Here is a 57,671-nt window from a genome sequence, read left to right as displayed (position 1 = left end):
GTCGCGCATCGCCAGGCAGCCACCAGTCACGTGTACCCCGACCACACCGGTGCCGCCGACGTCGCACCCCGCGATGTCCAGCACCGCCCCCGGCGCCACCTGCACGGTCGGCAGGTGCTCGCCGCCGCCCCGCAGCGAGATGTCCCTGATCCGGGGCCGGCCGTGCGCCACGAACAGCGCCACCTCGTCGCCGGCATCGACGATCACGGTGCCCGGCCCCTCCTCGGGGACCAGCGTGACGTCGCCGGCCAGTCGTAGCTGCTCCCGATACCTGCCGGGCTGAACGATCACCGTGCTTCCCGGCATCGCGCTCAACAGCGCGGCGTTGATTGACGACGGACAACTCACATCCGTCTGGGAGACGCTTATCAGCCGCTCGTTCATGCTTCGCCGCCCACCCCGGTCATGATCATGATTGCCCCTCCGGATTGGATCGGGATTCGGCTTCGCGGCGTGCCGGATCACGCGGCAGTCGGTAGGGACGGCCGTCGGCGGACAATCCCGGCGCGAACGCCAGACGGGCGGCCCCCGCCGCCTCGTCGTGGGCTGCCCCCGCCGAGGGGGTTCCACCCGCCACGGCGGCCCGAAGCCGGGTGAGCACCTGGGCATCCGTCTGCGTGGCCCCGCGCCGTCGCGTGCCACCAGACGTCGAATCGACGGGCAGCTCCCGCAGGTACACCCGGGGTGGCTCCTCGGCCGTTGCCGTGAGTTCGACGGCGAGCACCGTGAATCGGGCGCCCGGGGCGAAGACGGCGGTCTCGGCGCCCCGGATGCCCAGTGGACCCAGCCGGCGGGCGCTCATCGACCAGATCGTGTATCGCACGGCGTCCAGCGGCCCGGCGGGCTCGGTGAGCGCCACGTCGACGAAGGCGGGTTCCCGCACCTCGGACCCCGGTTGGTAGCCGAGGATCAGGGTCGGATCATGTACCGCCACGGCATGCACCGGACCGAGGACAGCCGGCAGACGCCGTAGACCGCGAGCCGCGCAGCGGCTCAGCAGGAGAGCGCGGGCGTCGTCCACGTCGCCCTCCCCGCGCAACACCGGGTTGACCGCATCCCGTTCCTCGCTCGCGTACGCCCGCACGACGACGAAGCCGGTGACGAGGTCGGCGGGGTCGTCCCCTGCCGCACGCAGACCGGGCGACTCGGCGAGCGCCCGGCTGACGACACGGGCGTGCGCGTCGAACCGCTTGGCCAGTGCCGTCCGCAGGGCCGCGCGGTGCGGGACGACACCGGTCGCGGGTACGACCCAGACTGGCTCGGGACCGCTACGCGCCGCGTCCTCCGGCGACGTGACCCCGAAGGGCTGCCTCTCGCCGGCAGGCGACTCGGGATCGTCCATCGTTGAGCCGCTGGGCGAGGCGCGGTCGACAGAACCGGACTCGTGCAGAGTCGTCGGGTCCAGTACGCCTACGCCCGCACCCGTGACGTCCGTCGGGCCGGAACCGACGTCCGTCGACTCGCTGGACTCGTCACCCCCGGCGGGGCTCCGACCCAGCTCGGCGAGGGCCTCGCCCACCGCCCCGGCCGAAACCGTCACCCGGGGCGGACTCAACCGCGCGACCAGTTCGTCCGGGATGGGGGTGGCCGTGAAGGGTCCGGTCGCCATCTGCGCGGACGCCACGAGAGTCGCATGGGCAACTGAAACCGCGGCGCGGGCCGACGCCGTGCCGGCGGGTCGCTCTGCCGGACGAGGCCGACGAAGCGGCGCGGCGATCGCCGATTGCCGAGGCCGGGGTGGCAGTACCTGGCCCAGCGCCTCGACGCGACGGGTCGCGACGGCCTTGTCGCTGCGGGGATGCCACCGCTGGAATCCCTCGACGGCGGTCAGCACGCCTGTCACGGTGAGCCGCAGCGGACCAGCGACGGTGACCAACGGCGTGGCCAGGGCGTCGGCCAGCGCGCCCACGATCAGCTGCATCGCCGACGCGGGAAGCGGCGCCCCTCGAAGAGCGAGCGTGGCGGGGGTGACCGACCTCGGGACAGCCACGTCGATCATCGTCGCCAGCGCCCGCGCGGTGAGCGCCCTGCCATCGAGACGGAAGCCGGTGGACCCGACCGACACCTCGATCAACGCCCCGGCGAGCGATCTGACCACGCCCACGGGAGGCGTGCCCCCGTCGAGGAACGACCAGCCCGCGGCCGTACGTCGTCCCGGCAGTTCCCCGCCTTCCCGGCGGACGACCGGGCGGGCCGGCGGGACGCGCTGCGGCACAGGCACGGAGAGCCGTCCACGGGGTGGCGGCCGGAGCGGTGCGAGAGCAACGCCGCCGTGACGCAGGAGACGTGGCCGCGGCCGTACGCCCGACAGATCCGGTACGGACAGCAGGGGACGCGCCGACGAACGGGGTCTCTGCCGAGGGCCGTCGACAGGCGTCGTCACGGGCCAGAACCAGTCCTGCCGGACGGGACGCCCCGGCGACACAGCGATCCACCCAGGAAACGACGTCCAATCCGCCGGAGCACCCAGCGGTTGGCCCTGCGGATCACCTGGCGCATCCAGAGCGGGGAGCGGCCCGGCGACCGGCAGAACCACTTCCAGACCAATGTGGTCTGCCAACCACCGCGCCCGGCGTACCGGATCGAGGCCAGGCGGATAGCCGCCAAGCGCCACCAGTCGCACACCCCCGGCCAGGCCACCGAAATGCTCCATGAGGCGCTCTGCCACCAGCTCGAAGAAGTCCTCTCGTCGGGTCACTTCGGCAGCGCTGACAACGGCTATCCGGCCCGGCTCGTCCGGCACCTGGACGGTCTTCACCGTGACGGCGGTCTCCTCATCCATCCACAGCAGCAGGCGATCGTCATTCACCACGGCGAACACCCTGTCGCCGCCGGCCTCCGCCGCCACGTTCCCGATCTTGACGTCGACGTTCACCGCGCGCGCCAGCCGGCCCGGGTCGACTCGGCAGCAGCCGCGAAGGACGGTGCCCCGCGCGATGCGAGGCCCGACCGCCAGAGGCGAAGCAGCCGCGCCTTGAGCAGGTGACGGGCCTCGGCCTCGTTCACCGGCGCGGTGATCGCCTCCGTCATGTCCCGCACGACGGCTCCCATCGGGTTACGGTTCAACGCGAGGAGCGCCGGGCCGTCGGATGACGATCGCGAGCGGCCCCGGCGAATCTCGCTATGCCTCTCCCCCGCTCTCGTTCGGGCCTCTCGCAGCCTTGGGTATCAGGCCGCCGACGAGGTCGTCGGCCTGCCGCATCACGTCATCCAGATTGAGCGGCTTGGTCAGCATGTCCAGCACGGGCATGCCCGCGGGCAGCACGGACTGCAGCAGACCGGCCATGGTTTCGCGCGCCTGCCGCCGTGCCGTCGTGATCGTCTCCACGAGCAACGCGGCCAGTTCTGCCGGCGCCATCGTCCGGTACGCGTTGTTCATGAACTTGATCTCCGTCAGCTCACCGCGCCCGTCGAGCCGCACGGTGATCGCTCGGTTCTTGGAGGTCACAGTGGTCTCGGAACTATTCATCGACCGTTCGACATCGCCAACCGCGTTCCGGGCGCGCTCCAGATCCTCGTACGCCTTCTGCACCCTGTCATGCATTGGACCGGTCATCGGTCACCACCCTCTTCTCGGCAACGCCTTCTCAGCCACGCCTTCTCAGCCACGTCGAACCGCCCTGTCCCGCGACTGGCCGGGAGTTGCCGGCGCCTGCGGCGTCGGCTCCCAGGAGCTCTCATCGGCGTCCCAGTCGCCTGCGTCGAGCCGTCCGATGACGGCCGGCACGAGGTCCGGGTCCGTACCCCAGACCTCTTCGTCCTCGGCCAGCCAGGTCGTTCGCTCGCGGTCCTTGCCACCCGCCTGACCGCCCATCGGCGGCATGAAGGGAGGCATTCCCCCCGCGCCGGCCGGTGCGGAGCCCGTCGAGCCGTAACCCGCAGGGGCAACGCTCCCCGTCCCTACCTGCCCCTGAAGTGGGTCGAAGCGAGCGGCAGCGGCTGCTCCGCCCGCGGCCGAACCCAGGGCACCGCCCGAGGACAGGCCACCTCCGCCCGATGCACCGCCGCCCGGGAAGCTCGAACCGCTGCCGCCGGAGGCAGTCAGCCCGGAACCGGCGGAGCCGTTCAGGCCCGGTGCGGACCCGAGCGGGCCGAGGTCCACTCCCCCCACCTGGCCCGGGATGGGCGTCATGCCCCCACCCAGGTCGACGGACCCGGACCCGCCAGCACCGTTCGAGCCACCGAGCGCGCCACCGGTCGCGCCACCGGTCGAACCGCCGGTCTGACCGCCGAGCGCGCCACCGAGGTCGGCGGGGTCGATACCGGCTGCGCCTCCGGTCTGCACACCACCCAGCCCCGCACCGCCTGGCTCGACTCCGCCGATGTTGCTCACCGGGCCGCCGTCAAGCCCGCCCAGTTCGCCCGGGAAATATCCGCCGTCGTCGCGGCCGCCCTGCCCAGAGGGCCGCCCACCGGCGCCAGCGCCACTCCCGCCGCCGGCCGACAGACCGGGGCCCAGGCCCGCCCCGCCGCCGGCCGACAAGCCGGGGCCCAGGCCCGCCCCGCCGCCGCTGGCGATCAGACCGGTGCCGGGTCCGACGCCGCCCCCGACGCCCGGCAGGCCACCGGCTCCGCCGCCGTCCAACGACGGGAGATTGCCACCGCCACCGCCACTCACCAGCGACGGGCCGCCACCGCCCAGTTCTGGAAGGGCGCCGCCGCCAGGAGTCAGGCTCGGGATACCACCGCTACCGCCACCGTCGGTCAGGCTCGGGATACCACCACCGCCACCGCCAACGTCGGACAGACTCGGGATACCGCCCCCACCGCCACCGCCGGTCAGGCTCGGGATACCCCCGCCACCACCGCCGCCGGACACGCTCGGGATACCACCCCCACCACCGCCAACGTCGGACAGACTCGGGATACCGCCCCCACCACCGCCGCCGGTCAGGCTCGGGATACCCCCGCCACCACCGCCGCCGGACACGCTCGGGATACCACCCCCACCACCGCCACCGGACACACTCGGGATACCGCCCCCACCACCGCCGCCGGTCAGGCTCGGGATACCCCCGCCACCACCGCCGCCGGACACACTCGGGATACCACCCCCACCACCGCCACCGCCGTCGGAGATGTTGGGAACGCCATTACCGCCGCCAACCGGCGGCATGTTGCCGAATTCTGGGATTTTGGAGTTCGGGTCCCCGATGGAGTTCGGACGGGGCTGGTAGGTACGCACGTCATGCAGGTTGTTGGTCACGTCACTGAAATTGGTCTGCAACGCGGTGAGCGCCGAACGCAGCCGTTGGTCGAGCTGCTGCAGAGTGGTGAGGTAGTGGGTCTGCATGTTGAGGTTCAGCAGCGGAATGAAGTTCGGCGACATGATGTCGTAGGTCCCGCCGCCGGCACCAAAATCGATGTCGACCGGCCACGTCTGCGGCAAAGGGCTCGTCTCGTTCCAGCCCAGCGTGGCGTCAAGACTGTCGGCTGCGGATTCGAGCCGCGCGAGGGCTCGGCTGATCAGGGTGGGCGGGTTGGGCTTGGCCAGGAACTCCGCCCAGGCGGATCGGATCTCCTCAAGGAAGGTGGTGGCGGCCCTGGCATTGTCGTGCAGCATGGCGAACCACTGCTGGTTCGTGTCCAGGTCGAGACGCAGCAGTTTCAGCTCGTCGCGCAGGTCATTCAGGGTGCGACTGAAAGCGTGCGAGGCAGAGCCCTTGAAACCCGAGCCGTCATCATCGACCTTGTTGATCTGCTGCTGGACCACATCGACCGTGTGCTCCAGCCACATTGCTGCGTTGTAATAGCTCTCGGCCGCGTTGTTCAGCGACTCCGGGTTGAGCGGGAGGGTGTTGGCCGGCGCGGCGAGCCGGCTGCTGGTAGCACCGACGAAGCCCTTCTGGTAATTGGCATCCGGGCCGGTGTACCAGGCCACCTTGCCCCGCAGGAACCAGAAGTAGTCTCTGGTTTGGCCATTGCCCCACCCATAGCTCACCTTGCGATAGACCGAGAAGGTCCACTTGCCCCCCTCGGTGGGCTGGGCGTCGTAGTTCCACGGTGAGCTGTTGGAGTCCTCCCAGCCGACCCAGTCGGCGACGAGCCAGGGCGCGCCGGCCCCCATGAACTGGTTGCGGTCGATGATGCCCTCTGTCCCGAGAAGGTTCACCATCGCCTGCTCCCAGTTCCAACCATCTTGGCTGGTCGGTTGCGTCATGTCGGTCCGCACCAATCCGTGGAGTACAACGCCTGGACTCTGGTCAGCGAGTGCTGGGGACGGTCAGGTACTTGTCGAGGTCAGCGAGGGAGAGATTGTCGCGCTCGGTGTCGTTGGCGTCATCCAGGACGTGCTGGAGGGCCTGCGCGAGGCTCGCCAACTTCTGGTCGACAGCGTTGATCTTCGAGTCGAGCTGTTGTCCCAGCGCGCTGACCCTGGCCTTGAGCGCCGCTCCGGCGGCGAAGCCGGGAGCCCCTGTGGCGACCTGGATGGCGTTCAGCGGGAGGCCGTGCGGGTGCCCGCCATCATGCGGGTTCGATCCGTTCCGCACTGATGACGTCTCGTTGCGGACCACATTGAGGATCGAGGTGATGTTGCGAATGAACGCTTCATCGATCTTGATTTCCTTGGCCGGCATCGCGGCCCTCCTTCCGATCCGGACGAAAAAGGGGGGAACTCGGGGCGGGCCGGGAAACCGGCCCGCCCCGAGCGTCTACTGGGCGAAGAAGCTCTGGCCGCGGTTGTCCGCGTCGGTGTAGCCGTTGGTGATCTGTCCCAGGTTGGAGGCGGCCTTCTGGACACCCTGGCCGAACTCCTGCAACCCCTGGTTCCAGAGCCGCTGCGCGTGGTCGTAGCTCTCGATGGCCCGACCGGCGTTGTTCGTGTTGTAGGTCTGCACGTTTGAGGAGAGCTGGTTCAGCATTTCCTCGAGCCGCTGGCGGACCGCCATCAGCTGCTGCATCTGGGCTTCCGCCTCAACCGTATTGATCATGTAGTCAGCCATGATTGCTCCCTAGGTTCCGTGCGGGGATTCGGCTCAGCGCGCCCAGGACCCGGCGCCCTGGAAAAGGTGCTGACCGGCGAGCGACGTGTTGTCGTCTTCCGTGCTCGTGGTGAGCACGTGGAACTGGTTCATCGACTGATTGATCTCGGACAGCGCCTGTTGGATCTTTTGAAGACCGTTGCGCGCCTCCTGCATGCCCTGCGAGTACGTCTGGGAGGCGCGACCCTGCCACGCTGCCCGCAGGCTGCTGTCGATGCTCGCCAGCGAACTCGACGCGCTCTGCTGCTCCTGGTCGGCGTTCTGGAACGCCGAGACCAACGACCGCGTCGAGGCGTCGTCGATCCTCAGTTGCCCGTTCGGCATCTCTCGTTCTCCCTACTGTCACTGTCCTGACCGGGATCGGTCGATCCCGGTCAACCACCCGCCGCAGCGGGGTCGAGCAGCGGCCCGGTGGGCAGCATGTCGAGCAGCCGACGAGGCACCGTCGACTCCGAGCCGGGGGCATATCCGAGCAGCCGGCTCGCCGTCTCGGTAAGCGGAAACTTCACTCCGGCGTCGGTGATCAGGTAGCGCACCGGCCCCGGCGCCTGCCCCGCACGGCCGGCGGCCACCAGACCGCCCGTTCCTGGCGCGACAACGACAGCGTCTGCCGTGCGGGCCGTCCGGTTCACCGCCAGGGCGTCACGCACCCTTGAAGAGGGCGGCGCCATCTGACCTGTGGTCACCTCGGGCACATCAGCGCCCGGCAGCAGGCGCAGGCACCAAACGGTGTCGGCCGCGTTCGCCACCGGCATCGGCAGTTGGTCCGGCACCTCGACAGACGTGTCCGGCTGCCGCGCGATCGGCACGCTGGCCAGGGCGGCCAGACTGAGGCGGGTCGGCGCCACCCGCTTCGCGGGGTAGGCGTGGGACGTGTCCGGGTCGGCGAGGGCGATGGCATAGGCCGTCGGTGTGAGTTCCCGCAGGCCGTCGCGCTGGAGCACGAAACCTCGGGCGGCGGTGCCTTCACCCCCTGCTTCGAACAACTCACCGACCCGCGCCCGGCGCCCGTCCACGACAGCACCCAGCGCGCCTCTCCCGGGCACGGCAACGGGTGCGACGTCCGGCCCCACCGGCAACGTCTCCAACCAGCCGCTGCCGACGGTGATCAGACTCGCCTCGACGCCGAGCACGCGGTCGAGCCAGTTGCGGGTGAGCCGCAGTCGGTGCCCCCGCCAGACGAGGTACCGATCCCCGCCGGGGGTCTGCGCGACGAGGGCGTGGTCCGGCGACAGGGACGTACCCGCCCGATGGTCGGGCGGCGTGATGGACAGGGTGGTGGCGATGGACAGGACGCCCGCCTGATCCCGGTTGGCCTCTGCGCAGACCGTCCAGGCCCGCCCGTCGATCGAGCCGGGCGACGGCAGGGTGTCCGGGCCTCCGACGATGCCGAGCGGGCTGCCGTGCGCCACCCCGCGCAGCGACTTTCCCGAGACCGTCTTGACCGTCGGCGGCTCCCCCAACAGCAGTCGGGCCGACGCGTAGTTGAGCACCGGTCGGAGCCGGTTGTCGACGAGAAGATAGCGGCTGCCCGTATCCCGGTCGACGATCAGGGTCCCGGCCGCGCGCCAACTCTTCGCGCCGCCGGGGCTGAAGAGGCCGAAGATGAGAAAGCCCGCCATCACGAGGATGGCGACGAGCACGCCACAGAATGTGCCGACAAGCGTACGACGATGCGGGTGTTCGATTCCGTCGGGTTCCGCGGTGACCAGGGCAGCAACCAGCCGACCGGCCATGTAGGACTGGGCCTGCACCTGGTCGCGTCGTGTCTGCATGCCGCTCAACCCCCGATGGCTCGGAAGACGGCGTAGACACCCAGGAGCGCGAGCAGGACCGGCAGCATGGCGATGGTGGCGATGGTCTGGGTGATGTCGCCGATCCGCCCCCAGACGGGCATCGGGCGTCGGTCGGACAGCCGTCGCGTGCCAAGGACGAGCGCGGTGACCACCAGCGGGGCGAGCAGCGTAGCGATGATCAGCCGCCGCATCGCCTCGGTGTGGGTGGCAGCCGAAAGCGTCGCCACGGCGAGGCCGAGCACGGCGGGGGCCGCGAGGGCCAGTCGATGCCATCCGTTGATCATCGGACGCATGATCAGCAGCCGGACCAGCGCAACGAGGAGGACCAGCGACCTGGCCACCCATCCGCTCTCCGTCGCCAGAATTGTCAGCGACACAGCGACCGTCACGCCGAGGCCTGCGTGCAGCGAGGTGAGGTAGCCGTCCGCAGTTGTCGTCCGGGCCAGCAGCGCCTCGCTCGGGGCGGGATCGATGTCCTCCTGCAGGTGCTCCGGTTGGGTCGGCAGGGGGTCCGCCTGCATGCCGGCCAGCCGGAGTGCCATCGACGGCAGCGCGACGGTCAGCACGGTCACCACGACGGCGACCGTGGCTGCCCCCTGCGTCGCGGTGAGGCCCGCGAACATGCAGAGCCCCGCACCGACGGCCGACGCCGAAGCAGCGGCGACAAGCGCGGCGAAGACCGGGCCGGAACGTCCCACGAGCACCGCGCCGAGCAGAGCGGCCACCGTGGCGGCAACCGATGCGGTGAGCAGTTCCGGGCTGGCGAGCACCAGACCCTGAGCCGGACGCCCCGTGTCCGGCGCGATGAGCCCGGCGAGCGCGGCGGCGGCGGTGCCACCAGCGGCGGTGAGCAGCCCGAACGTCCACTCCCCCGCCGCTCTGGTCAGCGCGAAGGCCGCCCCGAGCAGCAGCACCGACAGGATCGAAGCGGACATGGCTCGGGCGAGTGGCGGCCCCGGCATGGCCAGGCACCACAGGGCGACCACAAGCGTGACGCCGGCCGCTCCCAGTGCCGCCCAACGGAGCATGGCCGGCCGCCACACCGCCGATCGGCCCCGCATCCCCGTCGCGACGCCGTCTGCCACGTCGTCGAAGGCGACCGGTGGGATCTGGTCGGACCTCGGCCGCAGGTGGACAGCATCGCCGTCGCGCAAGCCCTGGCTGGCGACGGTGCCCTCATCGTCGAGCGGGGGGTCACCCATCCGCTGAAGAACCCAGCCACCGTGTGCCAGGCCCGCGTCCGCGAGGCCGGGATCCAGATGGGACAGCAGGGCGGGCAGCAGGTCTGCGATGAGGACCCCGACAGGAACGGCCACCTCGATCTGGCTCTTCGGGCCGAAGACTACGAGGCGGCACATCTCCGCAGGGGCGGCGACGGTCATGCCCCCGCAACGGCGCTGTCCGCCGCCCGGTTCAACGTCCGGTCGATTTTGACTCAATGATTTCTCGACCCGGACCGGCAGCCCGGCCGTTGTGGGGCCGTGGCGGCCCGTCGGGGCCGCTGGCGGAAGGCTGGACCCGCGGAAGAGGGATGCGGTTGTGAGCACAGTATTGTTTCGTCGCCCCGCACGGCGACGCGGGCCGGAGATGCCCAGCGGTGAACTGGATCTGCAGGAACCGCCCACTCTCCCGGAGGCACAGCGCAACGTCATGCGCCATGCCCTGACGGCGCTGCCGATGATGTTGATGACCGGCGCCATGGCGTTGGTCTTCATCAACCCGCGGGGTGGTCCGCTGAGCTGGATCGTCATCGGCATCATGGGCGGAGCCATCCTGGCGATGCTGGTCGGCCAGACGGCATCGGCCAACAACGACCGCAAACTGCAACTTGGCGGCGACCGTCGCGACTACCTGCGCTACCTGGGACAGAATCGGCGGCGCATTCGATCCGTCATCGCCCGGCAGCGGGACGCGGCGGACTGGCAGCACCCGGACCCCCGTTCGCTGCTCTCCCTGGCGATGACCTCGCGTCGGTGGGAGCGCCGACCGAGCCACCCCGACTTCCTGGAAGTCCGGATCGGCACTGGGGAACGACGGGTGGCGGTGAAGATCAATCCGCTGCAGACCAGGCCCATCGAAAATCTCGAGGCGCTGTCAGCCAAGTCGCTGCGGCGATTCATCCGGGCCTACACCACGGTCGAGAACCAACCGGTGGCCATGTTCCTGCCCGCCTTCGCCAAGATCAGGTTCAGCGGCGACCGGGAACACGTACGGAGTTGCGTCCGCGCGATCCTGGTCCAGGTGGCCACGCTGCACGCCCCGGACGACGTCCGCATCACCGCCTGCGTCGACGCAGACGGCACGGCTGCCTGGGAGTGGCTCAAGTGGCTGCCCCACGTCCAGCACCCCCAGGCGCACGACGCCGCAGGTGGCCGACGGTTGGCGGCCGAGACCATCGAGGATCTGGAGGTGCTGCTGGGCGAGGGATTCACCACCCGCCCCCGCTACGAGCCCGGGGCCACCGCCAGTCGCGACGAGCCCTTCGTGATCGTCGTTCGCGACGGCGGCCGGATGGGCAACGGCAGCCGCCTCGCCACGGTCGGGTACCGCAACTGTGTCCTTCTCGACCTGAGCGACCCGACCCCCTCGTCCACCAAGGAAAGCCTCACCCTGGCGGTCACCGACGCCGACGTCATGATGCTCCGCCTCGACCGCGTCGGCGGCGAGGTACGCAAGCGCCTTGCCACCCCGGACGTGCTCAGTACGCCGATGGCGCGAACGGTGGGCCGCATCCTGTCGCCGTACCGTCTCGGTATCGTCTCCGAGACGCCGGACGACAACCTCAGGACGAATTTCGACATCGGCGGGCTGCTCGGCATCAGCGACCTCACCGCTCTGGACCTGGGCGTACTCTGGGCGCCCCGGGCCGACCCGGAGCGGCTGCGGATTCCGATCGGCATCGACGCAGCGGGCAACCCCATCGAACTCGACATCAAGGAATCCGCGCTCGGCGGCATGGGGCCGCACGGCATGCTCATCGGCGCTACCGGCTCGGGCAAGAGCGAGTTGCTACGCACGCTGGTGCTGTCGCTGGCGGTCACCCACTCCTCGGAGACACTGAACTTCGTCCTCGTCGACTTCAAGGGTGGAGCGACCTTCCTCGGCCTGGATCGACTGCCGCACACCTCCGCGGTCATCACCAACCTTGCCGAAGAGGCCACTCTGGTCAGCCGGATGCAACAGGCGCTGCACGGCGAGCTGGTCCGTCGCCAGGAGCTGCTGCGCCAGGCGGGCGGCTACAGCTCGGCGTTGGAATACGAGCGGGCGCGAGCGCAGGGTGCGCCGCTGGACCCACTGCCGACTCTCTTCGTGGTGGTCGACGAGTTCAGCGAGCTGCTCGCCACCCACCGCGACTTCATGGAGCTGTTCGTGATGATCGGCAGACTCGGACGGTCCCTCGCCGTTCACTTGCTGCTGGCCAGCCAGCGAGTGGAGGACGGCCGGATCTCGCAGCTTGAGTCGCACCTGTCCTACCGCATCGGGCTCCGAACCTTCTCCGCCCTGGAGTCCCGGTCCGTCATCGGCGTTCCGGACGCCTACGAGCTGCCCCCGACGCCAGGCAACGGCTACCTCCGCACCGATGTCAGCACCCTGATCCGTTTCAAGGCCGCATACGTGTCCGGCCCGTATCAACGCAGGAACGTCGAGGCCAGGCAGGCGGCCGTTCAGCAGCAGGTGGTGCCGTACACCCTGATCCAGCCACCGCGGCCGGCGCCCGCGACGGTCCCGGCGGCGGACGAGGACGCGCCTGCGGAGCAGCCCGAGGGGGACGCCGTCTCCAGCGTGTTGAGCGTGCTGGCCGAACAGCTCACCGACCAGGGACCGCCGGCGCACCAGGTGTGGCTGCCGCCGCTGGGTTCGGCACCCACGCTCGACCAACTCCTACCGACCCTGACGCCCGATCCCGACCTGGGTCTCTGTGCCCAGGACTGGGCCGGCAGCGGTGCCCTGGTCACCCCCATCGGCTTCATCGACAAGCCTTTCGATCAGGTTCGGGACCTGTTGCTCGCCGACCTGTCCGGTACCGGTGGGCACGTGGGCATCGCCGGCGGCCCCCGCAGCGGAAAGAGCACCCTGCTGCGTACGTTGATCTGCAGCCTGGCTCTCACCCACAGCCCGGCGGAGGTCCAGTTCTACTGCCTCGACTTCGGCGGTGGCACCCTCGGCTCGATCGGCGAACTGCCCCACGTGGGTGGAGTGGCGGGACGACTCGACACCGAGCGGGTGACGCGGACCGTCCGGGAGGTCACCGAGATGATCACCAGCCGGGAGCAGCGTTTCCGTGACCTCAGTGTGGAGAACATGTCCCGCTATCGGCAGCTGCGCGCCGACGGGGCGGTGACCGACGACCCGTACGGTGACGTCTTCCTGGTGGTGGATGGCTGGTTCACCCTGCGGCAGGAGTTCGAGACGCTGGAGAACGAGATCCGCCAGATCGCCGCGCAGGGCCTCAACTTCGGCATCCACCTCGTCCTGACTGCCGCACGGTGGTCCGAGGTGCACCACGCCATGCGCGATCAGATCGGCACCCGCCTGGAACTGCGCCTCGGCGATCCGGTCGACTCGGCCATCGACCTGCGACTCGCCGCCACGGTGCCGCAGTTGCCCGGGCGCGGCCTCACACCGCAGAAGCTGCACTTCCTCGCGGCGCTGCCCCGCATCGACGGCGAACCCGATCCCACCACCGTCAGCGAGGGCGCCCGCTCGCTCTGCGCGTCGGTCGGCGAGTTCTGGACCGGCCCGGCGGCGCCCGCCGTTCGCACGCTGCCCGGCCTGCTGCCCGCCGACACGCTCCCCGCGCCCGAGGGTGACCTGCGCATGGTGCTCGGCATCGAGGAGCGCGGTATGGCACCGGTCTGGCACGACTTCGGGGAGGCGCCGCACCTGACCATCCTCGGCGACGACAGCAGCGGCAAGACCAACATGCTCCGCCACGTCGCCCGCTCGGTGATGGCCCGGTACACACCGAAGGAGGTCCGCCTGATGCTTGTGGACTTCCGACGCAAGCTCTTCGACGACGTCCCGCAGGAGTACCGCCTGGGCTACTCCGTGTCTGCCGACTCCACGCGGACGACAGTCGTCGAGGCCATCGCGGGCCTGCAACCGCGGATGCCCGGCGCCGACATCACCCCCGAGCAGCTGCGTCGGCGAGACTGGTGGACCGGGCCCCGGCTGTTCCTGCTGGTCGACGACTACGACCTGCTCGGCGGGCACGACGGCCCGTTGCTCCCGCTGCTGCCGTACCTGGCCCAGGGCGCCGACATCGGCTTCCACCTGGTGCTGACCCGGGCGGCGGCCAACGTCATGCGGATGTCGATGGACCCGCTGGTGCGGCGGGTGCAGGAGACCAACGCGCCCGACGTCGCCCTGTCCTGCCCACCGAGCGAGGGGCCGTTGCTGGGCAACGTGAAGCCTCGCCAGCTTCCACCCGGGCGAGCGCTGCTGTGCACCCGACGGGGCGCCCGGCTGATCCAGACTCCGTGGTCGGGTGGGCAGACGAGCTGACCGGACGTGCGACAGGGTGCCGGGAGCGCGGTGGACCGCGCCCCCTAGACCACCTCGTCAGCCGCCGCTGGCGCGTCCCCGACGCGCCAGCGGCGGCGGCGCCCGGCGCGGACCGTGACGACCGTCGCGTATGCGAGAAGTGCGGTCAGCACCAGAGCCGCTGTGAGGACCAGGGCGCGCGCCTTGGCGGGCGAGGGGGACGGTGCAACCGGCAACGTCGGCCGGTGTGGCCGGAGTGGCGGCGGGGGATCCGCGCCAATGTCCAACCCGCTGATCGCCGTGTGGAGGTCCAGGATTCCAGGCGCCGGGCGACCTCGTCCGACCCCGGCCACCACGCTCTCCTCGGCCGCGCCGGCCGGCTCACCGGCCTGTGTGAGCAGGCGCCGCACCTGCTGCTGGTCCAGTTCGGGCCGATACGCCCGCAGCAGAGCCGCAGCTCCGGCCACCTCCGCGGCGGCGACTGCCGCCCCGCCGACAGCGTAGTGGCCCCTGCCGACTGGACCGATGCTGTACGCCCCCATGGCGGGAGCCAGCAGGTCGAGCCCGGATGCGCCCACGACCGGCTCGGTAGGGGTGCCGGCGGCGTCCACACCGCCCACCGCGAGGACCCGGTCGTCGGCGGCGGGATACCAGACGTGGTCGTCACTGGCGACCGGGGCCACCACGACCACGTCGTGCGCCACCGCCTCGGCGATCGCCGCACGCAGGGCGGTGTCCGCGCGGGGTAACCCGGTGCCGACAAGAGTCACCCGCGCACCAGAGGCGGTGGCCGCGCGTATCCCCTTGGCCAGGTTGCCTGGGGGCATGACACCCGCACGGTTGACGACCCGCACCGGGACGATCGAACTCTCCGGGGCCACTCCCACAAACCCGCTGCCGCTCATCGGGCGGGCGGCGACGATCCCCGCGAGCGCAGTCCCCCGACCGAGACAGTCGCGGTTGGCGCCACCTGCCGACCCCGGGTCGGCGCCGGGCCGCAGCGCCCCGGCCAGGGCCGGTGACCGCGCGTCGACACCCGAGTCGACCACGGCCACCGAGATACCGCGCCCCTTGCTCAGGGGCCAACTCAGCTGTGGCGCGATCCGACTGAGCGCCCAGGACGCCATCGGTACCAGCGTGGGTGAGGCGCCGACGCACTGGCCGTCCGCCGGTACCGGCAGCTCCGGCGGCGGCTCCGCGCGTCCGGCGGCCTCCGCCTCCTGTGCTGTCGTTTGCGACGGCACCAGGCCGGTCACTCCTGCGGTCAGTGCCACCGACGCGGCAAGACTGAACACCGCGCGCGCCAACACCGGTCCTCGGGGCTGCCGCGTGCCGGGAATTCGCTCAGCCAGCATGCGCATCTCCCTTGATCGAGTCTCCCACCGGGAGGGCGCCGCCGTGCGGCGCACGTTCCACGACGACAGCGCTGCGGCTCGGGTTCAACGGCTGACCACCGTGCGCGGGACTAGGCCTTCTGCGTAATCTCGTCAGTGGTGTCGGCGGGAAGCGGTTCGTCCTCGTCGACCGCGTAGAGCGCCGCGAGCGCCCGGTGCAGCGCGACGGCGTCGACCCGGGGAACCACGTGATCGGCCGCACGGATGGCGGCCAGCAGCTCCGGCTCCGGGGCAAGCCCGTGCCGCTCCAGGTAGTAGGCGACCGCCTCGGGCCAGATCCAGGTGCCGTCGGTGTAGAAGGCCGTCGGGACCACCTCACCGGCCGTCGGCTCGCACACGTCGACCGACAGCGTGGCGCTGATCAGCAAGGGGACGCCGTCACGGAGATACGTCGACACCCGGGCCCGCTCGGCATCGTCGTCGAGGCGCGGATGCGCGTCATCGAAGCGGGGGCCCTGCGCGTCCAGCGAGTCGAACACCCGCGCGAAGATGATCTCACCGGCCGACTCCCGGGCCCACAGCAGCGCCGAGAAACCGAGTGCCGCCCGCTGGTACGCCGACGCCTCGTCGGGGTCGACGAACCCCTCGACCTGCGGCTCACGCTCCCCCGCCTCGACCAACGCGTCCTGTATCCGCGCCACCGCCACCGGCAGGGCCGAGACGGGCCCGTCGGCCTGCACCAGGTAGACCCGGCGCGGAGGGGGCCAACTGGTGTCCATCGCCGGGTAGCGCCAGGCACGCCACAGTCCGACCAGCGGCGCCTCGTCGGCAAGCCGCCGCACCGCCCGCACCGCCGCCGCGTCGAGCGGATCGCCGGCGCCGAGCCCATCACCCTCGCTCAGATCGAGGGTGTACGGGAGGTCGGGCCCCTCCTGCGCGAGAACATCGGGGCCGACAGGCGCCATACCGTACGCCGGAACGGGTTCGAGATCCGAGCGAAGCACATCGGCGAGAGGGCTGACGTCCGCGCCGGCGGCCGACAGGATCTCCTCCAGCGCCGCCGCGTCGGCCGTCGTGACGCTGGTGCCGTTGGTCAGCGCGGCGAAGACGACAGCCTGCGCGATCGCCACCAACTCCCCCTCGGCAAGCCACCACCGCGCTTCGGTGACGAGTTCGTCCGGAAGCCGGCCCGCCATCCGCCCCAGCAGCATGTGGCAGGCACCGACCAGCTCCACGCTCGACTCCGCGTTCTCGGTCACGACCTGAGAACGGGGCCGGCCCGGGCCTGGTTCAATCGGGCCCGGGAAACTCGACCGGCAGCGGCTCAGCCGTCGACCGGCTCACCCTCAGTGATAACGGGCAGCCTGCCGTATCGCCCGCGTGCCACGGCCCAGGCTGCGGCGCGCTGCCACCGCCGCAGCGCCGGCCAGGTCGACGCCACCGGGTCGTACGCGTACGGACCGACGACACGCCCGTGGTTGTCGATTTCCGTCACCGTCTCATCCCCGTCGGGGGTCCGTTCCCGTAGCCACACGCGCGTGTCGCGGCGGAACGCGATCAACCGGGCGAGATCGAGCCAGGTCTGGTTGGACGCCAGCGCCAACTGCGGGAAGGCCGGCGTACCCGCCAGCGGGCCGTCGCCGCCGTCCAGCGTCGCCAGCACCAGCTCCCTGACCCGCTCTATCCGCGCACGAGTCGACAGGTCACCTTCGGAGTCGGCCGTCGGGTCGGCGTACCACTGCTCGATCTGCACGCGCGCCTGGTCGACGGCGGGTCGGGCATGGGGACGACTGATCTCACCGTGCCGCAGAGCGGTTCTGGCCCACTCCAACACGGCGTGGTCGCCCTGTCGTGCGCGGCTGACCGGGTCGGTGCTCAAACGGATGGATCGGCCCACGCCGGCCCGCGCCTCGGCCACCCGGGCCACCTCGATCAGGGCGAGCGACGCGTCCGGTTCGGCCCACGCCACCTCGTTGACGATCGCGTCCAGGTCTACCGCCTGCGCCTGATCGATGGTGCCGGCGGAGGCCGGAGTGGGCAGCGGCAGGTCGGGTCGGGCCTCTGCCGACCGGTTGTGCGACTCCATCATGGCCGAGTACCGGTCCGCCGACATCTGCACGAAGATCTCGCCGGCGAACGCCTGGCTGCGAAATTCACCGGCCGGCGTGGGGGCGACGAACATGTGGTGCTCGCTACGCTCGGCGGTGAAGTGGAACCGGCCCTGCATCCGAACCAGGACGGCGGGGCCGAGCTGCTTCAGATGCCCCTCCGCTCGGGCATTCGAGGTGCCACTGCTCTGCTCGTGTCGTGCGGCAAGCCGATCGGCCGACGTGGCGGCGGTCCACAGGTCCTTGCCGAAGGGTTCGCTGAGGTGGTCAGGGTCCTTGACCCCGAGCACCTGGGAGTTGTCGATCGACCCGGCCACGATCGCCGCCCAGGGATCGGTGGTCACCGCCGACGTGACGCCGCTCTGCTGCTTGGCGTACCGACCGGTGCCCGCCCCCTCGACCAGTCCGACCACATGGGCGTCGAAGAGCTGTCCGTGCAGCCTGAGCGCCGACCGGGTCGTGCTGTGACCCGGCTGGTGGACCCCGTCGCCGATCAGGAGTCCTTCCGGGCCGAGCGCCGCGGGAAGGTGGTTGACCAGACCTCCTCGACCCAAAGTGGCAACCAGGGAGAGGGCCGGCCGCAAACCCGCGGCACTTTCGTCGGAGAGCCGCATCACCAGGTTCCGGGCCACCGGCAACGCGTCGTCCATGGTGACCGCGAGGACTGTGGCGTCGCCGGGGAGCGGGGGCAGCGGGCGAAGGTCGATCTCGAGTGGCCGCTCCGTGGGCGTGGCGGCCTCCATCAGGCCCTTGGGAAGCCGAAGCTCCAGCCGGGCGGTCACCGTGCGGCGGACCGTCTCGTCCTGGCCGGCGAGCCACGCCGCAGCCCGCACCGCGGTGTTCGCCATCGGCCGGCCCGCTGACAGGCGATGCGTGACTGTCACCTCGAACTCGCCGTCGGTGGTCAACACGTAGTTGCCGTTGAAGTCGTACACGGTCTGCTCTCGGGTGTTCACCTCGGAGCGGGTGGTGGACCGGCTCTGCCCCTCGGCGAGGGTCAACGAGGGGCCGCCGGTTATCCCCTGCGATCCCTCAAGGCCCAGCCCAGCGGCACCGACGGACCAGCCGGCGCTCTTGCTGACCGCGACCGACGACTGGGAGTACGCGTGGCCGTAGTTTTCGTTACCGGTGTTGGCGAGGAACTCGCGCACCCTCGGCTGCGATGTCAGGACCATCCGGACCCGGATTTCCAGGACGTCGGAGAGCAGCCCCAACTTGGGCACGTGGACGAAGAAGGACAGGCCGTCACGGTGCAGCAGCTCTTCGAGAAGCGCCCACTCCCGATCACCACCGAACGTCGCCTCGAGCATCTCGAGACCGCCCTGAAGTCGCCCGGACACCGACCTGGTGTGCTCGGACCACAGGGACACCTGTTGGGCCAGGGCGCCAGGATGAGCGGCCTCGATCGCCTCGTGAACGACGTCGATGAGATTTCGAGCGCCCGAGTACGTGATGTGCTGGACACCGGCGTGGCCCAGTGCCTTCGGCCCGCTGCGGAGCAGGTACTGCGGCACCCGCAGGTGCGCGTAGGGGTCGGGCAGATCGGGCAGACGCAGCCCGAAGGACTCCTCGAACCGTCGTCGCGTCATCGGTTCGATGGAAAGACGCTCGTCCACACCCAGGCGGTCGGCAAGCTCGCCCGCCCACCGCTGTCGCTCCGGCGAGTACCCCACTGCGGGGCCAGCCAGATCCTCGCGTTCCCAGCGGGCCAGCACACCGGCGACCACGCTCCCCGGCAGTTCCAGGTCCCGGCTGGACCAGTCGGCGAGAACCTGCCCCAGTCTGGCCTGCGGCATGGGCAACTCCCCAGCTGCGTACCTCGCCAGCGCGGTCGGGGTGGGCAGGAGGTACATCATCTGCTTGCCGGCGAGCAGTCTCGGCGTCGGGCGCCGGACGGTGTCGGGCGCGAGCTTCGCCGTCTGCTCGTAGGAGACCGAGACGACCAGGGTGACAGTGGCGAAGTAGCCATCCGCCTGGTTGAAGTCGAGGTTCAGATACTCCCTGCCGCTGGTGTGCGATCGCGACACATTCGTGCTGGTGCCGCTCTTTGCGGTCGCGGACCCAGAGAAGCTGACCTTGTTCAGACCCGTCAGCGTCGTCGTCCCTCCCACCCCGACCTTGCCCACCTCGACCGCTCGGCCCTTGCCTGTCTCCGCGGACTGGCCGCCGGTCAGGATGGCGAGGTCGATCTTGCCGTGGACGAACTTGTCGGGTGTGGCGCCGCCATGGGTGGATTCGTGCACCACGGCGTGCACCGAAATCGTGGCGATTTTCTGCCGGATCAGCCCCGCCCGGAAGAGTTGGCGCGTGTACCGGCCGCTAAGAATGGCCGGGATGTTCGACATGATCGCGATCGGTGAGAGGAAGTTGGTCACTTCCTGGTCCGTTGCCGCACCGGGGCCGGTCAGCTCCGGCAACATCTCCCGAGCAGCCTCCACGAGGCCGCTGACGTCGAGGTAGGACACAACAGCCTGGCTGAACACCTGCGTGGGGGTCTCCTGGCGGACCGCCGCCGGATCCGTAGGTGCGGGTGGTTCGAAGTACGGCAGGACGTGTGCCGTGATCTGGTGGTCGCTCTTCGGAGACTCGTACCTGGGCAGTGCGGACTTGCTGTACTCGACAGTCGTCCAGAGCCGGACCGGGAGCCGGTACTCGTCGACGCTTCCCGGGTATTCCATCAGGTTCGGCTTGTTGGTGAGCAGGCCGAGACTGTCCGTGGCGCCGAAGGACCAACTGTGCTTCGCCCCGGCTTGGAGACCGGTCACCCACGGGAGCGCCTTGAGTCTTGCCACGAGAGCAGCGCCGACCTGCAGCGTCTGCCGGCCCCCCACCCCTTGCGAGTGGTTGCCCATGCCCATGCTCAGCGTCACGATGGTCTGTCCGTCGGTACGCCGTTGCCAGTACTCCGGCGAGTCGGAGAGGATCTGCTCCCCGCGAATGGTGATGCGGGCGTGGCTGGTGCGTCCGCGCGCGTCGATGTTCGTCAAGGTGAACGTCAGGCCGACGCCGACGATCACCGAGAAGAAGGATTCGAGGGCCTCGACCGAAACCATCTTGTGCAGCATGTCCCGGTTGTCGAGTTGACGGTCGAGGCGGCTGTTGCGCTGGGTGCGTTGGTTCTTGAACAGTTGAGTCTCGTCCGACGGAAGGAACCCGCTGCGACGCAGTTCCGTCGCCAACTCCTCGCGCAGCACGCGGTCGGTGCCCTGGTCCACCCGCACCAGGCTCTGGCCGAGGCCACGACCCTCCTGGAGGTGCCGGGGCAGGCGCTGCCGGGCTGGCTGCTGCTCCGGGCCGGCGAAGCGGACGGCGTCCGGTCGGTGCGGCACCGCCGACTCCTCGACGAGGGCGCGCACCTCGGGGCGCAGCCCCTCCAGATCCACCTGTAGCCCATGGTCGAAAGCGTCCGCCTCGGGGACGACGAGCACCACGCTGCTGTCGACCGTGTCCGTCGCCGACGGCGGCGGGTACGGGAGATCGACGAAGATGCGTGGTACCGGATCGCGCGGGAGGACGTCCACCGTCGCCGACAGCGTCAACGGCAGCTCGTGCGCGGACGTCATCCCGGTCTCCCGGCTCACCTGCACCCAGAGGTTGCCACGTCCGCTGGCGAGGCTGTCGGAATCGGTCCAGGTGTAGCTCGCCTCGACCCGCGGACCGAGCGTGAGGCCGGGTGTCGGCAACAGGCTCGCCTCGCCGAAGACCGTCGCGGTGAGCCCGTTCTCGGCGCTCTCGCTGTTGCTCTCGCCGACGATCGCGGTGCGGACCCGCTCGATGTGGGCCGTTGAGGTCGTCCGACCCAGTCGCTGGTCCCCGTCGGGGTGACGGCTGGCCTTGATCACCACCCGGGCGATCTTGCGACCCTGGTCGTGCAGGAAGAACTCGTACCCCTGGAATGCGACGTCGAGGTGCGCGTCCAGGTGGTACACCTTCTGCACCAGCTCCGCCCGGGCCGGGTGACCCGTGTCCAGGTCCAGACGACGCTGACGCAGACCGCTGAGGATCGCGTCGACGAGTGTATGCAGACGTTGCAGCTGAGCGGCGTAGAACGTGGCGGGGATGTCCTCGGATCGCAGGCCCGTGGAGACAGAGCTGTCGACCGGCGCCACGGCGCGCACCAGTTGACCCGGGGGTTGTTGCAGGTACTGGCTGGGAAGGGCAACGGTGATCCGCTCGTCCGGAGTGACGGTAACCTGCGAATCGCGCAGCACCGCGGCAGCCCAGGGCAGTCGGAACTGGGCTTTCGTGCGCACCAGCGCGGTCAGCCGACCCGCATAACTGACGTACGTCAGCTTGTCCCGGACGTCGAGAACGTGGCCGCCCTCGGCGTCCTCGATATGACCGGTGCCCCGGGTGATCACGTTGGCACGAAGGTTCAGACCCGCGCCCACCTTGAGCGCCTGAACCACGCCGGGCACCAGCCCGAGCCCGACCGAGCCCGAAACACCCGCCCGGAAGGCGCTGCCCTGGCCGGTCTGTCCCCGGGCGTGGGCGCCGGTCTGGAAGATGGCGTTGACCGACTCGATGCCGGCGAACCCCGCGGCGGCGTCACTCCCCGCCTCGGCGTCCGGGTCGAACTCGATCCTCGGATCGCTGATCTCCAGCGCTACCAACACCTCGGCATCACCCAGCCGGATCACACGACTGTCGCTGACCAGGTAGCGGTAGGTCGACAACAGCTGTTGCGGCAACATCTGCCACTCGACCGGCGACACCGTGACCCCTCGTTCGTCGAGGGCCCGTCGCAGCACGACGATGAGCTGATCGACGCCGGGCAGGCTGGTCTGCGGGATACCGAGGCCGCGGACCCGCAGGCTCGCCGCGCCCATCCGGCGATGTTCGGCCGCGAGGTCAGGAGCGAGAACCTGACCGGCCGAGTCCGGTCCCCGCTGCTCCGTCTCCAACCGCGCCGGCTCCGCATCGTCCGCGCGGTCCACACGGGACCGGTCCGTCCCGGCATCGCGGGGGCCGTCGGTGGCGTCGGGGTCGACCCCGACAGGCAGATCCGGCGTACGGGTCCGCTCGGGCCCTTGCTGCCGGGGTACGTCGACCGCGCCGCTCTCGGCTCGGTGAGCGTCGCGGGCGTTCAGAACGTGGGCATGTTGTTCGGGGGTGATGGTGAACCCGGGATCCAGCACCACCAGGCGGTGACTGAGGTCGACGAATGCCCTCTGCCGGGCGTCGAGCACCGGACCGGCCGGTCCATTCGGCAGGCCAGCGACACCGCGCTCGACGAAGCCGAGTTCGGCGATCGCCGTGCGCAGCGTCTCGCGCGACGCCTGGTGCTGCTCCGGGGTGAGCGGGAAGGTGGCCAGGCGGTGGCTGGCCAGCGCCGCGTCGAAGGAGCGCTGAAGCCCGTCGAGGGTCCACTGCTGCTCAAGCCGACTGCGAAGCCGCCCCAGCGCCCGGCGTACCGCCTGGGCGGACGTGCCCTCCTGGGCCGACCCGCCCGCTGTCTGCCGCACTGCCGTGTCCACCGCCCGCTGGTGCGCGGCCAGCAGCGGGTACGCGTCGACCGTGTCGGCAGCCACGCGAAGCGCACTTGCGTGCTGCGACGGGAAAAGAGGTTGGGCGGCGTCAAGAACCAGGGGCTTGCGGCTGTCCTCCAAAGCCCGTCGGCCCGCCGCGTCCAATGGGCCGCCAGTTGCACGCAGCCGCGTCAACGCCCGGATGTCGGCCTGGATCAGCCTGCGCCCTGCGGCTCGCTGCGCTTCCGTGAGCGGAAACGGGGACAGCCCACTCCTACCCAGCAGCTCGGCGAAGAGCTGCCGCACTCGCGCCGGGTCCGCCTGCGTGGTCAGCAGGGCCTCGAGGGATCGCTGCGCGTCCCAAAGGCGCGCGCTGTCAACGGTCTGCAGATCGTGGAGGTCCTCGCGGTCGCCCTCGGCGATCGCCCTTTGTACCGCGCTCTGCCACTCGTCGAAGTCGGTCGGGGCACGGGTTGGTTCCGGCACGGCGAGCGCGGTCTCGGGCCCGGCGACGGCGTCGCCGTCGGTCCTGGCGTCGCCGTCGGTCCTGGCGTCGCCGTCGGTCCTGGCGTCGCCGTCGGTCCTCGGCTCGACGTCGCTCCTCGGCTCGGGGTCGGCCCGCAGCTCGGCGTCGGCTCGAGGTGCGGGTCCGGTGTCATCCGGTCGAACATCGGTGGGGTCGGCCTGCCGGTCGGCCGTCGGCCGACCCGGGACGGGCGGTAACAGGACTCGCCCGTCGACCAGGCTGGCGAGGTCGGCCAGGACCGCCTCGGTGACGCCCCGCGGGGACTGCCGGAGGTCCAACACCACCTCGGCGCGCGCTCGGGGGTGCAGGTGTTCCAGCGCGGCGGCCAGCCACCTGGGGTCGACCGAGTGACGGTCCGGCGTGATCCGGATCGGCTGGTCGACCACCGGTTCGCTGGCGGATTCGGGCACCGCCGTCGTCATGTGCACGGCTAGGCCACCGGGCACCGGGGTCAGCTGACGGACGATGCGTGAGTGCCCCGGGTCGACGTGCAGGAGCGCCGGCTCCACCCCCGTGGCCCAGAACTGCCAACGGGGGATGCCGTGCAGAACCACATCGAGCGGTTGCCCGTCGGGCACGCCGTCCACCATGGCCATGATCGCCGCATGCACGTCGGTCGGCACGACAGTGGACGACGTGCCAGGCAGACCAACCGTGATCCGGACGGCATCTCCGCGCGCTGCGGCATCCGGCCGGGGCCCGCCGGCGGCGACGGCGTCCGGCCTGATCCACAGGCCGTCACGGGTCTGCTCGGTGACCCAGCCAGCAGTCAGCGACCGCCTGATGGGCGCAGCGGTCGGAATGGTCTGGGCAGGGTCCATGTCGGGGCGGGAGCTGGCCGCCTCGCTCGGCAGCGCCGGTACGGTAGGCGTGAAGACGATGTCCGCCGCCAGCTCCGGCAGAGTCGCGGCACCACTCCACGACTGGGGCACGGGGCCGTCGGAGGCGGCCAGAGTCTGCGCGAGCGCGGCCGCGACTGCCTGCGGCCCGCCCGGCGGTACGGTGACGAATCCACCCGCCACGGTGGGCAGTTCCTGCAACGCGCGGACCGACGCCAGCACCGTCAGACCCGGAGTGGTTGTCGCGTCGGGAAACGGCCGCCGGAGGTCCGCGAGCTGATCGGGGGTGATCCGTCCGGCAGCGGTGACGCGAAGGACGTAATTGCCCGGCAGGCGTCGCGCCACCGACCTGATCACGTCGACCGGTATCCGTGCCGGATCGACGAACAGCAGGCGGTGACCTTCGATGGCCGGTTGCGCCACAGCCGCCACCACGTCGGCAAGCTCCGGCGAGGCGGCCAGCAGCAGCCCTGCCGGTACGGCGACCAACCGCATCCCGTCGGGGAGCGCCGCCGCGATCGTGGCGACCGGCGCCGGGGTCGACGGGGCCGTCGACACCGAGGGCTCGGCGACGAGCGGCGGCACGTATCGGAAACCAGCCCGATCGGCCGATTCGAAGTACAGGCCGGTCGGGTCGACAAGCGCCAGCGTGACCCGGGCCGGACCGGACGACGACGCGGCGGCGGTTCGGATGTCGGGCAGGGGCACGAGGTGACCCGCCGTCGTGATCAGCACCTGCTGGCCGGCGTGCGCGTAGCCCTCCGGCAGCAGCCGCCAACCGTCCGTGGGCAGGTGCAATTCGCGGGGAGCGTCCACGACACCGGCTGTGGGCAGGGGCACGTCGTCGGAGGTGTCCACGGCACTGGCCGCGGGTCCAGGGGCGGGCCGGACCCGGACCCGCCAGCGACCTGCATGATCCGGGGACGGGCCGGGCACGGGCCCGTTCCGACCCAGCAGGTCTCGGGCGAGCGCGTGGGCGGCATCTTCGTCGCCGTCGGAGTGCAGGACCTCGGCGACGCGGCGGATGGCGTCCAGGGCGCGGGGCACCTGCTCCGCCGTCCATGGCCGTCGAAGATGCTGCTGCACGATCTCACCGGCGTCCCTGATCGCGGCGCTGGGCACGCCGTCGCGACGCCCGGTCGCCGGCGTGGGTTCGACGCGCACGGCGGGATGCGGAGTGACGATCCGCCGAACGGTCTCCCACCGCCACCTGGGCGCCGATGGGCGTCGGCGATGCGCGTGGACCGTGGTCGCCACTGGACGCGGACGGACCGGCTGACCGTCGACGTTCCGCACCTCGAAGACCCGGCGAGGTTCGGCCTGGCGCCGCCCGCGCCAGAACCGCCGGTGAAGCCAGCGCAGCCAGCGCCGCCGCAGCCGGTTGAACCGGTCCAGCCGGCTCAACGGCGGGCGTGAATGAACCGATCCGGCGTTGGTTCCCGGCGCGCTCCGGCCATCGGTCGAGGGATCGACGACGCCGGCTGCCGCGTCACTGTCGGCATGTGCGGACTCGGCGTGCGGGCGCGTCGGTCCGGCTTGCGTCGGCCTGTCGCCAGTCAGGACGGCGTCGTAGTGTCCCGCTCTGGTCTCCCTCAGCACGATCGGCTCGCCGACGTAGCGGTGGGGTCCCACCCGGTGGAGCTCGTACCCGGAATCCGGCAGCGGCCGAGCAATGGCCAGTGGACGGCCGAGCACCTCCGCCAGCATGGCGGCGAAGCCGGCACCATACCGGCCGTCCCAGCGCCAGTTACGTATGTCGGCGCGGACGCGCTGACGCTCTCGTTCGGCGGGCATCGCGCGGGGCGAACCAGCGGCTGTTGCTTCCGATCCTCGTGCCGTGATGATGAGCCGGTCCAGCACGTCCCGGTAGGGATCCCCACGTAGGAGCTTGGCGAGGTGGGCCGCCAGGGCGTTCGCTGTGTCGCTCGCGACCGCTTCGTGAAGCAGCGGTGGAATCGTTTGGGGAGCCGTCTGCGCCTCGGTCAGGCTCTCCAGCCACCGCCGCTGCTCATCAGTGAAGCCGCCGAGTTGTTGGACCCGGCCGGGCTCGGCGACCATGACCGCGTAGAGCAGCGAACGGCCATCGGCCGGACTCTCCACCACCACAGCGGCATCCGGGATTCCCAATCCTTGAACGGCGGTGGCTGGAAAATCAGCCGGAAACATTGGCGCGCTATCGTTTTGCTCGTTGTCGAGGGCTTCCTGCGGGACCTGAGGGGAGGTTTCGTCCGGGGTGGGTGTGAGGCTGGGTGAGGCATTCGGGTCGGCTGGTCGACCGTCGTCGGTGATGTGCACATCGGCGGACGCCGGATCCGCTACCGTGACCGGCCCGAGGTCGTGTTGAGCAACCCTGCCGTCAGCCGTCTGCACCAGCCGCACCGGCACCCGCAGCGCCACGGGAAGATTCAGCAGATCTCCCGACGGGTCTAGCGTGAACTCGGTAAACCAGCGACCTGGCGTCGCCTGCACCTCGATGAGCAAAAAGCCACTGTCTCTCGGCCGGCGCCACACGAGCACCACGTGAGACGGCTCGTTCGGAGGGCTTGTCACCACGGCTGTAATCGCGCCCGGTCGCAGCTCAACCAGCTGATCGATGCGTGCCGACACGAGGTGCCCACCCAACGACTGAGTCAGCGTCGACAGCCCCGACTGCCCACTACCGTCATCGCGCAATCTCGGCGGATGCGGTAGCGCGTCCAAGACACTCTGCACGCGCGGAAGACAATCCGGCGTATCCGGCGTCCGCATTGGTAGCTGCGCAAGCGCCTTCGTCAGCACCTGTGGAACCACCACCGCAGCCGAGCCATCCGCGCGCCCCGCATCCGGGCCAGTCCCCAACCCCGGCGTCACCCTGTCCGGCGGATCCAGCAACGCATCGACAGTGGAGCTGCCGCGCACCTCGCCCCGCGGCGGGTCGTCCTGCGGGACCTCGGTGAGATGCACCGACCCGTCCTCAAATCGCGCAGTGACAGAGAACCGCGTACCCGCACGGATGAACACCTCCGCGTGATCACCGCGAGCCAGCCCGGCTCTCAAGGTGAAGGCGACAAAGGGCGGCTCGGGGCTCGACTGCCGCCGACTCGCCACGAGCGGATGGCTCAGAGTCAAGACGCTATGATCCGCACCCAACGCTCTCATGGCCGTAGCGGACAGTCCCAGCGAGGCATCACCCACATAGGTGGGCAAGTGGCTCGCGCGCAAGATTCCGTCCACGAGCCGCGCCACCGTCTGCGCCAACTCGTGCTTGCCCTCCTCGGGATTGTGCAGCGCCTCGACGAACGTCTCCATGTTGGTGAGACCGAATGCCCGGAGCAGCCTCTCCCGGTGGTTCCATCCGGAGACCTCCATTCCATCCATGACGAGGGCGCCGAAGTACGCAGAGGCCATCGCAAACTCCTGCTGCGTCAGCTTTTTCGAGCCCGGCCTCGGCGGCTGCTGGGGTGCCGCGACACTGGATGGGGGCGCAGTTCGACGGAGGAATCCAAAGCCGTTGGCCCGTTTCGCTGCCCGCTGCACGACCTCAGCCATGGATCTCATGGGCACACGTCGCAGGTCGTGCTCAATTCGACGCGAGAATTCGTTGAACGCCTCAGCGCCAGCCTTGCTCCGAGGCACCAGGTACCCATTGGCGATAGCGGCAGCCTGCGCACGTAGCCGCGCGTCCATGCGCCGCGGCGATGTCAGGCCGCCGGAGGGGAACAGCTCCTCTGCGGGTGACACAAAGACGGGCACCCCGAGTCGATCCGTCAGCATCGAGGCAACGTTGCTGAGCCACCACAGTCGGTCCCGGTCGTGTACCTTCCCGCGGACCTCGAACACCATGAAGCGGCCCGACATGTCGTTCACTTCCCAGCGGCCGCGACTCGTGTGCCAGAACAGCTCGCCACTCACCCGGGCCGGCTGCGCAACGACCCGACCCTGCTCGTCGAATGCCACGGCGAGGGTGGGATGCCCGGCCTTCATCGTGGCGGCGAGAGCCGTCGTGTGGATCCCCTCCCCCGACGAGGAGATGCCAGCGGCCAGCTTCTCCAACTCTGCATCGTCGAGCCCTCGGTCTGGATGCTCCGCACCGATGACCACTTGTCCCGACTGGGTTACGACGAAGATCCAGTCGATCTGCGGGTTGCCGGTGACGAGTGCCGGCGGCAGGTCGTCGAGCGGACGCCACAACGCGTTGAGCCTGCCCCGCTCGTGAGCCTTGATGCCGCTTGGACCGGCGAGCTCGCCGAAGTTCAGATCCAGTTCTGCTTCTCGACGAGCGTCAGCTCTGCTGCTCACGACGGGGAGCATGTCGGCGGCGGCCAGTTCGACCGCTTCGGGCGGCACCGACACGCCGCGGTGAGGGTCTGGGTCCACATCCGCCGACTTCGGGAAGTCACGCACCGCATTCCCGGCACCACCCCCCGGTCGAGGCACCCCCTCGTCGGTCCGGCCCGACTGACTCGTCACTCCAGGATCAACCACCGTGAGCGGTGTCCCTGCGGGCACGAAAACGGTTGCGGGTTCGACAGCGGACATGTCGATGCCCGACGAGAAGGCGACCACACGATGTCCAGGAGGGACCGGGCCGGGGGCGACACGCGCAACCACAGGGTAAGTAAGCACCCACTCCCCGGCGTCGTTGCGTATCCTCCCTAGGCGCTGTGCCCGTGGCACTGTCAGTCGAACGGAAGCAGCGTGGTGAGGAAGCAGCCCATCCTGCCGGATCGTGGTGTCAGCAACCGCAGCAAGAGCCTGGGCCCCGGCTCGGAGATCGTCTGACCGGGGGCCGCCCAGCAGGTGCTGCAGATAGACGACCATGTCGGTGCCCAGAAAAGCCCGGGTCAGAGACCACTCCTCCGTCGCGGTCCGCGACTCCCGATCTGGATCCTGCTTGGGCGGCTGCGCTTCCCACCCGTGGGGCTGGCCAGCAGTAGCAACCGTGTCGAGATACATCCGGGCAACGTGGCGCATTGTCAGCCGGTCCGCTTCGTCCGGGCCCGGCAGATCGTCATAGGAAATCCGGCCACCGACCTCAGATCCACGTCGCCGTAGGGCCGTTCCGGCCGTGACGAGCATCTGGCCAGGCCGGAGTTCTCCAATGTCAACGGCATGGTCGGTCTCGATGATCAATTGCACGGAGTGCGCGGGGACCTCCGCCGGCTCGACCGAGGCCACCAGCGGAAATGGCACGAGAAGGTTTGGGTCCACGCCGCCGAGACGACGAAGTTGACTGCGGGGCATCACCACGTGGACGCGAGCCCGATCAACGGTGGAAGCCTCGGCGCTGAGAGTGTGATGCATCAACTCCGCGAGAGCGACAAGAGCATCGTGTCGGGGGTTGTTCCCGTCGGTCCACACGTCGATCAGGTCGGAGATCTCTACGCTCAAGTAGGCAGCGGCTAACGCGATGCGGTACTCCTGGACGGGATCGGGCACCTCGTCGGGACCCCGTAGGCGCGCGAGCGGCTCGGTCAGTTGCTTCTGCGCGAAGTAACTTGCCGCTAGCGCGAGTGGCTCGGGTGCACGCTCCGGATAACGGGTGAGGATGTCGTCGCGACGCCGCACCAGGGTGCGGGCGAGGGAGAAGTCGAGGCCCACTTTGGCGATGGTGCGGTAAATGTCGTCGTCGCTGATGTCTCGCAGGCGGCGGGCGGAACGCCGGACATGGTCATCGGTGACGCCGCGGAAGACGGTGGCGTTCTGGCCGTGGTGTGGGTCTCGTAGAGTATCCAGTTCCTCGACGCGCTCGGCGAGCCGCTTGGGCAGGCCGAGGCGGTCGAAAAGCAGGGCGGCGCCAAATCCCGTACGCCAGGGCACGCCCTCAGCGGTGACCACACGGTCGTACGTGGGACCAACGACGTCTTCGTTGCCCAGCCAGGCATCCACGGCGATGCCATCGCCCAGCACAGCCAGATATTCGGCGTCCCCGAGTCGGCCTTCTAGATCGGGCTCAGCGAGTGAGTGATATCTGGTCGCTTGGAGCGGACCCTTCGGCAGACCGAGGGCGCTGATCGCCGATCGCACGTCGGGCACTCGCACCTTGGCGAGTTCGTAGAACGCTGCGACCGCGACCGCACTCTGAACCTGCAGCGGTGACGAGGCCGCCTCCACATACCAGTCTCTGCCTTCTGAGTCGCGAAAATAGCCACTCCTTCCACCTGTACTGCCAAATCGCGCGGCTTTCCGGAGATCGAGAGGCCGGGCGAGCCGGGGAACTCGATCGGCGAGTCGGAGCTGGCCCCAGGTACTGATCAACTCATGTTCGAGTCGTTGTCGGCCGGTCACCCGTTCGTAGTGATGCCGCAGCGTGGTGGGCTCGGTGAACATCGCGTCGAGTTCGGCGATCTTGTCCGCGTACGTCCCGCGGTAGACGAACAGTCCGCCACGCTCGATCAGGTCGCCATCGGCGTCGGTGGCGAAGTACTCATCGAACGTCGCTTCGCCGGTGCGAATTTCCCCATCTCGCGGGTACGGCTCATATCGGCTGTGCCGCGTATACGACGAGAAGTCCGCCTGATAGTACTGGTGGACGCGGTAATAGGCTCGCTTGACGGCCAGGGCGTCCTCGTCGCTCAACCGGCCGGGCGCGGTGGTGTCATCCAGCGCCAGCCGCACTACGAACGAGAACACCTCGTCCGCGCCGTGCTCGTCTCGCAAGTAGAAGCCAAACGGATCGGAATCGACAAGTCCCAGGATGAATCGCAGGTGCCGCTGCTCATGGCGGCGCCGGGAAGACTCGCTGCGGCGCGAGGGCGTGCCCACCAGCAGGTCCCGGTACCGTCGGATCAGCTGCACCGCCAGCCGGTGCTCCGGCTCCGCGTCGTGCGTATGCTGCTCGTCGCCGTACTGTCGCTTCGAATTGATTTTGTCCATGTCGTGGAACAGGATCGCCATCGCCACTGCGGCGGTCTCGGGTCGCGTCAGGTTGGCGTGGGTCAGCCGGCGATACTGGCCCAGCACCATCTGCACGTGCGCGTCATAGGTGTAGCGCTGATCCCAGGCCGTGATCTCGGCGAATCGCCGGTCGAGATCGGGCACCTCCTGCCGCAGCAGATCCACCATCTGAACCACCGCGCGCGGGTCGTCACCGGCCCACAACTCTACGAGTTGCGTACGCAGCATCGTTAACTCCTGGGCCCGCTGCGCCGCCGTCGCTCTCAACTCGACGAAATTCTGCTCGTGGTGCTCATCGGTGACATTGAGGTCGACACTCAACTGACGGTGGTTCTCCGCCAAAGTCAGGGCGATCGCTGCCTGATCAGCCCAGGGCACCACCACTCGCTGCATGAAAGCGTCCGTGGCGGATTCACCAGGCCCCACCCGATGGGCGGCCAGAAAGTCCTCCCACCTTCGCCGGCGGGTGGCGAACGGTAGCAGTTCGTCCTGTGGCGCCAGCGGATAGGCACGCCGATCAGCGTAGGACTCCCGCGCCTGCCACCACGTGACCACGAGATTGCGCAGCAGCGCACCCTTCTGCGCCAGGCTCGACTCATCAATAGAGCCCTCCTGCAGCTCATAAATGGAGGGCCACGGATCAAACTCGGGGCGCAGCCGCTCAACCGGCACATGCAACCGGCTACGCAACTCAGTCAACCCCCGGACCTCACCCGCCCAATCGGCCATCGGCCCCCGCACCGGCAGGGTCTCCGGATGATCGGTAAACGTCACCAAAGAGCCGGATACCACCAGCGGCGCCACCAACTCCCGGACGACGGCAGCCGGCACCGAGAACACGTTCGGCTCCAACTCCCCCCGAATACCCAACACCTCACGCCCCGCCAACCCCGGATCCACCAACGCCGACGCGGTGCGACTCACCGCGACATAATCCGGCACAGACATCAGGAACGAACGCACCAACGGCGTCGCGTGATGCCCCAGCGGAAGATTCAACTCCTCCCGGAAGCGCACCATCGCCGCCGCGATCTTCAGGGCCGCCAACGGCCGACCACCGATCAAGGTCATCGCGCCACCCACCGGCAACGCCAACACCACCCGACCGTTCGGCCCCGGCTCCTGCTGCACATCTGCAGAATCAGCCACAGCCGGAACCGCCTCGGGGCCACCTCTGAGATCCTCCCGCTGCGACGCCACCACATAAACCCGCACGAACGGCTGCCCATCACGCCGCTCCACCTCGAACGGCGCCCGCGCCACCACGGGTGGTATCGGTTCGTTGCCGTCCCACGGGCCCGTGTACCCAGGCCTCGTAGAGATCGGATAACCGACGCCGTCGACCAACGAACCAGAAAGCATCACCCCCGACAACGGCGCCGACGGCTCACCGCTGGACCGCCCCGACGCCAAGGCCGCGACGGAAGCACCGGGCATCCGGAACAGCGGATTCTCCCATTCTTGTTTCCATCGATTTCCGTCGCGACGTAGAGCCCGCACGACGTGTTCGATCCGAATTCCGCCCGGAAAGAGAACCTCGGCCTGCAACGGGTGGTGCAGACCTCGCAAGGTCGCCGGTATGTCCACACCACCCGGCGGCCTCAGCTCATACAGGTACCCCTGCTGAAAGGCCACCAATTCACTGCCGCTGGTCGGCGGAATAAGCCGGGTAGCAGAAACGAAGCCCCGGACGCTTTCGTAGTACTCCTGGTAGCTCTTCAGATGCTTGGGTGGCACCGGATTACGTGCTGTGAACCCGGTCGCCGCGATCTCGGACCAGTGCCGGGTATCCACCCGATACAGCGGCTCGTCATCGACCCGCCACATCAATACGTCGCGCCCGTCTGACCGGCCGGCCCTCTGCACCCGGAGCAAGCCATCCGTCGGCAGGGTCTGACCGGGGGGCGCTGCAGCAAATGGATCGAGTGGCAGATCCGGCGACACCCGTCGAGGGTACCGGTACCTCATCACTTCCTGGTAGAAGCTGTACGACTTCGAGAAAGGAGCGTCCCGGCGACTGAAAGAATTTGCGATCAAAGGTTGCTGATTCGCTACCAGCATATCGACCGCCCGGCGCAGCCGCTTGATGAACTCCTGCCGGAAGCTCTTCGGATCTACGCGCTTCAACGTCTCTGCGTCTTGTCGTATCACCCATTGATAGGTTTGGATCAAGCCCGCCTCGACGGCCGGTAGGCCACCAGGACCACCCGCCTCATCCAACAGCAGACCAGCGCCGCCGGCAGTCGGGTTGAGGAAGAAGAAAAGCATTCGTAAATGGCTAATTGTTGTCTGTATCATGGCAAATGTCACGAACTTTGAGGTCGCCTCGTTCAACACCTCCGAGATCGCTTCGACGCCTTGGGTGAAAAGGACATCCAGCTCTGCGGTATCGATGCTCTCCTTCGACGGCTCGTCCGGTGCGTTCTCCTGCTCGCGGAGCGAATCCCTGTCGGACTCGCTCTCCGTGGCTTCCTTCGATGAGTTATCCCCATCCTCAGAATCCGGCGACGAGTTGTCGCCCCTGGGAACCCGGGCGCCGGGCATCCTCCGCGTCGGTGGATCGACGAGGGCATCAAACTGTCGGACTCCCTCGGTTGTGCCTGTCAGCTCCCGTCCGTCGACTGTTGGGTCTCCACCGTGTTGTGCGAGGAAGCCCTCCGCGGTCACCGGCACCGACAACGGCCCCTGCAGAGCCGGAGGCAAGGCACTCCAAGTCCCCTGCTCGGGCAGTGAGAACGGGGTCAGATAGCGGGCGGCGCTTCGCGCCTGAGCAACGCCCTCTCCTCCGGCTACCTGTGTCTCGATGAGGACCAACCCGCCGGTGTCCAGCCGGTGCACGAGGACGATGTGTGTCGGTGTCCCCGGCCTCCTGCTCAAAACGGCCGTGTAAGCGCCACGGCGCAGCCCGGCCAGTGACGCAATGCTCCGCGTAGCGAACGAACCACCGAAGGACCGGGCCACTGCATCGGCCTCGGTCAAGCCCGAGCCGTCATCGCGAAGGCCCACCGGAATCAACAACGCCCGCATCACTTTCCGCACACGTGACACGCAGTCCGGCGTCCGCCCATCCCAAGCCGGCAGATCCGTCAGCGCGGCAATCAGCACCGGGTCAGGCGAGGCACGTGGCGGCTCCGGCCGGCTCCCGGCCGGACTTGGTTGACTCACCGCGCTGAAATAGATGCTTGATGTGTCGTCACCGGCGCTCTCGTTCGGCGACGATGCGCTCTGGGCTCTCCATTGCGCTTGTGTGATCGGCACTGACAGCGGCCGCCGCAGGGGCGGTGGCGGGAACTCTCGCAGAATGTGGTCGCGGCGGAGTACCAGCGTCCGCGCGACGGCGAGGTCGAGGCCGGCCTCCGCCACGGCCTGGTAAATGTCGTGATCGGTGATGCCGCTCAGGCGTCGTGCCGAGAGGCGGATCTGGTCCTCGGTGATGCCGGCGAAGAGGCGTGAGGCATCGGGGCTCATCCGAGGGTCGCGAAGGCTGCGCAGTTCAGTCACGAGGTCACCGAAGAGATGCCGCTTCGGACGTCCATGCTCGTCGAAGAGCAGAGCCCCGCTGACATCAACCCGGTGCACCACGCCGTACCCGTCGGTGACAATGTTGGCGACGGTCCAGTTGGCCAACCAGGCGTCCACCGCGAAGCCATCGCGGACCTGGTCGACGACCTCCGGATTGTCAAGCGCCGCAGGGACGATGCTCTCGGCCCGGTGCACCGCCTCGGCACGCGTAAGGGTGGGAGGAAGCCCGGGAAGCCCTGTCGCTTTAACAACCTCTGGCGAAGCCACCTGGGCCAGTCGATAAAGGGCGGCGGCGGCGACCTGGTTGGCACCTTCGATTGCGCTCGCGGTGACCCTGACCGTCCAACCTCGGCCATCCGGCCCCTGGAATGCGCGCGCTCCGCTGGGAGTCGGCGCCGCCCCGGTGGGCCGAAGATCAGCGATGAGGTGCACACGGTCGAGGCGTGGCGGTTCGTCGGCCAACCAGACCGCCCCTGCTTCCCGCGCGAGTTCCTCGTGACGAGCCGTTTCCGCAGCGAGCCGCCGGTGGTGCTCGCGAATTGCCGCAGGGTCCGCGAACATCGCATCGAGCGCGGTGATCGCGGCGTTCAGGTCGTCTGCGTACACGAAGCGCCCACCCTGCATGGGTGGCGCACCCGAGCCGTCGGTCAGGAAGAGGCCCTCGGCGCGACCACGTGCCATCTCCTCGGCCTGGAAATGTTGATGGACCACCTCGTAGAGGTCGGCCACCGCCATCACGTCGGCGTCCGTCAGACCCTCCGCCGTCGCCGTGTCGGGAAGCGCGTGTCGGCTGACAAACGTGAAGACGTGGTCGGCGCCACGCTCACCGTGCAGATAGGGACCGATGGGGGCCGCAAGAACCAGGCTGCGGACCAGCCGCCATTCCCGACCATCGGCGAACAGATCCCGGTGGCGGTCGATGAGATCCGCCGCGGTGTCTGGCCCGAGGCTCACCTCAGGGCGAGGCTGGTCGACGACCTGCAGCGACGCAGCCTGCTCGACCATTTCGCGTACGAGGGTCGCCAGGGCGCCCGCGATTGAGTGCGACCGCGTCTCCGAGTGCTCCGCCAGCCGTCGATAGTGGGTCAGGGCGGACGGCGGACGCCGGTCAGATCCCGTGCCGGATTCGCTTGCCGATCGATCGCGATGTCGCCGGCTCCATTCGGGCACCCGCTCGCCCAGCAGATCCGCCATGGCCAGTGCAACGTCGGGGACGTCGCCAGACCAGAGCCGGGTCAGATCCTGCCGCACGGCGGCCAGCTCCACGGCGCGGCGTGCCGCCTGCTCCCGCAAGGAGCCGACGTCAACCATGCGAACCTCTGCGCTGAGGCTCAGATCATCTCGTAGCCGCAAGTAGTCGTCGATCAGCACCTCGGCGATCGCTGCCTGGTCCGCCCATGGCACCACCACATCGCCCATGAACGCATCCACAGCCGTGCGATCGAGGGGGTTGACGTCATGCTGAGCGAGAAAATCGCGCCAGGCCGGGCGCCGGTAGTAAAACGGGGAGTGGCTGTCTACCTCAATGGGCCGATACTCAATCCGCCGCGCCGGCTCCTGTCGATCCTGCCACCACGTCACCACCATCTCGCGCAGGAACCGGACGCTCGCCCTGACCCGATTCGGATCGATAGCGCCCTCTTGCAACTCCCCTATCCACGGCCACGGGTCATAATCGGGTAGAAGGCGGCGCGACGGCACAGACAGGCGGGCCCGCAACTCGCCCAGATCCTCGACGCGGCCGGCCCAGTTGGCGACCGCCCCTCGGGTCGGCAACATTGACCTGTGATCGGTGTAGGTCACCAGAGAGTGTGGCAGCGCCTGCGGCGCCACCACCTTGCTCAACACGGCGGGTGGCACCGCGAACAGGTTCGGTTCCAGTTCGCCGCGAATACCCACCACCGTCGCAGGTGAGAGATGCGGGTCGCTCAACCCTGCCGCGGTGGCGCTCAAGGAAACGTAGTCGGCGTAGGGCAGCAGGAACGACCGCACCACAGGCATCACCTCGTGCCCCGGCGGAAGGCTCAAGCTCTCCCGAAACCGCACCATGGCCGCGGCGAGCTTGAGGGCCGCCAGCGGGCGCCCACCGATCAAGGTCACCGGACGTCGCTGCACCCCGACCGCCAGGACGATCCGGCCGGTGACCGGGTCCTGGTGCACATCCGGCTGATCCGCGGTCGCGGTACCCCCGCTGGCGGTGACGGCACGAATCTCCTGCCTACCCGGCGCCACCAGATAGATCCGCACAAAATAGTCGCCGCCGATACGCTCAACCTCGAACTCTCCCCGGTTCACCACGGGCGCAAGAGGACCCCGCGGATCCACCGACCCCGGGTCGCCCGGTCGGCTCGCAGCGGGCATTCCGAGACCACCGGTCAACCAATCCGCCACTTGCACCGCCGCAACGGGCCGGGCCCTGGCATCTGCCGCAGAGACCGTCGGACCGTCCGCGACCCGGCCCGGCACGTAGCGCGGATTGCGCCACGACTCCTGCCAAGTTTGGCCAACCCGCTCGAAGGACCGCACCACATGCTCGATGCGTATCCCGCCCGGAAAAAGCACCTCAGCCTGATCCGGGTGGCTGTCCCAGCTGAGCAGAGAAGCCGCGACATCGATACCACCCGGCACGTCGAGCTCGTAATAGTAGGAAGAGTCCCATCCCCGCACGAGATCGATAGACCGGGTCGTCGAGACGGCACCCTTCACGTCAACCAGTTGATACGCCGCCAGGCTTGTCGGAGCGTCATCAAAAATAGGCCCGAAACCGACCTGTTCAATTTCCCAGGGCGGCCGGGTGTCGGCACGATACAGCGGCTGCCGGTCGATTCTCCAGACCAGGCCGCCCGAGTGCCAAGAATCGTCGAGCCGCAGCATCGCCATGGTAGCCGCCACGCCCACTGCGGAGGCTGCGGTGTCATGCGGATCGACGGGCGGATCAGCGCCCAGAGCCCGCGGGAAGGCACTGCGCACGAGCTTGGCCTGTACCTCGAACGGCGCATTCTTGTAATACCGAACTGGATCACCAGCGGCCGCGGAGATGCTAGGCAGCTGGATGAGGGCGATGATGTGGTGCACGCGGGCTGCTATTCGGCTGACCACATCCTGGGGTAGACGGCCGTGTCGCTCGACCATGCGCTGAGTAGCGACAATCCACTGATAATCTTGAAGCAGTGCGGCGTGCACGGCCGGCCCTCCACCAATACCACCGACCTCGCCGAACAGCAAGCCAGAGTAATCGCTCTTGGGATCGACTCGTAGGTAGAGATCCTCGATTCGAGTCAACAACTCGTGAAGAAGACCGCTGCGCGGGTCGCCCGCCTGCACTTCCTCGAGCACGGCGCGCGTCTGGGCGATCCACTCGTCGTACGGTCCCCGATGCGCCTCAATCTGTTCCGGTCGCTGCTCGCTTTGATCGGCGGGCGCCGGCTCGGCTGCCGGCGAGGGCCTGTGCGGGGCGGTGGTCGGTGTGTCCATGCCGGGACGGGTGCGGACGGTGGGATCGGTCAGCGCGTCGACGTACCTCGTCGAGTCGGCCAGACCCGGTACGTGGGCTGGTTGCGGTGCGTCGGTGGATGTGGGGGCCGGTGGTGTGGCATCGAGTTGGGCAAGGGAGCCGTCAGCCGCAATTGGCAGCCGAATCGGGCCTCGCACCGACGCTGGCAGTTCGCGTTTGTCCAGAGCGACCAGAGCCGCCACGTCGACGTAGGTGCGGGCTATGCTCGGAGGCTGCTGGGTCTCGATGAACCCCACTTGGCCATCGTCGGCTCGCCGGTGCACCAGCACCAGATGCGCCGGATCATTTGGCCGTTGGGTCCACATGACCGTCACCGCATTGCGGCGTAGGCCGGCTAACGCCTCGATCCCCCTGGCGGGGGCGAAGACAGCCCTGAACGAGCGTGCCACCTCGTCGATGTCGGTGCTGCCCGCTGCGTCGTCCCGCGTGACCGCAGGAGACAATCCCAGCTCCAGCAGGATGCGACGAACCCGCAGCACGCAATCCGGGCTGCGGCCGTCCCAGGTCGGCAGCCGATCCAGTGCTCGCGAGATGCGTTCCGAGACGTCATCTGGTGCCGTCGGGTGCGTGGTGGGCGGCCCGACGGGTTGATCGACAGCGGACGGCGTTCCTGAAGACTTGGACACGTCGACGCTTTCGGGGGTCGACTGCGGTGCGGCAACGCGGTTGTCGGTGGCCGGGCGCTCACCGTCGGCCACCGATTCCAGCTCTACGGGTCGGCCATCGCGTCCGGGCTGGTTCGCGACGGGCCCAGACACGGGCAGGGCTGGCGGTCGAGGGCCGAGCTGCGGCATCGTGTGGAGGCTCGCTTGTTCTGTCCTGGTTAGGACCGGCGAGTCGACTCGTGTCCGCGTGGGATCCAGGTCACCACCCCTGCCGCGCACAGCGGACGACGAACTGCTGGGCGCAGCGCCACCATCGAGGGCTCCACCAGCCTCCACACCGACCTGTCCCCGACCCGCCGACTGCAGCCCGACGTCCGTAGCCTGCACCGACTCCGGCGACGCACCCACAGAATCCGACAGCCCCACGGCAACAGGGGGACCCGAGACCGACGCCGGCCCAGAAACCGGGGCCGTTCCGGAAGCCGGGACAGGAGCGGAAGCCGGACGCGCGTGAACGGAAGCCGGAGGCGCGGGGTCAGGAGCGGAAGCCAGGGGCGCGGGGTCAGGAGCGGAAGCCAGGGGCGCGGCGACGGGAGCAGGAGTCAGGGGGGTGGGGACGGCCGGGGCCGGGCCGAGGATGACGGCTCGGGTGAGGTTGGTCTGGTCGAGGCTCGGTGTTGTTGGTGAGTGGGGGTGGGTGAAGGCGCTGAGTTCGTGTCCGGCGGGTAGCGGGGTGTCGGCGCTAGGCAGTCGGATCGCGGCGGGTGGGATGTCCAGCGGGACCGACAGTCCGCCGTGGTGCGCCACGACTGCGGCACGTACGGCGTCGACCGGTACCGGCCCATCGAGGGTCGGCGGCTGCTGGGGAATGAGGGTGCGCCAGTTCGTGACGCTCGCCCCGGGCACCTGCGCGGCAAGGTCCTGCGGGATCGTCGGGCTTGTCGTGTCGATCCACACCTGCACGTGCCAGCCGTTGCCGGTGGCGTGCGTGACCCACTGCCGCACCTGCGCCACCGTGTCCTGACTCCACACGCCGGTATCAGCGGGTACCAGATGCACGACCTGCGGCACCGCGCCCGGCGTCGACACCGAAGCACCCACCACCCACCCACCGCCACCCAAACCGGCGCCGGCGCCCGCTGTCGGGGCATTGCCCACGACCGGGGTAGCCCACTGACCGGGAGCCGGCGGCGGCGACCCCACCGCCCAGCTGCCCACCGTCGGCGGTGACTGCCCGTCCGCCGCGACAGAAGCTGCCCGACCCGCGGCGTCGCCGACTCCCGACGGGTCGGCTGCCGACAGGCCGACGCCGGACGGATCGACCATCCTCGGGTCGACGCCCGCGCGCGTACCCGTCGCAGACCCCGGGTTGGCCGCATGCTGCGTGCTGTTCGCATGCTCCGGGTTCGCCGCGGACTCCCGGACCGGCGAGTAACCCGCGCCGTTCGCGTGCCCCGGGTTCGCAGCGTCCTCCCGGACAGGCGAGTAGTCCGGGGGTGAGTAGGCCGGGGGGACGCTCGCGTCGTCGGGGATGCTCGCGTCGTCATCGGTCTCGGGTGGTGTCGTGGGCACCACGCTGGTGTCGATGTCACTCGGCGGGATTGCGCCCCGGCCGGCCCACGACGGCGGATGATGCGCCCTTAGCCATTCACCCGCCCGGGTGCCGGAACTACCCGCCAAACCTGACAAGGCACCCGACGCGCCGGTCATCAACGGGCTCTGCACCGAGAACCCCTGCCCCTGAATACCGTTCGCGGCGCCCTCGGTCAACACCTCAGTGAACGCCTCGACCTGCATCTCGCTGAGCGCCCGAGCGTTCTTCTCCCCCACAGTGTGGGTGAACGCCTCACCCACGGTCTTGAGCTGCGTGTGCGCGAACCGCTTCGCCACCGCCGCGCCCGCCGAGTGCACACCCAGCCCGACCACACCGCCCAACGACCCGATCCACGCCGACGTCGCCAAACTCTTCGCGTTGAGCCCTCGCCGGCCCCCATCGGCGATCTGCGACGCCTGCACGAACAGGTCCATCAACACCTGCATGCCGACACCCACGACCTGCATCGTGGCGACCGCGACCACCAACTCCGCCAACCACTTCGCGATCGTCAACCTGCCCGTCAACAGACGCACCAGCATCTCGTTGAGAACCTCAGGAAAAAACCACGCGATCGCCAACGCCGTCGCCAACTCGATCATCAACTCGACGATCGTCGCGACGATGATCAGCTTCGTGTACTCCACCTGCAACGCCGCATCGTCAAAACCCTGCGACACCCGATGCACATACTTCGACGCCAACGGCAGATAACCCGGATCCTCCACATACCGCCGGGCATGATCCACAAAAGCCCGCTGCGTGTTGCCCTGCACACCACCAGCGATCCCCGCCAACACCGTCGCCAACTGCGGAGAAACATCACCCAGACTCGTACCCACCTCCGCCAACCGCGCGGCCAACAGACGCAACGCATCCTCACTCAGACCCGGGAACTGCTCACCGGTCAAGAACAGGAAGAAACTCGCCACATCATCAGAAACCTCGATGGCCACGCTGCCACGCTCCCACTGCAATAACGAACCCGCACGCCACTCCGAAGAGGCGAGAACGTACGAACGTCAGGGATGACTTCTGTTGCGCCCGGCCATCATTTGGGCATCAGCTTCCGCTCGCGCGAAAAATTCGGCGGCACTCTGTACCCCCTCATGGGTCGGGTTCGTGAGGCCCGCCGTGAGGACCGCGAGATTCGCGGTAGCGGTACTGACCGTGCCCACCAACTCCATGATCTGCTTGTCCGCCTCGCAACGGACATGCGCCTGGTCCATGAACTCGTCAACCGCCGACTTGGCGCCCTTCGCCGCATCGGTCAGCAATGCCATCACCGGCCGCAGACCGTCCGGATTGAACCGCGAGTCAACACCGATGATGGTCACGGAGCCCCTCTCCTGAGCCAATCAGCCTGGCCGCACACCCGTTGGAGACCACCGCGCCGCCGCGGCATCGCCACCAACACCGCAACCGCCGCTTGGGCGCGCGCACCACCACGGCGGGGGGCGGCGGCGAGACGACAAACAGGCACGACACCACGGAGGATCTCGTCGGCAGGAACGCCACGGGACGACGCAGAACGCCCCGCAGCAACAGTCATGCCTGTCACAACGGATCCGGAAACAAAAAGTTCAGTGGTTGTTTCAAGATGTTGCCGGAAGCTGGCACTGTCCAAGATCAGCAGACCACGGTGGGACGCTCTGCCCTCGTGGGGCGCGTCGAGTTGCAGCCGAGGGCTCGCAGCAGCGTCCAGCACCCGGCCGCATCCACCGCGCCACGGGGGCACCCGACCGGCGACGGGCCGAAGCGGGCGTCGTGCCGCCTGCCTGGCTCACCGTCACGCGTCGAGGCTGCACACCGACGAGCGGTGTGCAGCTCTCATCATGGAAGTGACGCCACTGACACAGAACGTGGAGGTACGCCGAGGTAGGGGATCCTTTGGTGGCCCACTCCCGCTATCTCGCAGGCAGCGCCACGGCCAGGAAGATGCGCGCCATGGCAGAGGCAAGATCCTTCGGATCCTGGGCGGATTCGGCTTGACCGCCGGTGGCTGCCGCCACCGAGCGCAGTGTTTCCATATCTGCGCCCGCGCCGACACCGATGGAGAAGACCGGCACCTGCGGCTTGCTCTGCTTCAGATGCGCGATCAGCGATTTCTTGTCGATGGCAAACGTGGAGTCGTCATTTCGGCCGTCGGTCAGGAGGACGAGGATCGTTCGGCGATCCGGCCTTGCCTTCGGTCGCATGTAGTTGGTGGCGTCGAGCAACGCCTTGTACAGAGGCGTTCCACTCTTCGCGGCCGGCATGTATGTCGCAATCTTTCGCGCGAAAAGCGCGCGACGCGTCTCGCCGCCGACGGCGGCCGTGAGGGGTCCTACCGGGACCGCAGCCTCCGTGGGTGGGCTTCCGGGGGCTGGCATGCCGAAGAACCACAGGCCCAGGTCGGTGTCATCGGTGAACGTTTGCGCAGCCACGGCACCGAATGACCGGAGGAGGGATGCCTTCGTCTCGGTCCGGCCCCGCCCCACGTCGACCGGAGCCGCCATCGAGCCGGAGCGGTCGATGATCACGAGGACTTGAAACAGTTCCGGCTGATAGCGGGCCCACTCGGTCACTGCTTGCCGCAGGTCAAGGTCCGGCAGGTGGATAGCTGTCGGCTCCGCGATCCTCACCGGCAGACCCGGCGGAACGGACCGCAGCGATGACGGCCCCCCATAACCATTGGGACGGAAGCCGGCGGCGAGAAGAGCGTTGCTGGTCTCAACCGAGCGAAGTTCGCCAATGAATCTGGTCAACAGCCGACGTTGCGTCACCGTGGCGGAAGATTGTGCCGCTACGGCCACCGGGTAGTTGGCCTCGACCGTGATGCCGGTGGGATAGAGGCTCTGCACCTCGGCACGTCCGACGGTGTGTTGGTATCGCCAGAGCTGCTGCTCAAGGACGGGGAACACACCAAGATCGGCCAGCGCTTGCGCACCCGAGGGCAGGGCGGCAACTCTGCTCAGCAACGTGTCGGCCGATGTGCTTGCGTCGTACAGTCTGCCCCGCAGCGCGAGGGCCTTGAGCTGCGCCACGCCCGCGTCGGTCTCGGGTGTCGCAACTGCGGCCTGTACCGCCAGAAATGACAGCAGGCCGACGGTGTCCCGACTCGGGTCGGGCATGCTGACCTTGATCGGCTTTCCCGTGACATTGGCCAGCAGCGTCTCCCAGGAGAACCCGGAGCGGGCCCAGGGGGTGGCCTCGGCCCTGCCGGGCACGGCCAGAATCACCGGTGAGTGCGCCAGGGATTCGTCGTGGATCGGGTAGGCGCGTCGATCCGGGTCGGCACCGTCCAACCAGCGGCTCGAAGACGGTATCCAGATCTGGAGGCCCTGAGGCAGGCCCTTCTGCGCGGTGACTGCGGATTCCTCCACCACCAGCTGGACCCGGTCGCAGGCTGAGCCGCCGCTGTTGACGTCCTCGATCGCGGCACCAACGACTGGTGCGATGTCTGGCGCCACGACAACACGCAAGAACTCAGCCTTCGCTGTGCACGACAGGCCGAAGGGAAGGCCGCCAATGATCCCGGCGTGGTTGGCCGACACGGCAGCGGTGACGCCCACCAACACGACAGCGAGAAAGGCCGTCAATGTGCCCCGACGGCGGCCAGGACGCCTGTGACGTCGCGGTTCCGCGTTTTCCCCGGCTCGGTTCGCGTGGTCATTCTGCTGTCGTCCGTCCCACACCTCGCCGCCGCCTGGCGGCGTCCTGCCTGCCGAGGCGGACTGGGGTGACACCTGCACAACCCGTTCTCGATCAAACGGTCCGCGGCTGTTCAGGTCTTCGGGGAGACGACCTCCTCCGTTACTTACAGTAGCCATTCACGTCCTCACAGTTCACAGTGGTGTCAGTGTGGCCACCACTCGCGTGCCGAAGTGTTCGAGCAGGCTTGGCTTCCGGAACCAAGGGGTTCGACCTGCTGCGACTCAACGGCCGGCGACGCCGCGAGGTTCAGACAGCCTTGAGCCGGGCCCCGGTGTTCGCTGCGCCGGCAGAGGGGCGATCCCGCCTGAACCAACACCGTCCGCGACGCGTTGAACTGGTCGCCCCCGACCCCTCTGCAGAGCACGGGGGGCTACGAACGTCCGAGAACGGCCACACCAGCCGTGGGCGTCCCAGCTGCGGCCAGAGAGGAAACCATTGCCGGACGAGAGATGGGACGCAATGGCCGCCGAGGTTGTCGGCTCGGGCCCAGGTATGCCACTGCAACTACTACCCACGAGATTGCTAGTCTGCGGTCTCTGCGGAACGTCGATGGTGCTGTTCTGGTCGCAGACGAAAGCGCTCTACAGCTGTCAGGAATCCTGCCGCTCGTCTCCCCTCGTTGCCGTCGCGACAACCCTCACCGTCGTACAGGCAATCCGGGCCCGAGCGCCAAAGCTCCTGCCGACGCGGCACGTGGCCACCGCAGCGCTGTTGCTGCCCGAGGTGGTCGCGTCGATCCGCATCGGGCTGAACATGTCGGACCTGTGGGTGCAGTGGCGCCACCACCCGGCCATCCGCAGACAGCCGGGGGTCCAACTCTCTTCGCAAGTGCGGCACGCTCGGGAACTGGTGGCCAGTGGCAGCCTCGGGAAGGCTCTCCACGTTCTCGGAGACGCGCTCGCCACGGTAGACCCCGATTCCGTCCAGATTCGTCCGACCGAAGCGGAGGGAGCCGTCCTGCTCGCCGAACTGGCCGTGCGGTGCGGTCGTCCCCGTGCCGCGACACGCTGGGCGGAGTTCGGCCTACGGGCATCCCAGTCGATGCATGGCACCCACTCCGCACCGACGTTGGCAGCCCTTCGAGTGCTCGCTTCCAGCTACCGACACGCCGGCCAGTACCACCTCGCTTGCCCGCTCTATCACGAGCTCGCGGACACGTCCGTCGCAGTGCATGGCGACCAGGCGCTCAGCACGCTTGCCGCCAGGGCGAGCCACGCGTTGATGCTCTACGAGACCGGCCACTGCATTGCGGCCCGCCGGCGACTCAGCGCGACGATTTCGGCCCACCGTGACGCTTATCCGCTGCACAGCGACAGCGTCCGGATGACCGAATACCTCAACGCGATGCGGCAGCGCTGTGAGGTGTCACAGCACGTGCATCGCAAGCACGAACGCGATGCAGTCCTTGCCAGCCTCTCGGCATCCTGAACGCGACCAGGTCCGCGGTCCGGGTTACGCGGGCCTTGCCAACCGCGGAAGGGCTGGCCCTGCACACCCAAGCCGCCGTCATACGCCCGTCGCCAGGCTGACCACCGTCAGACTGATCGAGACGCCGTCCGCCCATCGTCCGCATCTCTCAGCGGACGCGTCGCGCCCTGACGGCTGGCACCGTTCTCGTCGACTCGAGTGCACCGGATGCCGGGCCGAGCGGGTAGACGACGGGTCTCTCGGTAGCGTCGATCGGGGACGTAAGCTGCGGCCGTGCTGGAGGGACTGGACGAGGTCAGCTGGAATGAGTTGAGCCACGCGTACGGGGAGGCTCTCGACACGCCGAACCTGTTACGGCAGGCGGCCTCGCCGGACGAAGAAGCCGCTCAGGAGGCAGTCTCGGAGCTGAACGGCAGCATCTTCCACCAGGGCACCGTCTACCTCGCGACAGTGGCCGCCGTACCTTTCCTGGCCGAGCTGGCGCTGGCCGCGCCTCACGGCCGGGCCGACCTTGCCTGGATGCTCGGACAACTGGCCGACCCACAGCACGCGTACGGCGACGACTTCCCCGATGTGCGTGCGGCAGTCGTCGGGCAACTGCCGGCGCTCTTGGCGCTGCTTGAGGACGGCGATCAGGAGGTACGCGAGGCTGCGGCCTACGCGGCGGCTCAGGCCGGGACAATCCCCGAACCGCTCTGGCAGACATGGTGGGCGGAGACCAGTGAGCCGGTTCAGGCGTCACTCGCTCTGGCGCTGGGCCTCATCGATCCGGCCGCCGCCGAGCCGGTGCTGGCCGACCTGGTCCTACGTGCAGCGCCGCTGGTACGGGTGGCCGCAGCGGTGGCGCTGCTCCGGGCCGGGTTACCTTGGCCGGACGGTGCGATCGCCGCGGTGGTCGCAGCGATCGACGATGGCGCTTCGGTTACCTACTGCTGGGTGCACGGCGGTGACTGGTCCGACGAGCTGATGGTGGCGCCGCCGGCACCGGTCGCGGTGGATCTGCTCAACCGCCTGTTGCGGGCCCGCAAGCCGAAGACCCGGGAGCTTGGACTGTGGGCAGCATCGGCACGGTGCGACGCCAGCCGTTCGGCACCGCCGCAGATCGCTCCGATGGTCGCTACCGCGTTGCACGACCCGGATCCCGGTGTGCGGAACCGTGCTCTCGACACGCTCAGCCGGGCGGGAAAGGCTGCAGGGCGGTTCGCGGACCTGTTGGCGAGTGTCGCCGCCGGCTTCGCGCGGGAGGCCGGGGCGCCCGGGTTCACCGCCGAGTACCGAGCGGTCGGTGCCCTCGCCCGGCTCGGTGACCCCCGCTGGATCGAACCGGTGTGTGCGGCGGCAGCCGCAGGGCACCCTGCGCAGCGGTTGCTCGACGGCGCCCGCTTCGAGCCTGCGGTGCTGGCTGCGGTCCGCCAGCGCCTAGCCGACGAACCCGCCCGTGCCGATGTGCTGGCCGGGGTGCTCGGCACGTGGCGCGCGACGGAGGCGGTGCCGGAGCTGCTTGCCGCCCTGCCGTACGAGGGACCGCAGGTGGCGTGGGCGCTCCTGGAGATCGGACACGACGACGTCGCCGCTGTGCCGCACCTACTCGCACGGGCCACTCAGGCCGACGATCAGGCGGCGGCCCTGGCCATTCGACGAATCTCCGGCGACGTGCAGCCGCTCCTCGACATCCTCGACGCTGCCCTGTCCGGGGAGCGGCGTCTGCGGCCCGGCCCGCAGACGTTTGTCGACGAGTTGGGCGACGAGCTGCGCCCGGTACTGCCCGCAGCTCGCGGTCAGCTCACCGGCGCGGCGGCCAGGACGCACCCGCAGCGGGAGGCCCAGATCCTCGCTGCTCGGATGGTCGCCGCCATCGACGGTGTACAGCCCGTCCTGACGACCGTGCGCGCGGTACTTGCCGGTGGGCACACCCCGGCTCGCGCCGCCGCGGAGCTCGTTGCAGACCTGGCCCCCGCCCACCGCGACGCTCTGACCGATCTCGATCTGCTGCTGCGCAACCGGCTGGGCGATCGGTGGAGCCGAGTGGCGGCGTCCCGTGCCCTTGTTCGGCTTGGCGTACCGTCCGTGGACCTGACCGAGCCGCTGGTCCACGGCGTCACCGACTACGCCGGCCGGTACGGCCTGGCAACGATCCTGGAGCTACAGGCGGTCGAGACGATTCCCGGTCTTGAGGAACTCGCCGCACGTGACAACCGCCTCGGTGCCACCAGCTTCGCCGACGACATCGTCTGGGCCGACGAACTGCTGACCGACCGTATCTGTGCGACCATCGCCGCCCTGCGCCGCCTGGTCACGAACCCTCATGGTTCCGTCCACGATGTGGCGTGACAGGCCAACGTCACCGATGCGACGCTGACAAGATCACCAGCAGGTTGAGGCGCAGGATCCGACCGATCATGGCTCCCTCGACCAAGCTGGCACTCAAGTCCCTCGCCACCCGATACCAGCAGCCCACGACAGAGATCACCACGCTCGACAGCGAGGTCGAACAGCTCGTCCACCAAGCGGTGCCGCAGTTCATGGCGATCAAGAACGTTGGAGCAGACGCCGCCGGCCGGCTGCTGGTCGCGGCCGGCGACAACCCGAGCGGCCGCACCACGAGTCAGCGTTCGCGCACCTGTGTGGCGTCGCGCCGACTCCGGTCTCATCGGGCATGACCAACCGACACCGGCTCAACCGCGGCGGTATCCGACTCACCAGCCGCGCCCTCTACGTCCTGGCGTTGGGCCGGCTCAGCTGCGACGAACGCACCCGCGCAAACGCGGTCCGGCGCACCGCCGAAGGCAGGACCAAACGCGAGATCATCCGCTGCAGCAAGCGCCACCGCGCTCGCGAGATCCTCGGGGTCTGACGGCCGCCGGGCACACCTCTGTGCGTTCAGCCGGAGCGTCGGATCTTGCGCATGAGCATCGCCCAGACTCCGTACCCGGACCCGACGTTCCCGGTGATCGCGCCTGCGGCGGAGCCCATGAACAGGGCGTTCGCGCAGTCCGGGCAGACCTCCCGGCCGGTGATGGTCGTCTCGAACGGCTCGCGGACACTGCGACCGCAGTCGGGGCACTCCCGGCCTGAAAGACCCATCATCACCTCGCGGTATCCGCCACGCGAACTGCCCGTCCACGGCGCCAGAGCACGACGTCGGCCACCACAACCGGGATCATGGCCGCACCTCCCACCAGAACCTTGACGCCTGTGGGGGCGTCCCACACCAGACCGACGACCACGAGAGTCAGAAGAGTCAACAGGTAAGCGACGTTCAAAGAGCGCGCCATGCCGCCAACGTAGCAACTGGAAGCACGGACGAACGCCTGGATTGTCACTGCCTCGCCGAACTCCTGCACTGAGCGCTTGGCCCTGAGGAGCATCGCCAACGGGTGCGGCCGGCTCTTTCGCGGAGATCGGTGCCTCCAGCGGGTCCACGGTCCGAGGCCGAGAACCTGAGTGGATCGATGTCCTCTGTCAGCAGCCCTCCGGGCATGTCCGCCGCGGCCATGTGCTCGCCGGGCCGAGACGACCAGCCCAGTGCCCGGGGCCCCCGGATCATGGTCATTCACGTACCGTGGTCCTACCTCACCGTGGCGGGCACATCACGGAAAGCGTTGACCGAGTAGGAAGCCGGGGGCCGAATGCAGCAGGACGGCAGACATGAACGCCGCAAACTGGCGAGTCTGGACTTCCTGGGTGACGACTCCGCCCTGCGCGAGCAGGCCGACCGTGCGCTGCGCGAGACGGGACATGAGCTGCGTCCCGGGGAGTGCTCCGGGGCGGACCACACCGGCGCCGTCCGTGTGGTGGTCGACACCAAGCGAGAGGTTTCAGCTGTCGCGATCGCTCGCGACTGGCGCGGCCGGCTCGGCCCCGGCGGGTTCGCCGGTGCGCTCTTCGAGGCGTACGTCGCCGGCGTGCAGGCTGCCCTCGAACTGGCGGCGCTCCTCCGTCTGCAGGCGGAGGAGCGGGAGGGTGGTCCTGCGTCGCCGGAACAGGATCCGTTAAACAGGGCCTCTGAGCGGGACGTCGACGAGCACACCTGGCTGCGCGACACCTGGCGGACGCTGCATGACCTGGACGCGGAGTTGGACGCTGCAACTCGCGTGGCCAGACGGTCCGACGAGTCGAGCATGTCGAGCCCCAACGGCTGTCTGACGTTGCGCATCCGCGGAGGCGGCATCACCGGCATCGCCGGAGACGTCAGGCGGATCGCACGGGCAGACGCGGGTCAGCTGCAATTCGAAGCCCGTTCCCTCTTCCGCGCGTTCGAGCTGGCCGGCGCCGGACGGCCTGGATCGTGAGGTAGTGAGATGGTTGCCCTGAATGTCATCACCGACTCGCTGCGTGATGAGGGAGGCAAGTGGCTGACGTTGTCGGACCGGGTCGCCACCGTCAAGGTCGCTGCGGAGCAGCTGCATCTCGACCCCTCGGCCTTCTTCATCGGTGACGCGAACGTCCTCATTCACTCGCTGGCGTACAACGACTTCCACGCCTTCATGGTCGCCGTCCTGAATGGCGCGGTGACCGAATTTGAGCAGGTCGGCACGGCCCTGCGGCGCATCGCCGACGAGTACGACCGAGCCGACGAGGTCGTCTCACTGGACCTCAACAAGATCTACAAGGCCTAGCGACTCGTCGGGCGGCGTTCGGAAAGGCCAGGGAGCACCCATGCCAGGTACCACTGATCTTGAATACGGGGAGCCGTTCAACAAGGCGTTCGACTACATCCGCTCCGGCATCGACACGGCGATCGCCAGTTTCAACGAGATCGTCGAGAAGGTGCAGGAGTGGAAGTGGCTCCTCGGGCCGGCGGCGCTCCTGTGGATCAAGCAGAGCCTGGAAACCACCCAAGCGGCACTGAACGCCGTCCTCGACCGTGTCGAACAGTCCTTGGAGCGTCAACTGCCGGTGCTCTCGCTGATCGAGGTCAGCTTCCGCTGGGTCAACGACGTGAAGACACCGATCTCCGAGCTTTCGTCGGCCACCACCGATCCGGCGAACGAGAACCTGCCCAAGTGGACCGGTGACGCGGCGAGTGCCTACAACACCAAGGCGCTCAAGCAGAAGGCCGCAGTCGACGAGGCGGTCGTCAAGTCGGAGTTCATCAGCCAGTGGCTGTTCACGATCGCCAAGGCGAACGTCGACTACGCCGTCGAACTCGCGAAGATCGTCACGGGGCTGGTCGGCAAGCTGGTGCAGGCAGCGAGTGAAGGGGGGTCGATCGTCGCCCTACCGTGGGCCATCTCCACCCTCGCCGAGTCGGTCGGAGACCTGGTCGCCGCCGGCCTGGACACTCTGCTCACCATCGGCCAACGCTTCGTCGACGCGCTGGGCAACATCCGGGACATCGCCACGCAGGTCGGCGACCACTCGAAGCTACCCGGTGGGCGGTGGCCGGAGGCCGTCCGAGGATGACCGACGGGTGCATCACTCAGCGGGTACGACCGCCAGCGTCGCCCTGAGGAACGTCAGCGCCTTCGACGCGAGCGTTTCCGTGGCGGCGTACGAAGCACCACCAATGGCCAACCAGACCTTCACCACCAGGTTGCCCGTGCGGGCGTGGACCATGTACTCGGCGTACTTGAAGCCGGGCTCGGAGCGCCTGGTAAACGCTTCGGCCTCGTCGCCCACACCGGAGATGCCGCCGACGGGAGTCATCACCGTCACCCGTCCCGTAGACCGATAGAGCAGCCGAGCCTCCTCCGCGTTGGCCGGCGTGGAAGCCTCCACCCGCAGGGTCGCCTCATGCCCGTCCTTCGTCCGCATCTCGAACAGACACGCCGCACCCGGCTGCCCGAGAGGTGGCTTCGGATCGGTACGTGCCACCGTCAGGGACAACTCCGCCAACGGCCGAAGATCAGTACGCCTGCACAGCTCCAGATCCTGCGCGCGGTAGACGGGGCCGACCGAGGCGGTGGGCGCGGTGGAGGCAACGCTGCTCGTGGCCGGCCCGGCGGTCGGCGCGCTCGCAGGAACCGAGGCGCCATCACAGGCGGCAGCGGCGAACACCGCGACGAGCGCCACGACAAGGCGAGAAACCCCGGCGGACGCGGACACGTCTCGAACATACCGGCTGCTGAGCTCACCGACTGCCCGAGCGACGAGCCACTATGGTGCCGGACATGACCGCCGCAGACACCCCGGAGCACATCACCCGGACCCGCATGGTCACCGCCCGAGCGGTCCTGCAGGGCCAAGCCGACCTTCGGACGTACCCCTATCGCCTGCTGGCCGTGGTCTCCCATCACGGCCTCGGCGGCGACAAGGTCAGCGAGGCGGTTGCTGCCGCCGAGGTCCTGGGCCAGTTCGGCTGGGACCTCGTCAACATCTCGGAATTCGCCTCCAACAAGATCGTCTACGCCTTCCTGCGGAGACGGTGACGATGGCTCGACCCCGGCCGGACCTCATCATTCCACTGGGTCTTCCGCTGGGCGTCTGCAGATCAACGGCCGGCAGGCCGGTTGTACGGGCGACGCTGCTCGCCGGACGCCTCGCGGCAGGAGAGTGAACGCGGGGCCGTCGGGAATCGGCCTTATCCTTCGGGGCCTGCCGACTTACGTGCACCCGTCCATAGGCGCGGGCTCAAAGGACGGCCGGAAAGTTCGGAACGCGTGGTCTGCGATGCGGTTCGGCTGAAGCAGCTCTACCGGGCGTTCGAGGGGCGCGACGCGGCGTCGTCAAGGTGGAGGGCCAGAGCCGTCACTCATAGCCCATGGCCGGGATGACCTTGCCGAGTGCTTCTTCGATGAACTCGCGGGTTTCGTCGTCGAATTGGCTGTTGCGGTTCGCCAGCTTGTGCGACTGGAACGCCGAAGGGGGTGGCGAAGTCGTCGACGTCGAGCCGTTCGAACAGGGCGCGGCGCTGCCCGGGCCAGTCGGCTGCGAGATCTTCTGCTTTCACCTCGATGTATCGCCTGCCTGTCAGGTCGACCGTGTTCTTCCAGGTCAGCCATCGGTGGTAGACCGGCTTGAGGTAGGCGAGCGCGCCGTCGACGGTGGGCGGTGCCCATGGCTGGGCCAGGTGGGATGCGAGCACTGAGACCGGGTGACGCTTGATGTGCACGATGGACGCTTCGGGAACCAGTTCCCAGAGGAACTCCATGTACAGCAGGTTGAACGGTGTCTTCTCGCACCAGGTCGGCTTGCCCGCGTCGGCGGCTGCTCCGCCGAACATGGTGTCGATCAGGCCCCGCAAGATTCCGAGCAGTTCGCCCCGGTCGCTGAAATACCTGGGGACTACCCGCCTGCGGCTCAGCGGCTCGAACGGCCCGGCAGGCCGGTCGGCGTTCCCGAAGCCTTCCGCGGGCGCGGGTTCGTCGTATGTGTACGCGATCAACTGCGGCCAGAGCCGTTGCACCGCGTCCCGGTAGCGCCGCTCGCCGACCAGCTCGGGAACGGTCTTGCCGCGATCGTCGCGCCGGCCGGGCACTCGTACCGTGAGGAAGTCGCTCAGCCGGTGCAGGGCGTCCTCACCGACGGTGGGGTCGTATCGATCGGTGAGCGCGTCGGCCAGGTCCCGCAGGCCGCCCGGGTCGATGAGGAACTTGGTCTCCATGGGAATCCGATGGATCAGCGGATGTTCGCCGATGATGTCGGCGATCCGTGACGTTCCCGAACGACCCGTACCCGCGACGAAGATCGGTGAGGGGAAAGGCATGGCGAGCAGTCAAACTCTCAGCCCGGCGCCTGTGCAAGCCATTTATCCCCTTCACCCGCTGCTACGGGCCGGACCCTCGCTTCCATCGCTCTCCGGGCCCAGACGCCCACCTGACAGCACGATCACGATGGAAGCGTTCCAATGATGTGTACTCGGGGCGTTGCTGGTCGAACTTGTGGGCGCAGCAGGCCCTACCGGGCTTCGCTGGGTCGGCGGTCGATGGCGTCGGCCAGTGCACGGAGACGCCTGGCTCCCGCTGGAGCATCACCGAGAACGTAGGTGGCGAACTTCGGATCGTCGGCCGCGTCGACCAGCCGCAGGGCGCCGACGTGCAAGCCTGACATGATGTCGACCGCATTGACGATCTCTTCGACGCTCGGGCGGAGTTCCGTTCTGCGCCCGTCTCGGGAAATGTCTCGGGCGGAGATCGCCTCGCCCGCCTCGCTCTCCTCCTCGAGGAGCTTGGTGAGCAGGAACGACACGACGTCCAGCTCCCGCCGGCGGTCCGCGATCAGGTCGTCGAGATCCGAGAGGCCATTCGGAACGAGGAACAACTGCCCTATCTCGTACGGCCGGAGCCCCAAGGCGATCGAGGCCTCCGCGAGCGTTCCCAACCGATCGGCGTCCAGCAGCACCCACTTCTTCTGCGCAGCCATGTTCTTTATGGTGTCACCGCTGAAACCGGGGCCGACGATCGCGATGAAACTGGCATGATGGCGCCCTCTGTGGGTCTCGATCGCCACATCGCTGACGTCGGTGTGGGTGACATGGCCGGACGAGCGCGCCTTCGCTTCGATGATCGCCGTCGACTGTGAGCCGTCGGCGTTGCGCCACCGGACAAGGATGTCCGTGTCGCCGGATCCGCCGATCGTCCGGGCCTCGAAGCCCATAACGAGGAAGGCGTCACAGATGGCTTTTTCGAAGGCCCGGCCGCCCCCTTCGCCTCCGGCCAAGGGGTCCCTGGAGAGGCGGACCAGTTCCTGCTCCACCTGAAGCGGCTGGGTCTCTTCCGGTGCTCGGCGAGCGTCCTGGGTCTGAGTTGAACGCTCCTGTGGAGCGCTCGGCATGTCGGACAAAGGCAACTCGGCGGCCAGCGCGCTCCCCCGCCGCGTGGCCCGGAGACTCCCGTAGCGTGGCTCTTCTATCAGGCCTGTGTTGAGCAGGAAGCTGGCGATCCACCGGCACTTGTCGACATTCAAGCCGAAGTTCGCAGCTTCGGAGTACATGTCGTTTCGGGTGACGTCGTTTTCGACCGCACGGATCATTTCACCGACGAACCTCATGTTCGCGTGCAGGATCCGTATGAAGTTTAAGTCTTCGCCCGACTCGACCCAGGCTCTGGCCGCCGACGTGGCCTCGAAAACCCCCCGGCCGACCTCGACGAGAAGCCCCGACGCCCGCAGGAACGGCAGCATGGACTCCACGCTGCTGCTCCTCAGGTCGAACGTCTCGCTGATGAACGAGAAAAGCTCTCTCCGCTCGATCCTCCCCAGAGCCGCGTTCACGATGGTTCTGAGATTCTCGACCTTGTTCGGATTCGACGGCGGGCTCGGAACCCAGATGTTGTAGGTGTTGCGCGAATCGTGCGTGCGGGCCGACGTCGAGAACTCCTCCAGAATTGCAGCAATCTCGGCCGGAGCCTCAGGGATATCTGCCAGGCTCACAGGCGCTTCATCGAAAATCTCCGGCCCCACCAGCACACGACCCACGAGAACGGCACGCCCAGCCGACGTAATGCCCCACCGCCGGTTGCCAACTGCCTCGATCAGGCCGAGTACCTCCTGCCAGTCCATCCGGATGCGGGTGTTTCCCTTGCTCTTCCAGGACTGCCTGTAACGCGCCCGGATACGCTCATCGACCTCGTCGATGGTGAGCGGTTCCACGGCGATCAGCGACAGGACCTCCGCGAACAGCCTGATGCGATCAGCCATGATCGCGGCCAGACGCGCAGGCGTCCGATCGGACTGGAGCTGCAACCCGGTCGCGGTCAGGCGAAGCTCGTCAACGGTGTTCTCGACGAGCTGCAGCCCGCGAAGGAAACCGTAGTAGTCACGCCACGTAGCGGCCTCCAGTCTCGGAGCTGCGCCACCTTGGCGTCGTTCCACGCTCTCGATGTCGAACGACAACTCAGGTTTTGTGTCGAGGCCGATCGCGTGACCCTCGCCAACCTGCTTGACGAGCTCGAGCACCAGCGGGAGCCAAACCGCCTTACCACCGAGCAGTCCCGGGATCGCGCTGGCCTGCTTGCGCCAGAGCGCCCTCTGTTCGGCGAGATCTCGGGGGCGTCCAGCCGGGTCACCAAGCGTCATGGACACCGATGCTAGAGATGATTGGGAGAGTGATCAATCCTTTCAAGGAGAGTATCGACCCAGTTAAGGATTACTGCGATGAATCAGCCGTACTCCAGCAGGAGATCCGGCGGTCGGTGACCAGGGACGCCGCGGATCCGCCACCGCGCGGATCAGCCGCCCGGGCAGCCCGCCATCATGGCCTGGACGTCTGCCTGGCTGGAAGCGCGCCCGAGAGCCCGTGCGTCGTCGATCAGCCCCGGCCAGCGGTCCACCAGGTCCCCGTTCCACTGGGCCGCGCCGATCCTGGTCATGCCGACGGCGTCCCAGGTGGCGCTGACCGCCGTCGCCGTCGACGGCACGCCGTCGACGTAGAGCCGCATCTCGTGTGCGGTCGCGTCGTAGACGCCGGCCAGGTGGGTCCAGACTCCCGACCGGGCCGGGCCGGTCGAGAACGCGACGACGTCGTCGGGGTTCGCCGAGTCGGCGGTGGGCAGGATGAACCACCACTTGTTGAGCTTCACGTTGTAACCGAGATAGAAGCTGCTGGCGAGCAAGCCGTCCTGACTCATGGCGGCGAAGTCCCCACCGAGGCGGTCGAGGCGGACCCAGGCCGCGACGGTGAAGCTCTGGTCGGTGCGCAGGACCGGACCGGGCGCGGTGGCCCCACCCGTGTGCCCGTCCAACTGGAGCGCGTTGGCGCAGCGCCCGGTCGTCCAGCTCGCACCGCCAACGAGAGCGAGTGGGAAACCGTTGCCGGAGTCGTCTGAGGCGTTGACGCCGGTGCCGGCATTCAGCGACCACCAGGCGCCGGGCCCCAGGATGGTCGCGTCCAACAGGCCCCGAATCTCCTCGGGCGCCGAGGTCCGGTCGACGATGTGCACCTCGTCGACCGCGCCCGGCAACCAGTTGACAGGTCCGCCCGCAACCATGGCGCGGCCGAGGACGGCCGGTCCGGTGGCGGTCCAGGTGCTGGTGTGTGCGACGGTGTCGGCGAGTTCGCCGTTGACGTACAGCTTGACCTCGCGTTTGAGGTCGTCGTAGGTGGCGGCCAGGTGGGTCCAGGTTCCCGCCACCGGCGACTGGGCCGACCGGACGACTGTGCTGCCGCCGGGCCGGGTCGGGCCGTCCTCCTTGCTCATGGCGAATTCCCACCGTTGCGACGTGGCGTCATAGCCCAGGCTGAACCCGCTGGCGGTCTCGCCGTCCTGGCTGACGGCGGTGGCCGGGCGATCCAGCCGGTCGAGCTTGACCCAGGCCGCGATGGTGAAGCCCTTGTTGGTCCGGGCGACCGGCCCGGCGGTCCAGGCGGCCGCGCCGGCGGTACCGGGGAACGCCAGGGCGCTTCCCCGTTTGCCGGCCTTGCTGCTCACGCCGGATGCGACGAAGAGGGTGTGCCCGTTGCCGGTGGCGTCCCTGCGGGTGGCGCCAACCGCGTTGTCGTCCAGATCCCAGGTGGCCCGCGACCCGTACGGGACGTCGCTGGCCATCCACTCCCGGATCTGGTCGGCGCCGGCGGCGACGCCGACGGCGTGCACCTCGTCGAGGGCGCCGGGCCAGTACACGTCCCGGCCGCCGAGTCGACCCCGGCCCAGGACGAAGGATCCACGGGCGTCCCAGGTGGCCTCGTGGCCGGCCGTGGCGGCCAGTCGGCCGTTGAGGTAGAGGGACAATTGGCGCCGGTCGTGGTCGTACACTCCGGCGAGGTGGAGCCACACGCCGAGCTGCGGGGGCGCGCGGTACGCGGCGACGTCGGACGGGACCGTGTCGGCCGCGCTGTCGGTGCGTTTCCTGCCGAAGACCCAACCCACGCCGGCCCGGTAGCCGAGGACGAATCCGCTGTCGGCCTGACCGTCCTGGCTGACCGCTAGGCCGTGTTTCGTAGGGCACGAAGCCATTGGTTGATGGCGGCGATGGTGAGGGTGGCTTCGTAGCGCACGGCGAGTTTGTCGTATCTGGTGG

The 57,671-nt window shown here is 68.7% G+C and carries 30 protein-coding genes (1 of these 30 running past the window's edge); 10 read left to right on the top strand and 20 right to left on the bottom strand.

Annotation, left to right across the window (positions count from 1 at the left end; translation table 11 throughout):
• Both ACGFIE_RS30490 and ACGFIE_RS30485 read right to left on the bottom strand, forming a co-directional pair.
• On the bottom strand, positions 1 to 384 hold the beginning of the coding sequence (locus ACGFIE_RS30490; RefSeq protein ID WP_393301129.1) for an AAA family ATPase. 2,859 nt of this gene lie to the left of the window's left edge; only the first 384 of its 3,243 coding nucleotides appear in the window; its start codon is at positions 382 to 384; its stop codon lies beyond the left edge, outside the window.
• A gap of 25 nt (positions 385 to 409) precedes the next feature.
• Positions 410 to 2,221 carry a hypothetical protein gene (locus tag ACGFIE_RS30485; protein ID WP_393301126.1) on the bottom strand — a complete coding sequence of 604 codons (1,812 nt, stop codon included), beginning with the start codon at positions 2,219 to 2,221 and terminating at the stop codon, positions 410 to 412.
• 252 nt (positions 2,222 to 2,473) lie between these two features.
• On the opposite strand from ACGFIE_RS30485, the gene ACGFIE_RS30480 reads away from it, so the two are divergent.
• Positions 2,474 to 2,986, top strand: a complete 513-nt coding sequence (locus ACGFIE_RS30480) for a hypothetical protein (RefSeq protein ID WP_393301123.1) — start codon at positions 2,474 to 2,476, stop codon at positions 2,984 to 2,986.
• Between the two features lie 135 nt (positions 2,987 to 3,121).
• Here ACGFIE_RS30480 and ACGFIE_RS30475 read toward each other — a convergent pair whose 3' ends face one another.
• The 7 genes from ACGFIE_RS30475 to eccD all read right to left on the bottom strand — a co-directional run bounded on the left by ACGFIE_RS30475 (position 3,122) and on the right by eccD (position 10,137).
• Positions 3,122 to 3,556 carry a YbaB/EbfC family nucleoid-associated protein gene (locus ACGFIE_RS30475; protein ID WP_393301120.1) on the bottom strand — a complete coding sequence of 145 codons (435 nt, stop codon included), beginning with the start codon at positions 3,554 to 3,556 and terminating at the stop codon, positions 3,122 to 3,124.
• Positions 3,557 to 3,601: 45 nt separating this feature from the next.
• The gene (locus ACGFIE_RS30470; protein WP_393301117.1) at positions 3,602 to 6,160 is read right to left on the bottom strand and encodes a hypothetical protein; all 2,559 of its coding nucleotides are present in this window, start codon (positions 6,158 to 6,160) and stop codon (positions 3,602 to 3,604) included.
• Between the two features lie 43 nt (positions 6,161 to 6,203).
• Positions 6,204 to 6,578: a hypothetical protein gene (locus ACGFIE_RS30465; protein ID WP_393301114.1), complete on the bottom strand. Its 375-nt coding sequence runs from the start codon at positions 6,576 to 6,578 to the stop codon at positions 6,204 to 6,206.
• Positions 6,579 to 6,653: 75 nt separating this feature from the next.
• Positions 6,654 to 6,944: a WXG100 family type VII secretion target gene (locus tag ACGFIE_RS30460; RefSeq protein ID WP_393301111.1), complete on the bottom strand. Its 291-nt coding sequence runs from the start codon at positions 6,942 to 6,944 to the stop codon at positions 6,654 to 6,656.
• Between the two features lie 33 nt (positions 6,945 to 6,977).
• Positions 6,978 to 7,307 carry a WXG100 family type VII secretion target gene (locus tag ACGFIE_RS30455; RefSeq protein WP_363689815.1) on the bottom strand — a complete coding sequence of 110 codons (330 nt, stop codon included), beginning with the start codon at positions 7,305 to 7,307 and terminating at the stop codon, positions 6,978 to 6,980.
• Between the two features lie 50 nt (positions 7,308 to 7,357).
• Positions 7,358 to 8,758, bottom strand: a complete 1,401-nt coding sequence (eccB, locus tag ACGFIE_RS30450; protein WP_393301107.1) for a type VII secretion protein EccB — start codon at positions 8,756 to 8,758, stop codon at positions 7,358 to 7,360.
• 5 nt (positions 8,759 to 8,763) lie between these two features.
• Positions 8,764 to 10,137 (bottom strand): type VII secretion integral membrane protein EccD, encoded by a 1,374-nt coding sequence (gene eccD, locus ACGFIE_RS30445; RefSeq protein WP_393301104.1) that lies wholly within the window; start codon positions 10,135 to 10,137, stop codon positions 8,764 to 8,766.
• A gap of 229 nt (positions 10,138 to 10,366) precedes the next feature.
• Here eccD and eccCa point away from each other — a divergent pair, with 229 nt between their 5' ends.
• On the top strand, positions 10,367 to 14,284 hold the full coding sequence (gene eccCa, locus ACGFIE_RS30440) for a type VII secretion protein EccCa (protein ID WP_393301278.1): 3,918 nt from the start codon (positions 10,367 to 10,369) through the stop codon (positions 14,282 to 14,284).
• 44 nt (positions 14,285 to 14,328) lie between these two features.
• Here the strand turns inward: eccCa and ACGFIE_RS30435 are convergent, their stop codons facing one another.
• From ACGFIE_RS30435 to ACGFIE_RS30415, 5 genes are all read right to left on the bottom strand, one after another.
• Positions 14,329 to 15,618: a S8 family serine peptidase gene (locus ACGFIE_RS30435; protein ID WP_393301101.1), complete on the bottom strand. Its 1,290-nt coding sequence runs from the start codon at positions 15,616 to 15,618 to the stop codon at positions 14,329 to 14,331.
• A 110-nt stretch (positions 15,619 to 15,728) separates the two neighbouring features.
• On the bottom strand, positions 15,729 to 16,856 hold the full coding sequence (locus tag ACGFIE_RS30430) for a hypothetical protein (protein ID WP_393301098.1): 1,128 nt from the start codon (positions 16,854 to 16,856) through the stop codon (positions 15,729 to 15,731).
• A 65-nt stretch (positions 16,857 to 16,921) separates the two neighbouring features.
• Positions 16,922 to 41,605 carry a hypothetical protein gene (locus ACGFIE_RS30425; protein ID WP_393301095.1) on the bottom strand — a complete coding sequence of 8,228 codons (24,684 nt, stop codon included), beginning with the start codon at positions 41,603 to 41,605 and terminating at the stop codon, positions 16,922 to 16,924.
• A 66-nt stretch (positions 41,606 to 41,671) separates the two neighbouring features.
• A complete protein-coding gene (locus ACGFIE_RS30420; protein WP_393301092.1) occupies positions 41,672 to 41,986 on the bottom strand; it encodes a hypothetical protein in 315 nt (104 codons plus the stop codon).
• Positions 41,987 to 42,556: 570 nt separating this feature from the next.
• On the bottom strand, positions 42,557 to 44,203 hold the full coding sequence (locus ACGFIE_RS30415; RefSeq protein ID WP_393301089.1) for a VWA domain-containing protein: 1,647 nt from the start codon (positions 44,201 to 44,203) through the stop codon (positions 42,557 to 42,559).
• Between the two features lie 691 nt (positions 44,204 to 44,894).
• On the opposite strand from ACGFIE_RS30415, the gene ACGFIE_RS30410 reads away from it, so the two are divergent.
• From ACGFIE_RS30410 to ACGFIE_RS30395, 4 genes are all read left to right on the top strand, one after another.
• Positions 44,895 to 45,773, top strand: a complete 879-nt coding sequence (locus tag ACGFIE_RS30410) for a hypothetical protein (protein WP_393301086.1) — start codon at positions 44,895 to 44,897, stop codon at positions 45,771 to 45,773.
• A gap of 273 nt (positions 45,774 to 46,046) precedes the next feature.
• Entirely contained in the window at positions 46,047 to 48,104 is a 2,058-nt protein-coding gene (locus ACGFIE_RS30405; protein ID WP_393301083.1) for a hypothetical protein, read from the top strand.
• A gap of 68 nt (positions 48,105 to 48,172) precedes the next feature.
• Positions 48,173 to 48,433, top strand: a complete 261-nt coding sequence (locus ACGFIE_RS30400) for a hypothetical protein (RefSeq protein ID WP_393301080.1) — start codon at positions 48,173 to 48,175, stop codon at positions 48,431 to 48,433.
• A complete protein-coding gene (locus ACGFIE_RS30395) occupies positions 48,394 to 48,627 on the top strand; it encodes a transposase (protein WP_393301275.1) in 234 nt (77 codons plus the stop codon). The genes ACGFIE_RS30400 and ACGFIE_RS30395 overlap by 40 nt, the downstream gene beginning before the upstream one ends.
• Before the next feature lie 26 nt (positions 48,628 to 48,653).
• Here ACGFIE_RS30395 and ACGFIE_RS30390 read toward each other — a convergent pair whose 3' ends face one another.
• Together ACGFIE_RS30390 and ACGFIE_RS30385 are read right to left on the bottom strand one after the other, a co-directional pair.
• A complete protein-coding gene (locus ACGFIE_RS30390) occupies positions 48,654 to 48,860 on the bottom strand; it encodes a hypothetical protein (protein WP_393301078.1) in 207 nt (68 codons plus the stop codon).
• The gene (locus tag ACGFIE_RS30385; protein WP_393301075.1) at positions 48,860 to 49,141 is read right to left on the bottom strand and encodes a hypothetical protein; all 282 of its coding nucleotides are present in this window, start codon (positions 49,139 to 49,141) and stop codon (positions 48,860 to 48,862) included. The genes ACGFIE_RS30390 and ACGFIE_RS30385 overlap by 1 nt, the downstream gene beginning before the upstream one ends.
• 261 nt (positions 49,142 to 49,402) lie before the next feature.
• On the opposite strand from ACGFIE_RS30385, the gene ACGFIE_RS30380 reads away from it, so the two are divergent.
• Genes ACGFIE_RS30380 through ACGFIE_RS30370 form a run of 3 tightly spaced genes read left to right on the top strand, consistent with a single transcriptional unit; the run spans position 49,403 to position 51,179 of the window.
• Entirely contained in the window at positions 49,403 to 50,065 is a 663-nt protein-coding gene (locus ACGFIE_RS30380) for a hypothetical protein (RefSeq protein ID WP_393301072.1), read from the top strand.
• 9 nt (positions 50,066 to 50,074) lie between these two features.
• Positions 50,075 to 50,392, top strand: coding sequence for a hypothetical protein (locus ACGFIE_RS30375; protein WP_393301069.1), 318 nt, complete (start codon positions 50,075 to 50,077; stop codon positions 50,390 to 50,392).
• 40 nt (positions 50,393 to 50,432) lie between these two features.
• Positions 50,433 to 51,179, top strand: a complete 747-nt coding sequence (locus ACGFIE_RS30370) for a hypothetical protein (RefSeq protein WP_393301067.1) — start codon at positions 50,433 to 50,435, stop codon at positions 51,177 to 51,179.
• A gap of 12 nt (positions 51,180 to 51,191) precedes the next feature.
• Here the strand turns inward: ACGFIE_RS30370 and ACGFIE_RS30365 are convergent, their stop codons facing one another.
• Complete coding sequence (locus ACGFIE_RS30365) at positions 51,192 to 51,821, bottom strand: hypothetical protein (protein ID WP_393301064.1); 630 nt, start codon at positions 51,819 to 51,821, stop codon at positions 51,192 to 51,194.
• Between the two features lie 65 nt (positions 51,822 to 51,886).
• On the opposite strand from ACGFIE_RS30365, the gene ACGFIE_RS30360 reads away from it, so the two are divergent.
• Positions 51,887 to 52,144, top strand: a complete 258-nt coding sequence (locus ACGFIE_RS30360) for a transcriptional regulator (protein ID WP_393301061.1) — start codon at positions 51,887 to 51,889, stop codon at positions 52,142 to 52,144.
• Between the two features lie 323 nt (positions 52,145 to 52,467).
• On the opposite strand, the gene ACGFIE_RS30355 is transcribed toward ACGFIE_RS30360, so the two are convergent.
• The 3 genes from ACGFIE_RS30355 to ACGFIE_RS30345 all read right to left on the bottom strand — a co-directional run bounded on the left by ACGFIE_RS30355 (position 52,468) and on the right by ACGFIE_RS30345 (position 57,607).
• The gene (locus tag ACGFIE_RS30355) at positions 52,468 to 53,421 is read right to left on the bottom strand and encodes a sulfotransferase family protein (protein WP_393301058.1); all 954 of its coding nucleotides are present in this window, start codon (positions 53,419 to 53,421) and stop codon (positions 52,468 to 52,470) included.
• Between the two features lie 191 nt (positions 53,422 to 53,612).
• Positions 53,613 to 55,730, bottom strand: coding sequence for a restriction endonuclease (locus ACGFIE_RS30350; protein WP_393301055.1), 2,118 nt, complete (start codon positions 55,728 to 55,730; stop codon positions 53,613 to 53,615).
• A 152-nt stretch (positions 55,731 to 55,882) separates the two neighbouring features.
• On the bottom strand, positions 55,883 to 57,607 hold the full coding sequence (locus ACGFIE_RS30345; protein WP_393301052.1) for a LamG-like jellyroll fold domain-containing protein: 1,725 nt from the start codon (positions 57,605 to 57,607) through the stop codon (positions 55,883 to 55,885).
• Between the last annotated feature and the right edge of the window lie 64 nt (positions 57,608 to 57,671).

Source organism: Micromonospora sp. NPDC049275 (assembly GCF_043197115.1).
In the GTDB taxonomy this organism is placed as follows: Bacteria; Actinomycetota; Actinomycetes; order Mycobacteriales; family Micromonosporaceae; genus Micromonospora.
This window is presented reverse-complemented; position numbering and strand designations above follow the sequence as displayed.

Excerpts from the sequence above, each read along its gene's own strand:
- ACGFIE_RS30370 (WP_393301067.1), top strand. The coding sequence starts at position 50,433 with ATGCCAGGTACCACTGATCTTGAATACGGGGAGCCGTTCAACAAGGCG.
- ACGFIE_RS30470 (WP_393301117.1), bottom strand. The coding sequence starts at position 6,160 with ATGACGCAACCGACCAGCCAAGATGGTTGGAACTGGGAGCAGGCGATG.
- ACGFIE_RS30350 (WP_393301055.1), bottom strand. The coding sequence starts at position 55,730 with ATGACGCTTGGTGACCCGGCTGGACGCCCCCGAGATCTCGCCGAACAG.
- ACGFIE_RS30475 (WP_393301120.1), bottom strand. The coding sequence starts at position 3,556 with ATGACCGGTCCAATGCATGACAGGGTGCAGAAGGCGTACGAGGATCTG.
- ACGFIE_RS30375 (WP_393301069.1), top strand. The coding sequence starts at position 50,075 with ATGGTTGCCCTGAATGTCATCACCGACTCGCTGCGTGATGAGGGAGGC.
- ACGFIE_RS30360 (WP_393301061.1), top strand. The coding sequence starts at position 51,887 with ATGACCGCCGCAGACACCCCGGAGCACATCACCCGGACCCGCATGGTC.
- ACGFIE_RS30400 (WP_393301080.1), top strand. The coding sequence starts at position 48,173 with ATGGCTCCCTCGACCAAGCTGGCACTCAAGTCCCTCGCCACCCGATAC.
- ACGFIE_RS30410 (WP_393301086.1), top strand. The coding sequence starts at position 44,895 with ATGGTGCTGTTCTGGTCGCAGACGAAAGCGCTCTACAGCTGTCAGGAA.
- eccD (WP_393301104.1), bottom strand. The coding sequence starts at position 10,137 with ATGTGCCGCCTCGTAGTCTTCGGCCCGAAGAGCCAGATCGAGGTGGCC.
- ACGFIE_RS30455 (WP_363689815.1), bottom strand. The coding sequence starts at position 7,307 with ATGCCGAACGGGCAACTGAGGATCGACGACGCCTCGACGCGGTCGTTG.
- ACGFIE_RS30355 (WP_393301058.1), bottom strand. The coding sequence starts at position 53,421 with ATGCCTTTCCCCTCACCGATCTTCGTCGCGGGTACGGGTCGTTCGGGA.
- ACGFIE_RS30380 (WP_393301072.1), top strand. The coding sequence starts at position 49,403 with ATGCAGCAGGACGGCAGACATGAACGCCGCAAACTGGCGAGTCTGGAC.
- ACGFIE_RS30460 (WP_393301111.1), bottom strand. The coding sequence starts at position 6,944 with ATGGCTGACTACATGATCAATACGGTTGAGGCGGAAGCCCAGATGCAG.
- ACGFIE_RS30465 (WP_393301114.1), bottom strand. The coding sequence starts at position 6,578 with ATGCCGGCCAAGGAAATCAAGATCGATGAAGCGTTCATTCGCAACATC.
- ACGFIE_RS30385 (WP_393301075.1), bottom strand. The coding sequence starts at position 49,141 with ATGCTCCTCAGGGCCAAGCGCTCAGTGCAGGAGTTCGGCGAGGCAGTG.
- ACGFIE_RS30390 (WP_393301078.1), bottom strand. The coding sequence starts at position 48,860 with ATGATGGGTCTTTCAGGCCGGGAGTGCCCCGACTGCGGTCGCAGTGTC.
- eccB (WP_393301107.1), bottom strand. The coding sequence starts at position 8,758 with ATGCAGACACGACGCGACCAGGTGCAGGCCCAGTCCTACATGGCCGGT.
- ACGFIE_RS30345 (WP_393301052.1), bottom strand. The coding sequence starts at position 57,607 with ATGGCTTCGTGCCCTACGAAACACGGCCTAGCGGTCAGCCAGGACGGT.
- eccCa (WP_393301278.1), top strand. The coding sequence starts at position 10,367 with ATGCCCAGCGGTGAACTGGATCTGCAGGAACCGCCCACTCTCCCGGAG.
- ACGFIE_RS30435 (WP_393301101.1), bottom strand. The coding sequence starts at position 15,618 with ATGCTGGCTGAGCGAATTCCCGGCACGCGGCAGCCCCGAGGACCGGTG.